This is a genomic window from Streptomyces sp. NPDC030165 (genome assembly GCF_055573595.1).
Genome location: NZ_JBVIBD010000002.1, coordinates 1 through 57,671, shown reverse-complemented (window position 1 = coordinate 57,671; position 57,671 = coordinate 1). Strand labels below are relative to the sequence as shown.

At 72.6% G+C, this 57,671-nt stretch carries 44 protein-coding genes (1 of these 44 running past the window's edge); 26 read left to right on the top strand and 18 right to left on the bottom strand.

Annotation, left to right across the window (positions count from 1 at the left end; all coding sequences use genetic code 11):
- A protein-coding gene (locus ACZ4Z1_RS03455; RefSeq protein WP_468484905.1) for a peptide MFS transporter crosses the window boundary here: on the bottom strand, positions 1-1,502 show its 5' portion. 28 nt of this gene lie to the left of the window's left edge; only the first 1,502 of its 1,530 coding nucleotides appear in the window; the start codon lies at positions 1,500-1,502; its stop codon lies beyond the left edge, outside the window.
- Positions 1,503-2,022: 520 nt separating this feature from the next.
- Between ACZ4Z1_RS03455 and ACZ4Z1_RS03450 the strand changes: the two genes are divergently transcribed.
- Together ACZ4Z1_RS03450 and ACZ4Z1_RS03445 are read left to right on the top strand one after the other, a co-directional pair.
- Positions 2,023-2,703 carry a response regulator transcription factor gene (locus ACZ4Z1_RS03450; protein ID WP_385238189.1) on the top strand — a complete coding sequence of 227 codons (681 nt, stop codon included), beginning with the start codon at positions 2,023-2,025 and terminating at the stop codon, positions 2,701-2,703.
- A gap of 59 nt (positions 2,704-2,762) precedes the next feature.
- Positions 2,763-4,013 (top strand): ATP-binding protein, encoded by a 1,251-nt coding sequence (locus ACZ4Z1_RS03445; protein ID WP_468484904.1) that lies wholly within the window; start codon positions 2,763-2,765, stop codon positions 4,011-4,013.
- Positions 4,014-4,253: 240 nt separating this feature from the next.
- Here ACZ4Z1_RS03445 and ACZ4Z1_RS03440 read toward each other — a convergent pair whose 3' ends face one another.
- Together ACZ4Z1_RS03440 and ACZ4Z1_RS03435 are read right to left on the bottom strand one after the other, a co-directional pair.
- Complete coding sequence (locus ACZ4Z1_RS03440) at positions 4,254-4,784, bottom strand: GtrA family protein (protein ID WP_468484903.1); 531 nt, start codon at positions 4,782-4,784, stop codon at positions 4,254-4,256.
- Positions 4,785-4,919: 135 nt separating this feature from the next.
- Complete coding sequence (locus tag ACZ4Z1_RS03435; protein ID WP_468484902.1) at positions 4,920-5,357, bottom strand: protease inhibitor I42 family protein; 438 nt, start codon at positions 5,355-5,357, stop codon at positions 4,920-4,922.
- Positions 5,358-5,447: 90 nt separating this feature from the next.
- Here ACZ4Z1_RS03435 and ACZ4Z1_RS03430 point away from each other — a divergent pair, with 90 nt between their 5' ends.
- From ACZ4Z1_RS03430 to ACZ4Z1_RS03420, 3 genes are read left to right on the top strand one after another with little or no spacing between them, the layout of a single operon-like run.
- Positions 5,448-6,641 (top strand): 5-(carboxyamino)imidazole ribonucleotide synthase, encoded by a 1,194-nt coding sequence (locus ACZ4Z1_RS03430; RefSeq protein WP_468484901.1) that lies wholly within the window; start codon positions 5,448-5,450, stop codon positions 6,639-6,641.
- Complete coding sequence (gene purE / locus ACZ4Z1_RS03425) at positions 6,638-7,177, top strand: 5-(carboxyamino)imidazole ribonucleotide mutase (RefSeq protein ID WP_468484900.1); 540 nt, start codon at positions 6,638-6,640, stop codon at positions 7,175-7,177. The genes ACZ4Z1_RS03430 and purE overlap by 4 nt, the downstream gene beginning before the upstream one ends.
- On the top strand, positions 7,174-8,361 hold the full coding sequence (locus ACZ4Z1_RS03420) for a dipeptidase (RefSeq protein WP_468484899.1): 1,188 nt from the start codon (positions 7,174-7,176) through the stop codon (positions 8,359-8,361). The genes purE and ACZ4Z1_RS03420 overlap by 4 nt, the downstream gene beginning before the upstream one ends.
- 69 nt (positions 8,362-8,430) lie before the next feature.
- On the opposite strand, the gene ACZ4Z1_RS03415 is transcribed toward ACZ4Z1_RS03420, so the two are convergent.
- Complete coding sequence (locus ACZ4Z1_RS03415; RefSeq protein WP_468484898.1) at positions 8,431-9,771, bottom strand: UDP-glucose dehydrogenase family protein; 1,341 nt, start codon at positions 9,769-9,771, stop codon at positions 8,431-8,433.
- Positions 9,772-9,970: 199 nt separating this feature from the next.
- On the opposite strand from ACZ4Z1_RS03415, the gene ACZ4Z1_RS03410 reads away from it, so the two are divergent.
- Positions 9,971-11,143 carry an acyl-CoA dehydrogenase family protein gene (locus tag ACZ4Z1_RS03410; RefSeq protein ID WP_468484897.1) on the top strand — a complete coding sequence of 391 codons (1,173 nt, stop codon included), beginning with the start codon at positions 9,971-9,973 and terminating at the stop codon, positions 11,141-11,143.
- A gap of 55 nt (positions 11,144-11,198) precedes the next feature.
- On the opposite strand, the gene ACZ4Z1_RS03405 is transcribed toward ACZ4Z1_RS03410, so the two are convergent.
- Positions 11,199-12,512, bottom strand: coding sequence for an LCP family protein (locus ACZ4Z1_RS03405; RefSeq protein WP_468484896.1), 1,314 nt, complete (start codon positions 12,510-12,512; stop codon positions 11,199-11,201).
- A 262-nt stretch (positions 12,513-12,774) separates the two neighbouring features.
- Between ACZ4Z1_RS03405 and ACZ4Z1_RS03400 the strand changes: the two genes are divergently transcribed.
- The gene (locus ACZ4Z1_RS03400) at positions 12,775-13,326 is read left to right on the top strand and encodes an acyl-CoA thioesterase (RefSeq protein ID WP_468484895.1); all 552 of its coding nucleotides are present in this window, start codon (positions 12,775-12,777) and stop codon (positions 13,324-13,326) included.
- Between the two features lie 36 nt (positions 13,327-13,362).
- On the opposite strand, the gene ACZ4Z1_RS03395 is transcribed toward ACZ4Z1_RS03400, so the two are convergent.
- Both ACZ4Z1_RS03395 and ACZ4Z1_RS03390 read right to left on the bottom strand, forming a co-directional pair.
- On the bottom strand, positions 13,363-14,046 hold the full coding sequence (locus ACZ4Z1_RS03395) for a hypothetical protein (RefSeq protein WP_468484894.1): 684 nt from the start codon (positions 14,044-14,046) through the stop codon (positions 13,363-13,365).
- A 62-nt stretch (positions 14,047-14,108) separates the two neighbouring features.
- Positions 14,109-15,560 carry an LCP family protein gene (locus ACZ4Z1_RS03390; protein ID WP_468484893.1) on the bottom strand — a complete coding sequence of 484 codons (1,452 nt, stop codon included), beginning with the start codon at positions 15,558-15,560 and terminating at the stop codon, positions 14,109-14,111.
- Between the two features lie 297 nt (positions 15,561-15,857).
- Here ACZ4Z1_RS03390 and ACZ4Z1_RS03385 point away from each other — a divergent pair, with 297 nt between their 5' ends.
- From ACZ4Z1_RS03385 to ACZ4Z1_RS03375, 3 genes are all read left to right on the top strand, one after another.
- On the top strand, positions 15,858-16,919 hold the full coding sequence (locus ACZ4Z1_RS03385; protein WP_468484892.1) for a glycosyltransferase family 2 protein: 1,062 nt from the start codon (positions 15,858-15,860) through the stop codon (positions 16,917-16,919).
- Positions 16,920-17,168: 249 nt separating this feature from the next.
- The gene (locus ACZ4Z1_RS03380; protein WP_468484891.1) at positions 17,169-18,650 is read left to right on the top strand and encodes an MFS transporter; all 1,482 of its coding nucleotides are present in this window, start codon (positions 17,169-17,171) and stop codon (positions 18,648-18,650) included.
- A gap of 35 nt (positions 18,651-18,685) precedes the next feature.
- Positions 18,686-19,792 carry a polyprenyl synthetase family protein gene (locus ACZ4Z1_RS03375; protein ID WP_468484890.1) on the top strand — a complete coding sequence of 369 codons (1,107 nt, stop codon included), beginning with the start codon at positions 18,686-18,688 and terminating at the stop codon, positions 19,790-19,792.
- On the opposite strand, the gene ACZ4Z1_RS03370 is transcribed toward ACZ4Z1_RS03375, so the two are convergent.
- The 4 genes from ACZ4Z1_RS03370 to ACZ4Z1_RS03355 form a co-directional block, all read right to left on the bottom strand.
- A complete protein-coding gene (locus tag ACZ4Z1_RS03370) occupies positions 19,780-21,879 on the bottom strand; it encodes an LCP family protein (RefSeq protein WP_468484889.1) in 2,100 nt (699 codons plus the stop codon). The two genes, ACZ4Z1_RS03375 and ACZ4Z1_RS03370, sit on opposite strands and share 13 nt — an antisense overlap.
- Positions 21,880-21,989: 110 nt before the next feature.
- Positions 21,990-23,765 (bottom strand): LCP family protein, encoded by a 1,776-nt coding sequence (locus ACZ4Z1_RS03365; RefSeq protein WP_468484888.1) that lies wholly within the window; start codon positions 23,763-23,765, stop codon positions 21,990-21,992.
- A 229-nt stretch (positions 23,766-23,994) separates the two neighbouring features.
- Positions 23,995-25,341: an LCP family protein gene (locus ACZ4Z1_RS03360; RefSeq protein ID WP_468484887.1), complete on the bottom strand. Its 1,347-nt coding sequence runs from the start codon at positions 25,339-25,341 to the stop codon at positions 23,995-23,997.
- A gap of 443 nt (positions 25,342-25,784) precedes the next feature.
- Positions 25,785-26,537, bottom strand: coding sequence for a TIGR03089 family protein (locus ACZ4Z1_RS03355; protein WP_468484886.1), 753 nt, complete (start codon positions 26,535-26,537; stop codon positions 25,785-25,787).
- A 127-nt stretch (positions 26,538-26,664) separates the two neighbouring features.
- Here ACZ4Z1_RS03355 and ACZ4Z1_RS03350 point away from each other — a divergent pair, with 127 nt between their 5' ends.
- The 3 genes from ACZ4Z1_RS03350 (at position 26,665) to ACZ4Z1_RS03340 (ending at position 30,224) form a co-directional block, all read left to right on the top strand.
- Positions 26,665-28,053, top strand: a complete 1,389-nt coding sequence (locus ACZ4Z1_RS03350) for a peptidoglycan recognition protein family protein (protein ID WP_468484885.1) — start codon at positions 26,665-26,667, stop codon at positions 28,051-28,053.
- A 73-nt stretch (positions 28,054-28,126) separates the two neighbouring features.
- Positions 28,127-29,209 carry a mannose-1-phosphate guanylyltransferase gene (manB, locus tag ACZ4Z1_RS03345; protein ID WP_468484884.1) on the top strand — a complete coding sequence of 361 codons (1,083 nt, stop codon included), beginning with the start codon at positions 28,127-28,129 and terminating at the stop codon, positions 29,207-29,209.
- A 100-nt stretch (positions 29,210-29,309) separates the two neighbouring features.
- Complete coding sequence (locus ACZ4Z1_RS03340) at positions 29,310-30,224, top strand: DNA-3-methyladenine glycosylase family protein (protein WP_468484883.1); 915 nt, start codon at positions 29,310-29,312, stop codon at positions 30,222-30,224.
- Positions 30,225-30,263: 39 nt separating this feature from the next.
- Here the strand turns inward: ACZ4Z1_RS03340 and ACZ4Z1_RS03335 are convergent, their stop codons facing one another.
- Genes ACZ4Z1_RS03335 through ACZ4Z1_RS03325 form a run of 3 tightly spaced genes read right to left on the bottom strand, consistent with a single transcriptional unit; the run spans position 30,264 to position 33,147 of the window.
- The gene (locus tag ACZ4Z1_RS03335) at positions 30,264-31,616 is read right to left on the bottom strand and encodes a coenzyme F420-0:L-glutamate ligase (protein WP_468484882.1); all 1,353 of its coding nucleotides are present in this window, start codon (positions 31,614-31,616) and stop codon (positions 30,264-30,266) included.
- On the bottom strand, positions 31,613-32,569 hold the full coding sequence (gene cofD, locus ACZ4Z1_RS03330) for a 2-phospho-L-lactate transferase (protein WP_468484881.1): 957 nt from the start codon (positions 32,567-32,569) through the stop codon (positions 31,613-31,615). Before cofD ends, ACZ4Z1_RS03335 begins: the two co-directional genes overlap by 4 nt.
- A 41-nt stretch (positions 32,570-32,610) precedes the next feature.
- Positions 32,611-33,147, bottom strand: a complete 537-nt coding sequence (locus ACZ4Z1_RS03325) for a cysteine dioxygenase (RefSeq protein WP_468484880.1) — start codon at positions 33,145-33,147, stop codon at positions 32,611-32,613.
- 677 nt (positions 33,148-33,824) lie between these two features.
- Here ACZ4Z1_RS03325 and ACZ4Z1_RS03320 point away from each other — a divergent pair.
- The 3 genes from ACZ4Z1_RS03320 (at position 33,825) to ACZ4Z1_RS03310 (ending at position 39,794) form a co-directional block, all read left to right on the top strand.
- A complete protein-coding gene (locus ACZ4Z1_RS03320) occupies positions 33,825-34,088 on the top strand; it encodes a WhiB family transcriptional regulator (RefSeq protein ID WP_003983763.1) in 264 nt (87 codons plus the stop codon).
- 292 nt (positions 34,089-34,380) lie between these two features.
- A complete protein-coding gene (locus tag ACZ4Z1_RS03315) occupies positions 34,381-38,244 on the top strand; it encodes a glycosyltransferase (protein WP_468484879.1) in 3,864 nt (1,287 codons plus the stop codon).
- Positions 38,241-39,794, top strand: coding sequence for a DUF5719 family protein (locus ACZ4Z1_RS03310; protein ID WP_468484878.1), 1,554 nt, complete (start codon positions 38,241-38,243; stop codon positions 39,792-39,794). The genes ACZ4Z1_RS03315 and ACZ4Z1_RS03310 overlap by 4 nt, the downstream gene beginning before the upstream one ends.
- A gap of 43 nt (positions 39,795-39,837) precedes the next feature.
- On the opposite strand, the gene ACZ4Z1_RS03305 is transcribed toward ACZ4Z1_RS03310, so the two are convergent.
- Positions 39,838-40,377, bottom strand: coding sequence for a metallopeptidase family protein (locus tag ACZ4Z1_RS03305; RefSeq protein WP_468484877.1), 540 nt, complete (start codon positions 40,375-40,377; stop codon positions 39,838-39,840).
- Positions 40,378-40,648: 271 nt separating this feature from the next.
- Here ACZ4Z1_RS03305 and ACZ4Z1_RS03300 point away from each other — a divergent pair, with 271 nt between their 5' ends.
- From ACZ4Z1_RS03300 to ACZ4Z1_RS03270, 7 genes are all read left to right on the top strand, one after another.
- Positions 40,649-41,092 (top strand): DUF3499 domain-containing protein, encoded by a 444-nt coding sequence (locus ACZ4Z1_RS03300; protein WP_078624427.1) that lies wholly within the window; start codon positions 40,649-40,651, stop codon positions 41,090-41,092.
- Positions 41,093-41,413: 321 nt separating this feature from the next.
- Entirely contained in the window at positions 41,414-43,048 is a 1,635-nt protein-coding gene (locus tag ACZ4Z1_RS03295; RefSeq protein WP_468484876.1) for an L-lactate permease, read from the top strand.
- Between the two features lie 233 nt (positions 43,049-43,281).
- Positions 43,282-44,640: a phosphomannomutase/phosphoglucomutase gene (locus ACZ4Z1_RS03290; RefSeq protein WP_468484875.1), complete on the top strand. Its 1,359-nt coding sequence runs from the start codon at positions 43,282-43,284 to the stop codon at positions 44,638-44,640.
- 278 nt (positions 44,641-44,918) lie between these two features.
- A complete protein-coding gene (locus ACZ4Z1_RS03285; protein WP_468484874.1) occupies positions 44,919-45,101 on the top strand; it encodes a Trm112 family protein in 183 nt (60 codons plus the stop codon).
- Positions 45,102-45,167: 66 nt separating this feature from the next.
- A complete protein-coding gene (locus ACZ4Z1_RS03280; RefSeq protein WP_468484873.1) occupies positions 45,168-46,310 on the top strand; it encodes an SIS domain-containing protein in 1,143 nt (380 codons plus the stop codon).
- Between the two features lie 121 nt (positions 46,311-46,431).
- The gene (gene manA, locus ACZ4Z1_RS03275; RefSeq protein WP_468484872.1) at positions 46,432-47,634 is read left to right on the top strand and encodes a mannose-6-phosphate isomerase, class I; all 1,203 of its coding nucleotides are present in this window, start codon (positions 46,432-46,434) and stop codon (positions 47,632-47,634) included.
- 301 nt (positions 47,635-47,935) lie between these two features.
- Positions 47,936-48,895: a cation diffusion facilitator family transporter gene (locus ACZ4Z1_RS03270; RefSeq protein ID WP_468484871.1), complete on the top strand. Its 960-nt coding sequence runs from the start codon at positions 47,936-47,938 to the stop codon at positions 48,893-48,895.
- A 427-nt stretch (positions 48,896-49,322) separates the two neighbouring features.
- On the opposite strand, the gene ACZ4Z1_RS03265 is transcribed toward ACZ4Z1_RS03270, so the two are convergent.
- Positions 49,323-51,701: a fructose-specific PTS transporter subunit EIIC gene (locus tag ACZ4Z1_RS03265; RefSeq protein ID WP_468485389.1), complete on the bottom strand. Its 2,379-nt coding sequence runs from the start codon at positions 51,699-51,701 to the stop codon at positions 49,323-49,325.
- Between the two features lie 932 nt (positions 51,702-52,633).
- On the opposite strand from ACZ4Z1_RS03265, the gene ahcY reads away from it, so the two are divergent.
- Positions 52,634-54,091 (top strand): adenosylhomocysteinase, encoded by a 1,458-nt coding sequence (gene ahcY, locus ACZ4Z1_RS03260; protein ID WP_468484870.1) that lies wholly within the window; start codon positions 52,634-52,636, stop codon positions 54,089-54,091.
- Positions 54,092-54,223: 132 nt separating this feature from the next.
- Positions 54,224-54,838: a hypothetical protein gene (locus tag ACZ4Z1_RS03255; protein ID WP_468484869.1), complete on the top strand. Its 615-nt coding sequence runs from the start codon at positions 54,224-54,226 to the stop codon at positions 54,836-54,838.
- 75 nt (positions 54,839-54,913) lie between these two features.
- Here ACZ4Z1_RS03255 and ACZ4Z1_RS03250 read toward each other — a convergent pair whose 3' ends face one another.
- Positions 54,914-55,909 carry an RDD family protein gene (locus ACZ4Z1_RS03250; RefSeq protein WP_468484868.1) on the bottom strand — a complete coding sequence of 332 codons (996 nt, stop codon included), beginning with the start codon at positions 55,907-55,909 and terminating at the stop codon, positions 54,914-54,916.
- A gap of 169 nt (positions 55,910-56,078) precedes the next feature.
- Between ACZ4Z1_RS03250 and ACZ4Z1_RS03245 the strand changes: the two genes are divergently transcribed.
- Entirely contained in the window at positions 56,079-57,086 is a 1,008-nt protein-coding gene (locus ACZ4Z1_RS03245; protein WP_468484867.1) for a stage II sporulation protein M, read from the top strand.
- Between the two features lie 99 nt (positions 57,087-57,185).
- Here ACZ4Z1_RS03245 and ACZ4Z1_RS03240 read toward each other — a convergent pair.
- A partial coding sequence (locus ACZ4Z1_RS03240) for a hypothetical protein (RefSeq protein ID WP_468484866.1) occupies positions 57,186-57,671 on the bottom strand: 486 nt, incomplete at its 5' end.

Sequence of the window (57,671 nt, the reverse complement as noted above, 5' to 3'; positions counted from 1 at the left end):
ATCTTCTTGCGGGACATCCAGATCGCGAGACCGGCCAGGACGGCCAGCGTCGCCTCGGACGCCACCACCCCCACACCGCTGAGGTCGGCACCGGCCAGGGAGATCAGGCTGACCACGCAGTCACCGGTGGTGACGGCGAGGAACCACACGCCCATCATCTGGCTGGCGTACTTCTGCGGGGCCATCTTGGTGGTCACCGACAGGCCGACCGGGGAGAGGCACAGCTCACCCATGGTCTGGATCATGTAGACGGTGATCAGCCACATCGGGGTGACCTTGTCGCCGCCGGACGACATCTGCATCGGCACGATGAACACGAAGTACGAGGCGCCGACGAGCAGCATCGACATCGCGAACTTCACGACCGTGGTGGGCTCCTTGGAGCGCCGGGCCAGGGCCGTCCAGATCGCGGCGAAGACCGGCGCGAGCGCCATGACCCAGGCCGAGTTCACCGACTGGAACCAGGTGGACGGGAAGTGCAGGCCGAAGACCGTGTCCGCGGTGTTCTTGTCGGCGAAGACGTTCAGCGTCGAACCGGCCTGGTCGAAGATCATGAAGAAGATCGCGGCGGCGACGAAGAACCAGATGTAGCCGCTGACCTTGGTCTGCTCGGACTGCGTCAGCTCCTTGTCGCGCTTGATGCGCACCAGGACCGAGATCGGGATGATCATGCCGAGCAGGCTGATCGGGATCAGCGCCCAGTTGAGCGTGAAGGACCCGGTGGCCACGACGATGCCGTAGAAGACGGCCGCGACGATGACCCAGATCAGGCCCTTGCGCAGCCAGCTCATCCGCTCCTCGCGGGTGAGCGGGGTCGGTACCTCGCTGCTGCGCGGGTTCAGGTGGCGGGTGCCGAACAGGAAGCCGACCAGACCCAGCGCCATGCCCAGACCGGCGGTGGCGAAGCCCACGTGCCAGTTGACGTTCTGGCCGATGGTGCCGACCACCAGCGGGGCGATGAAGCCACCGAGGTTGATGCCGATGTAGAAGATCGTGAAGCCGGCGTCCCGGCGCGGGTCCTGCGGGCCGTCGTAGAGCTGGCCGACCATCGTGGAGATGTTGGCCTTCAGCAGGCCCGAACCCAGCGCCACCAGCACCAGGCCGACGAAGAACAGGCCCTCGCCGGGCAGCGCCAGCGTGAGGTGGCCGGCGATCACGACGCTCGCGCCGATGGCCACGGTCTTGCGCGGGCCCCAGACCCGGTCGCCGAACCAGCCGCCGGGCATCGCCAGCAGGTAGACCATCGCCATGTAGACCGCGTAGATCGCCGAGGCGGTCGCGGCCGTCATCGCCAGGCCGCCGCCCTGCTCGCCCACCTTGGCGTCGGCGCCGCCCGAGATGAGATACAGGACGAGGAGCGCCCTCATGCCGTAGAAGCTGAACCGCTCCCACATCTCGGTCATGAAGAGGGTGGCCAGTCCGCGGGGGTGGCCGAAGAAGGTTTTGCCGTCGCTGGCAGGGTTCCCCTGCGCGCCGGCGTCCTTCGTCAGGCTGGACGCCATGGTGCTTCCTAGGTGTGCTCGGGACGCGTGGGAGACCGCAGCGCGCCCGGGTCGGCTGACCGGCACCGGCGTCACGTTGCCCGCCCCCACGTCCTCGGGGGCCGACGCCACTGGAAGAGGAATCGGCAGGACAAGTCGTGACACCGGGATCCACGCCCCCGTGCTGCTCGCGCGGTGGACCCGGTCGACAGGTCATTCACTGTGTATCAAGACTGGTGGTTCCAGCCCTGCACACAACAGGGACCGATGACGTCACTTGAGAGTCATGGGTCCCGAGGCTGTGCTACGGACGTTGGGACACCATACGTCCAGCAACCGCACCGATGGGACGAGTGAGACAACGGTCACATGATCAACCGGGAACCGTACGGGGGTGGCGCCCGCGCCGTCCGCCGTAGCCCGCGATCACCCGCCGGCCGCGAGCCCGTCTCCGGCACGCCGTCCGCGGGACGTATTCCGGCTGCCTCCGGGCGTACCGGGTCCCGCCCGAGGAGGTGAGACCTGGGACTACCATCGGCCCATGACCCGTGTACTGCTCGCCGAGGATGACGCGTCCATCTCGGAGCCGCTCGCCCGCGCCCTGCGCCGCGAGGGTTACGAAGTCGAGGTGCGCGAGGACGGCCCCACGGCGCTCGACGCCGGTCTGCAGGGCAACATCGACCTGGTCGTCCTCGACCTGGGCCTGCCCGGCATGGACGGCCTGGAGGTCGCCCGCCGGCTGCGCAACGAAGGCCACTCCTTCCCCATCCTCGTGCTCACCGCCCGCGCCGACGAGGTCGACACCGTCGTCGGCCTGGACGCCGGCGCCGACGACTACGTCACCAAGCCCTTCCGGCTCGCCGAACTGCTCGCCCGCGTCCGTGCCCTGCTGCGCCGCGGTTCGTCCGTCGAGCCGCAGCAGCCGCCCGCGACGCACGGCGTACGGATCGACGTCGAGTCGCACCGCGCCTGGATGGGCGACGACGAACTCCAGCTCACCGCCAAGGAGTTCGACCTGCTGCGGGTGCTGGTGCGGGACGCCGGCCGGGTCGTCACCCGCGACCAGCTGATGCGCGAGGTCTGGGACACCACGTGGTGGTCGTCCACGAAGACGCTGGACATGCACATCTCCTGGCTCCGCAAGAAGCTCGGCGACGACGCGGCCAACCCGCGCTACATCGCCACCGTGCGCGGCGTCGGCTTCCGCTTCGAAAAGAGCTGAGCACCCGCCGCCGGGCGGGAAGAAGTAGAAGAACGAAAGCATCCCGCCCGGAGGACACCGTGCGCCGCCGTCTGATCAATTCCACCCTCGCCGTGGTGCTCGTCGTGATCGCCGTCTTCGGCGTCTCGCTGGTGATCGTCGAGACCCGCACCATCCAGTCGGGGGCGCAGGACAGCGTCGCCTCCGAAGCCGTACGGCTCGTCGGCATCGTGGAGAGCCGGCTGGGCAGCGGCGAGAAACTCACCCCCGAGATCCTCTCGGAGCAGATCACCGCCAAGCGGTACGCCGAGATCACGGTCCCCGGCAGGCCGCGCATCGAGATCGGTTCCCGGCCGACGGGCGACGTGATCGCCTCGACCCAGCACGGCGACCGCGGCGAGACCGTCACCGTCCAGGAGCCGCGCTCCGCGGTCAGCGCCGAGATCGGCCGGACGCTGCTGGTCATCCTGGCCGTGGCGATCCTGGCGATCCTGGCCGCCGTGGTGCTCGCCGTCCAGCAGGCCCGCCGGCTGACCGCGCCGCTGACCGACCTCGCCGAGACCGCCGAACGCCTCGGCTCCGGCGACCCCCGCCCGCGCCACCGCCGCTACGGCGTGCAGGAGCTGGACCGGGTCGCGGACGTGCTGGACGCCAGCGCCGAGCGGATCGCGCGGATGCTCACCGCCGAGCGGCGGCTCGCCGCCGACGCCTCCCACCAGCTGCGGACGCCGCTGACCGCGCTGTCCATGCGGCTGGAGGAGATCACCCTCACCGACGACCCGGACACGGTGAAGGAGGAGGCGACCATCGCGCTCGGGCAGGTCGAGCGGCTGACCGACGTCGTCCAGCGGCTGCTGACCAACTCCCGCGACCCGCGCTCCGGCTCCGCCGTCGCCTTCGACCTCGACGAGATCGTCAAGCAGCAGGTCGAGGAGTGGCGCCCGGCCTACCGCAGCGCGAACCGGGCCATCGTCCGCTCCGGCAAGAAGGGGCTGCGGGCGGTCGGCACGCCGGGGGCGGTGGCCCAGGTGCTCGCCACCCTGATCGAGAACTCGCTGATGCACGGGGACGGGACGGTGGCGCTGCGCACCCGGGTCACCGGCAACCAGGCGGTCGTCGAGGTCACGGACGCGGGCCGGGGCGTACCGCCGGACCTCGGTTCGCGGGTCTTCGAGCGGACGGTCAGTGGCCGGAACTCGACGGGGCTGGGGCTGGCCGTGGCCCGCGACCTGGCGGAGGCGGACGGCGGGCGGCTGGAACTCCTCCAGCAGTACCCGCCGGTGTTCGCGCTCTTCCTCGCCCGCGAGGCGGCCGAGCCGTCGGCGGAGTGAGCCGGGGCGGGCCGGTGCCTGAGCGGCGGGCGCTCGCCTGCCGGCCGCGCGTCCGCCCGGGGTGGGGCGGTTCCTAGGGCGTTTCTGATGGATCTCCGTGGAGGGCACCGAGCGGCGTTCGGTGCGTGCGCTCGGGGTGCGGTGTGAAGGGTCATGTGGCGGAGCCACCTGTCCCTTCGCGCCGTGCGGCGAGAGTGCGTGCCGGGCGTCGCGAGGCCACGGAGATCCATCAGAAGCGCCCTAGTCGCGCGTCCGCTCGGCGGCCGCCGAGCGCGCCGCCTGCTCGGTCTGTGCGCCCTCCGCAAGGAAGGACTCCGCGGTCTCCACGGCCTCGCGCGCGGGCAGCGCGCGGAACACCCAGCTGCGGTAGGACCAGAAGCGGAAGAGCGTGGCCAGGCCGATGCCGAGGAACTTGAAGACGTTGCTCTGCAGTGAGGTGTCCCACCCGAACCCGTACGTCGCCACGTACAGGACACCGTTCTCGATGACCAGACCGACGACGCTGAACAGCAGGAAGAGCGTCAGCTCCTTGGTCCGGCCGTTCTTGTCGCGGTCCCGGTAGGTGAAGTAGCGGTAGCCGAGGTAGTTCGTGCCGGTGGCGACGACGGTCGCGATGATGCTGGCCCGGACGACGGGCAGCTCGGTCAGGTGCCGTACGAGGTTGAAGACGGCGAAGTTGACGAGGACCCCCGCGCCCCCGACGGCGCCGAACTTCATGAGTTCGCGGGCCAGCGCGTCCAGTCGGGCCCGCAGTGCGCTCCGTTCACTCATCGTGATCGTTCAGCTCCTGTGGTGGGCGTTCGTGGGCGTCTGCGCGCGGCCGTCCCCGTGCAACCGCACGCTCATGCTAACCAGGCGGCCTGTGTGCTGCCTGCCATCCGTGACGGCAGGGACGTGCGGGAGATGTCAGTCCACGGTCACGCGGAACCGCCGGGTCCTGCTGTTCTCGTCCTGCTCGTCGGCCTGCGGGGTGCCGCAGCGGAAGCAGTATCTGAGAATCACCTCGGTACGTCCGGCGCCCCGCGCCATGAAATCGACGTAACGGATGCCCCCCGATCCCGGGCGGACCGGCTCGTCGGCGTCGTAGTGGCCGCCGGTCTTCGTCAGTACGGCCGGGTCCGGCTCCGGATCCGCGAGGACCCAGCGGAAGCCGGTGGACGGATTGTCCTTGAGGCGGATCGAGAACCGGGTGTGCGACGAGACCGATATCTCGCGGTCGCCCTCGTCGAAGACGACGGGCCCGGTCAGCTGGGTGACCACCGCGTAGACCGCGGCGGCCAGGGCCGCCACCGCGACGACGATGCCCACGGTCCTGGTGCGCCCGGGTTTCCGGCCGTCGCTCATGCGTTCCTTCCCCTTCGCGCGGGCGGCGAGCCTACCGCCCCTGCTGATCTCCGGAGGCCGGAACGGCGAGAGTGGCGCACTTGTGTTCGTATGTTCCTCCAAGGGGGCGACGGGGCTCCGTGGCGGGGCGGATACCCTGGGGGCGTGACGTTCCCGGTAGTCGGCATGGTCGGCGGCGGTCAGCTCGCCCGTATGACCCACGAGGCGGGCATCCCCCTCGGCATCAAGTTCAAGCTCCTCAGCGACACCCCGCAGGACTCGGCGGCCCAGGTGGTGAGCGAGGTCGTCATCGGCGACCACCGCGACCTGGACACGCTGCGCGCCTTCGCCCGTAGCTGTGATGTGATCACTTTTGATCACGAGCATGTACCCACCGAGCACTTGAGGGCTCTGGAGGCCGACGGCATTCCCGTCCGGCCCGGCCCCGGCGCGCTCGTGCACGCCCAGGACAAGGGGGTGATGCGAGCGAAGCTCGACGCGATCGGGGCCCCCTGCCCCCGGCACCGCATCGTCGCCGACCCGGCGGACGTGGAGCGGTTCGCCGAGGAGACCGGCGGGTTTCCGGTGGTTCTCAAGACGGTCCGCGGCGGCTACGACGGCAAAGGCGTATGGGTCGTACGATCCTCCAAGGAGGCCGCCGAGCCGTTCCGCGCCGGGGTGCCGGTTCTCGCCGAGGAGAAGGTCCCCTTCGTACGGGAACTGGCCGCCAACGTCGTCCGGTCGCCGCACGGCCAGGCCGTCGCGTACCCGGTCGTGGAGTCCGTCCAGGTCGACGGCGTCTGCGACACGGTGATCGCGCCCGCCCCCGGCCTGAGCGACGAGCTGTCCGGGCAGGCCCAGGAGCTGGCGCTGCGCATCGCGCACGAACTCGGCGTGATCGGCCACCTCGCGGTCGAGCTGTTCGAGACCGCCGACGGCCGCGTCCTCGTCAACGAGCTGGCCATGCGCCCGCACAACTCCGGCCACTGGACCCAGGACGGCGCAATCACCTCGCAGTTCGCCAACCACCTGCGGGCCGTCCTCGACCTCCCGCTCGGCGACCCCCGCCCGCGCGCGAAGTGGACCGTGATGGCCAACGTCCTCGGCGGCGACTATCCGGACATGTATTACGCGTACCTCCATTGCATGGCACGGGACCCGCAGCTGAAGATCCATATGTACGGAAAGGACGTGAAGCCCGGCCGCAAGGTCGGACACGTCAACACCTACGGCGACGACCTGGCCGACGTGCGCGAGCGCGCCGCGCACGCCGCCGGTTACTTGCGAGGAACCATCACCGAATGACAGCGAGCACTTCCCCCGTCGTCGGCATCGTCATGGGCTCCGACTCCGACTGGCCCGTCATGGAGGCCGCCGCCAAGGCCCTCGACGAGTTCGAGGTCCCCTACGAGGTCGACGTCGTCTCCGCGCACCGGATGCCGCACGAGATGATCACGTACGGCGAGGAGGCCGCCGGCCGCGGCCTGAAGGCGATCATCGCGGGCGCCGGGGGAGCGGCCCACCTGCCGGGGATGCTCGCCTCGGTCACCCCGCTGCCGGTCATCGGCGTGCCCGTACCCCTGAAGTACCTGGACGGCATGGACTCGCTGCTGTCCATCGTGCAGATGCCGGCCGGCGTGCCCGTCGCCACCGTCTCCGTCGGCGGCGCCCGCAACGCCGGACTGCTCGCCGCCCGGATGCTCGCCGCCCACGACCCCGACCTGCTGGCCCGGATGCGCGAATTCCAGCAGCACCTGAACGAGCAGGCCACCGAGAAGGGCAAGCGGCTGCGCAACAAGGTCGCCTCCCCGGCCGGCTTCGGCTTCGGGAACGGCAAGTGAGCGCGTCCCTGGAGGCGGCCCGCGCGCTGCTCGCCGAGCACCCTGTCGTGGACGGCCACAACGACCTGCCCTGGGCGCTGCGCGAGCAGGTCCGCTACGACCTCGACCGGCGCGACGTCGCCGCCGACCAGACCGGTCACCTGCACACCGACATCCCCCGGCTGCGGGCCGGCGGCGTCGGCGCGCAGTTCTGGTCGGTGTACGTACGGACCGACTACACCGGCGACCAGGCGGTCAGCGCCACCCTCGAACAGATCGACGTGGTGCGCCGGCTCGCCGACCGCTACCCCGGCGACCTGCGCCTGGCGTACACCGCCGACGGCATGGAGGCGGCCCGCGCCGACGGCCGGATCGCCTCCCTGATGGGCGCCGAGGGCGGCCACTCGATCAACAACTCGCTGGCCACCCTGCGCGCGCTGTACGACCTGGGCGTGCGCTACATGACGCTCACCCACAACGACAACACCGCCTGGGCGGACTCGGCCACCGACGAGCCGCGCGCGCACGGCCTCACCGCCTTCGGCCGCGAGGTCGTCCGCGAGATGAACCGCCTCGGCATGCTCGTCGACCTCTCGCACGTCTCCGCCGACACCATGCGCGACGCACTGGACACCAGCGTCGCGCCGGTCGTCTTCTCGCACTCCTCCGCCCGCGCGGTCTGCGACCACCCGCGCAACATCCCGGACGACGTGCTGGAGCGGCTGCCCGCCAACGGCGGCATCGCGATGGCCACCTTCGTACCGAAGTTCATCCTGCCCGAGGCCGTCGACTGGACGCTGCGGGCGGACGAGAACATGCGCGCGCACGGCTTCCACCACCTGGACACCACCGCCGAGGGCATGGCCGTGCACCGCGCCTTCGAGGCGGCGAACCCGCGCCCGCTCGCCACCGCGGCCACCGTCGCCGACCACCTCGACCACATGCGTGAGGCCGCCGGGATCGACCACATCGGCATCGGCGGCGACTTCGACGGCACGGCCTTCACGCCCGCCGACCTCGCCGACGTGTCCGGCTATCCGAACCTGGTCGCCGAACTCCTGGACCGGAAGTGGTCCACGGCCGACCTGGCCAAGCTGACCTGGCACAACGCCGTCCGCGTGCTGCGCTGCGCGGAGGACGTCGCGGGCACGCTGCGCGACGGGCGCGGACCGTCCATCGCGACGATCGAACAGCTCGACGGCTGAGCAGGCGCGACAACCTCATGAGGGGGCCGGGCTCATGGCGAGCCCGGCCCCCTCATGCGTACGCCTCTGTCACGCGTGCGGACGCCCCAGCGCCCGGTACGTCCAGCCCGCCTTGCGCCACAGCTCCGGGTCGAGCGCGTTGCGCCCGTCCAGGATGCGCGGCGTGGCCACCACCTCGGCCAGCGCGGCCGGGTCCAGCTCCCGGAACTCCCGCCACTCGGTCAGGTGCAGCACCACGTCGGCGCCGCGCACCGCCTCCATGGCCGAGTCCGCGTACCCCAGCGTCGGGAAGACGCGCCGCGCGTTCTCCATGCCCTTGGGGTCGTAGACCGTCACCTGGCCGCCCTGGAGGTGGATCTGCCCGGCGACGTTGAGTGCGGGCGAGTCCCGTACGTCGTCCGAGTCCGGCTTGAACGTGGCGCCCAGGACGGCGACCCGGGTGCCGAGGAAGGAACCACCGACCGCCTCCCGGGTCAGCTCGACCATGTGGCCGCGGCGCCGCATGTTGATCGAGTCGACCTCGCGCAGGAACGTCAGCGCCTGGTCGGCGCCCAGTTCACCGGCGCGCGCCATGAACGCCCGGATGTCCTTGGGCAGGCAGCCGCCGCCGAAGCCGATCCCGGCCCGCAGGAACTTCTTGCCGATCCGCTCGTCGTGGCCGATCGCCTCCGCCAGCTTCACCACGTCACCACCGGCCGCCTCGCACACCTCCGCCATGGCGTTGATGAACGAGATCTTCGTGGCCAGGAAGGAATTGGCGGACGTCTTGACCAGCTCGGCGGTGGGGAAGTCGGCCACCACGAACGGCGAGCCCTCGGCCACCGGCGTCGCGTACACCTCCCGCAGCACCTCCTCGGCCCGCCCGCCGTCGACACCGATGACGATCCGGTCCGGGTGCAGGGTGTCCTGCACGGCGAAACCCTCGCGCAGGAACTCCGGGTTCCAGGCCAGCTCCACGTCCTCGCCGGCCGGCGCCAGCTCCACGAGCCGCTTCGCCAGCCGCGCCGCGCTGCCCACCGGGACCGTCGACTTGCCGACCACCAGCGCCGGGCGCCGCAGCAGCGGGGCCAGCGACTCGACGGCCGACTCGACGTAGGACATGTCACAGGCGTACTCGCCGTGCTTCTGCGGCGTGTTGACACACACGAAGTGCACGTCGCCGAAGTCCGCCAGCTCCTCCCAGGAGGTCGTGAAGCGCAGCCGGCCGCTGGCACCCTCGATGCCCGCGACGTGCGCCCGCAGCAGTTCCTCCAGGCCGGGCTCGTACATCGGGGTCACGCCCCGCTCCAGCATCGCGATCTTCGCCGGGTCGATGTCCAGGCCCAGCACCTCGAACCCCAGCTCCGCCATGGCCGCGGCGTGCGTCGCGCCGAGGTAGCCGGTGCCGATCACGGTGATCTTCAGGGCCATGGGTGCTCCAGGTGCATACGGGGAGGAGTGCGCTGCCTGAGCATAGTCCGGCCGCTGTCCGCAGGTCCGGGCCCGGTGGCCGGGACCGTACGGGTGCTGTCGGCAAACTCACGTATCCCCTGTGCCGTACAGCCCCCTAGAATTCGGGTTACTTAACGGTAGTTAGCACTGCAGTCAGCTCTCAGGGGAGTGAGAAACCTTGGCGGGAACCGCTGATTTCGATCTGTACCGGACGTCCGAGGAGCACGACATGCTCCGCGACTCGGTGCGCTCGCTCGCCGAGGCGAAGATCGCCCCGTTCGCCGCCGAGGTGGACGAGCAGGCCCGCTTCCCGCAGGAGGCCCGGGACGCGCTGACCCTCAACGACCTGCACGCCGTCCACGTCCCCGAGGCGTACGGCGGCGCCGGCGCCGACGCGCTGGCCACCGTCATCGTCATCGAGGAGGTCGCCCGCGTCTGCGCCTCGTCCTCCCTGATCCCCGCCGTCAACAAACTCGGCTCGCTGCCGGTGATCCTCTCCGGCTCCGAGGAGCTGAAGAAGAAGTACCTGGGCCCGCTCGCCAAGGGCGACGCGATGTTCTCGTACTGCCTGAGCGAGCCGGACGCGGGCTCCGACGCGGCCGGCATGAAGACCAAGGCCGTACGCGACGGCGACCACTACGTCCTCGACGGCGTCAAGCGCTGGATCACCAACGCCGGCGTCAGCGAGTACTACACCGTCATGGCCGTCACCGACCCCGAGAAGCGCTCCAAGGGCATCTCCGCCTTCGTCGTCGAGAAGTCCGACCCGGGCGTCTCCTTCGGCGCCCCGGAGAAGAAGCTCGGCATCAAGGGCTCACCGACCCGCGAGGTCTACCTCGACAACGTCCGCATCCCCGCCGACCGCATGATCGGCGCGGAGGGCACCGGCTTCGCCACCGCCATGAAGACCCTGGACCACACCCGCATCACCATCGCGGCCCAGGCCCTCGGCATCGCCCAGGGCGCCCTGGACTACGCCAAGGGCTACGTCCAGGAGCGCAAGCAGTTCGGCAAGCCGATCGGCGACTTCCAGGGCGTGCAGTTCATGCTCGCCGACATGGCCATGAAGCTGGAGGCCGCCCGCCAGCTCACCTACGCCGCGGCCGCCAGGTCCGAACGCATCTCCGCCGGCGGCAAGCCCGAAGACCTCACCTTCTTCGGCGCCGCCGCCAAGTGCTACGCCTCCGACGCCGCCATGGAAATCACCACCGACGCCGTCCAGCTCCTCGGCGGCTACGGCTACACCCGCGACTACCCGCTGGAACGCATGATGCGCGACGCGAAGATCACCCAGATTTACGAAGGTACGAATCAGGTGCAGCGAATCGTGATGGCGAGGAACCTGCCGTAACGCGCAATACACGGGAAAGCCCCCGCTTCGGCGGGGGCTTTCCCATGCGGCGGACCTACTCGTTCCCGCTGACCGTGACCGGCTCGTCGTTCTTCAGCTGTTCGACGAGTTTGGCGACCTTGGCCTTGTCCCAGCGGAGGTTGCCGCCGACGCTGCCGGCGATGGGCATGTTCATCGACTTGCCGTCGCCGCCTGTGACGCCCTTCATCGCGAAGAACATCGAGCCGAGGTCGAACAGGCCCATGTCCTTGTCGACGAGCAGGGTGTCCAGGCCCGCGCCCATCGTCGGGTAGAGCTTGAACGGGTTGAGGATGGTGCCCGGGGTGGCCGTCTGGTTGGCGAGGGCGGCGAGGAATTTCTGCTGGTTCTTCGTGCGGTCCAGGTCGCTGCCCGCGAAGGCGTAGCGGGTACGGACGAAGGCCAGGGCCTGTTCGCCGTTGAGGGTCTGCTTGCCGGCCTGGAAGTCGGCGCCGGACTTCTTGTCCTTGAAGGCCTTCGGGATGTCCATCTCGACGCCGCCGATCGCGTCCACGATGTTGGCGAAGCCCGCGAAGCCGATCTCGACGTAGTGGTCGATGCGCAGCCCGGTGTTGTGCTCGACAGTGCGTACCAGCAGCTCGGGGCCGTCCTCGGCGTATGCCGCGTTGAGCTTGGTGTGGCGGCCCTTGGCCGGGTACTTCTTGCCGGACTTGGAGCCGACGAACGAGGGGATCTCCACGTCCGAGTCGCGCGGCAGGGAGATCAGCGTCGGGCCGCTGCTGCCGTCGTGCAGGATCATCATGGAGTCCGTGCGCTTGCCCTCGGCGGAGCCGGTGTGCAGCTTCTTCTTGTCCTCGTCGGACATGCCCTCGCGGCTGTCGGAGCCGACGATCAGGTAGTTGGTGCCGTCGCCCTCCTCCGGCCGGTCGATGACCTTGCTCAGGTCGACCTCGCGGCGCAGCTTGCCGTCGGCCCAGAAGTACGTGGCGACCGAGGTGACGAGGAGCACGGCGACCAGCGTCAGGACGGTCCACTTGATGCGGCGGCCCCAGTTGGGGGCGGGCCGCGGGGCGCGGCCGCCGCCGCCCTGTCCGCCGCCGCGGCCGCCGCCGTAGACCTGGCCGGTGTTGTAGCCGTCGTCGTGCCCGCCGTCGTAGCTGTTGCCGTACGGGTCGTGGCCCTGGCCCTGGTGGGGGACGGGGGGGCGGCGCGGTGAGAGGTGCGGCGGCAGCGGCGGCTCGGGCGGCTGCTGCCCCGGCCCGGGGACGGGGCCGTTGCGGCCGTTGGGCCCGCCGCGCCGTACGTGCGGCATGGCGCGCGCGCCCTCCGGCTCGGCGCCGCTGCCACGTCCGTACCGGTCTCTGTTGTCGGACCCAGGCCACTCGTTCATGGGGGAAGTCTGCCTGTCCTACGGCTCCCCCATACAGGGCAGGTACGAGATCGGGCCGCCGCTGTTGCAGAGCTGATGCAAAGTGACGCGGGGCGTCGCTTGCGCAATGCGGACGGAGGTGATGATTCCGGCGCGGTACTTCCTGGTCAGGGGGAGAGGAAGCGCGGCTGTGGCGGGTGGTGTCCGTAGCGTGAGCGGAGTGGGGGTGGTGCGGGACGGGCGCGGGGGAGGGGATGTGCGCCCCCGCGCATACAGTGGGCGCATGACCGATCTCGTCACCACCGGCCCGGAGGACGACCTTCCGGGCAAGCCCACCTCCGTCTCCCGGACGACGCTGTCGCACATCATGACGGCAGGCGACACCAACCTGCTCGGCACGGTGCACGGTGGCGTGATCATGAAACTTGTCGACGACGCGGCCGGCGCGGTCGCGGGCCGGCACTCCGGCGGGCCCGCGGTCACCGCCTCCATGGACGAGATGGCGTTCCTGGAGCCGGTCCGCGTGGGCGATCTGGTGCATGTGAAGGCCCAGGTCAACTGGACCGGGCGGTCCTCGATGGAGATCGGGGTGCGGGTGCTGGCCGAGCGCTGGAACGAGTCCACGCCCGCCACGCAGGTCGGCTCGGCGTACCTGGTGTTCGCGGCGGTGGACGAGGACGGCAAGCCCCGCCCCGTACCGCCGGTCGTGCCGGAGACCGAGCGGGACAAGCGCCGCTACCAGGAGGCCCAGATCCGCCGTACCCACCGGCTGGCCCGCCGGCGCGCGATCAAGGAGCTGCGGGCCCAGCATGCGGGGGACGGGACCGAGGAGTAGGGCGGGCCGGCCCGGACGGCTCCGTACGGACCGCGCTCACGGGCCTTCCGGCCGGGTCAGGTCGAGGGCCGCTTCGGCGTCGGCCGTGCGCGGGCCCTCCCAGAGCAGGACGCGGTCCGCGCCGGTCTGCGCGAGGAGCTTCTCGGCGAGCCGTACATCGCTGCCGAGGGCGCGTTCCACGACGTCCTGACCGCTGCCGTGTACGGTCCACGCGCCGCCGTCGCGTACGTCGAGGCGCCAGCTGTAGCGGACGCGTTCGCGCAGGATGCGGTACACGTACGACGGCGTGACGGCGAGGTCGCGGGCGATGGCGGGCGCTTCGAGACCGTCCGCCGCGGCCTCCAGGACCAGGCGCGGCAGGGCGGCCTCGGTGACCTTGTAGGCGCGCCGGATGCGGCCCGCTTCGGTGAGGGTGAGGTCCTCGGCGCTGACGTCCGGTTCCGGGACGGTGGCCGGCCGCGGCACGGGGGCGGAGTCCCGGGGTGCGCGGTTGAGGCGCTCGATGTCGGCCTGGAGGGCGGCTTCCTCCTGTTCCAGCCGGGCCCGCTGCGCGGACAGGCGCGCGGCGCGGGCGGTCAGGTCCTCGTGCCCGGAGCGCCGCGGCGCGGGCGGCGCGTCCGGTACCCGGCTGTCCGGCTGCGAGCGCAGGAACTGCTGTGCGACGGCGGTGATCTGGTCGATGAACCACCGGTCGCTGAGTGGTGATCGGTTTCCGCTCATGGACGGGGACTGTACTGAGTACACAGGCGGGTGGGCAACCGGGTTCACCAACCGTCTTACGGTCAGGGGCACGCCGCCTCGTCGCCGGTCAGCGTCCCGAAGTCGTCGGCGCCCGTCGGCTGGGCCGGGTCGTCGGAGCGCACCCGGTGGACCCCCTTGAAGTCCTTGCCGACCGTGACGCGCAGCACCGCGCCCTGGCCGGGGGCCTGGCGCAGGGCCGCCCCGGGCAGGGCGGCGGCGAGGGAGCGGACCGAGCGGTTCCAGCGCGGGTCGTAGGCGATCACGGTCCGCCGCACGCGGGTGGCGGCGTTGCCCGGGGTGCCGGTGGTGTCGAAGCCGGTGGCGCGCAGGGACCTGTCGACCGCTCGGCCCAGTCCGGTCCGGCCCGCGCCGTTGTCGACCTGTACCTGGATCGTGGCGGGCGGTACGTCCACGACGGTCGCGCGCTGCCGGCCGGATCTGCGCACGGCCAGCGGCCGGTCCTCGCGCAGGGCCTGGAAGAGCTGCTTCGCCTTCTCCTCGTTCCACATCACGGTGGAGCCGACGTTGGGCACCTGGAAGTCGATGTCACCCAGCGGGACGGAGGCGAACTCCGAGGACGACGGGTTGAAGCCGCGCAGGGCCTGGCCGAGGTCGACCATCTCGTCCGCGCCGAAGCCCTCGTCGGCCCGTACGGACTCCAGCAGCGCGTCGGTGATCTCCTTGAACTGACCCGGGTGGAGCAGCGCGCCGGAGCTGGTGATCTTGTGCATGAGCGCGGCGAGGAAGCGCTGCTGGCGCTGCATCCGCCCGAGGTCGGAGGCGCTGTCCAGGTGCCGGGCGCGGACGTACTGCAGGGCCTGGCCGCCGTTGAGCCGGGAGCGCCCGGCGGGCAGGTCCAGGCCGCTGTAGCTGTCCTTCAGGGGGCGGGTGGTGCAGACGTTCACGCCGCCGACCGCGTCCACCGTCTTCATGAAGCTGGTGAAATCGACCTCCAGGTAGTGGTCGATGTGCACCCCCGTCATCCGCTCGACGGTCCGGATGGTCAGGTTGGGCCCGCCCTCGGCGTACGCCGCGTTCAGCTTCACGGGGTGGCCGTGGTGGCGCTTGCCGGTGGTCGCGTCGGTGTGCGGGGGCGTCTGCACGTACGAGTCGCGCGGCAGGCTGACCACGCTGGCGCGGTTCCGGTCGGCGGACAGGTGCACCATCATGATCGTGTCGGTGCAGTGGCACGGCTCGCCGCCCAGGTGGTACCTGCGCTTCTCCTCCGGAGTGAGCTTGTTGCGGCCGTCCGTGCCGACGACCAGGAAGTTCATGCCGTCCCCGCCGCTGTTGTCCGGCCGGTTGCCCATGTTCTTGAAGGCGTCCACGCGGGCGATGCCGTCCTCGACGCCGGTGACCATGGCGTGCCCGATACCGCCCGCGGCCAGCAGCAGCAGCGAGACGCCCGCGGTGATGCGCAGGCCCCAGCGGGGCCGCCCGCCCGGTCTGCGGTGACGGGCGGGCGGGCGGGGCGAGCGGTGCGGTGCGGTCATGCGGACACCTCCGCGGCGGGGTCGGGGCGGACGGAGTGCGGGGACGGGCGGACGCGTACGGAGTGCGGGCACGGGACGGCGGGCGGGGGACGGACCGGCCGGAGACCGGAAGGGACCGGCCGGTGACCGGGAGGGGCCGTCTCCGGATCCGGACGAATCGGCTGCGAACGGGAACGAGCGGGCCGGGTCACCGTAGGCCCATATGATCGGCTGTAAAGCACCACACGCCGGGCGCCGCCCCCAGGGCCACCCGGCTGCCGTCGGCCCCCGTCCCCCATACGCGGTAACGTGACCGCGATGAACGCCACGCCACCGCAGCAGCTCCCGGCCGTCTCCGTGATCATGCCGGTGCTCAACGAGGAACGTCATCTGCGCAGCTCGGTCCAGCACATCCTGGAACAGGAGTACGCCGGTGAGATGGAGGTGGTGATCGCGCTCGGCCCCTCGACGGACCGTACCGACGAGATCGCCGCCGAGCTGGTCGCCGAGAACGCCGCGAACGAGCGGGCCCGGGTGCTGACCGTGCCCAACCCCACCGGCCGCACCCCGGCCGCCCTGAACGCGGCGATCAAGGCGTCCCGCCACCCGGTGGTGGTACGCGTCGACGGCCACGGCATGCTCTCGCCGGACTACATCGCGACCGCCGTGCGCCTCCTGGAGGAGACCGGCGCGCAGAACGTCGGCGGCATCATGCACGCCGAGGGCGAGAACGCCTGGGAGGACGCGGTCGCCGCCGCGATGACCTCCAGGATCGGCGTGGGCAACGCGGCCTTCCACACCGGCGGCGAGGCGGGCCCGGCCGACACGGTCTACCTGGGCGTCTTCCGGCGCGAGGCGCTGGAGCAGCAGGGCGGTTACAACGAGGAGTTCATCCGCGCCCAGGACTGGGAGCTGAACTTCCGCATCCGTGAGGCGGGCGGGAAGATCTGGTTCTCGCCCGAGCTGAAGGTCCGGTACCGGCCGCGGCCCAGCGTCCGCGCGCTCGCCAAGCAGTACAAGGACTACGGGCGCTGGCGCCATGTCGTGGCCCGCTACCACGCCGGTTCGATCAACCTGCGGTACCTGGCGCCGCCGACCGCCGTGTGCGCCATCGCGGCGGGCACCGTCGTCGGCGCCCTCGTCACGCCGTGGGGCTTCGCCGTCCCGGCCGGTTACCTGGCCGCCATCACGGCCGGCTCGGTCCCGGCGGGCAAGGGCCTGCCGCTGAAGGCCCGCGCCCGGATCCCGGTCGCGCTGGCGACCATGCACATGTCGTGGGGCTGGGGCTTTTTGACCAGCCCGCGGTCGCTGGCCGAGAAGGTCATCGCCAGCCGCCGCCCCGCGGTGACGGCGCCGCGGCAGGCTGCCGCGGCCGAGTGACCGTACGGGCGGTCGGCCCGGCCGGCCGGTGACCGTACGGACGGCCCGCACGCCCGGCCGGTGACCGCGCGGGCCCGCGCACCCGGCTGGCGCGGACGGCGCTCGTACCCGGAGATCCCGGATCCCCGGGTGCGGGCGCCGGCGCGTACCGGCTCCCTCCCGCACCACTGCACCTCCCGCATCACCCGCCCCTCCCGTCACAGCAGACCACGCGGGCTGGGCACAGACGCACCGTCATGGTTACGATACGTGCCTCGGTCATCACTGACCGTGCTCGGCGACCGGCTGGAGGTGCCTCCCGTGCGTCCCTGGGCGGCGCTGGTTGTCCTGCTGTGCGGCACGTTCCTCGCCAACCTCGATGTCTTCATCGTGGTCGTGGCGATGCCCGCGCTGGAGCGGGACCTGGGCGCGGGCGGCGGGCAGCAGCAGCTCGTCCTCGCGGGCTACCAGTTGGTGTACGCCCTCGGACTGGCCGCCGGCGGCCGGCTGGGCGACGCGCTGGGCTCCCTGCGCGTCTTCGGCCTCGGCATGGCCGTCTTCACCGGCGCCTCGGTCGCCTGCGGGACGGCGCCCACCACGGCCGTCCTGGTCGCGGCCCGGCTGCTCCAGGGCGCCGGCACGGCACTGATGGTGCCGCAGGTCTACCGCGCGGCACACACCCTGTTCACCGGCGCGGCCCAGCGCCGGGCGTACGCCGCGATCGGCGCGGTGATGGGGCTCGGCGCGATCGGCGGGCAACTGCTCGGCGGCTGGCTGCTGTCGGCGGACGTCCTCGGCCTCGGCTGGCGCGCCGTCTTCCTCATCAACGTACCGGTGGGCGTCCTGGCGCTCACGCTCCTGCCGTGGGCGGCGGGCGGACACCCGCCCGTGCACCGCGGGCCGGTGCGCGCCGACCTGCCCGGTGTGGGCCTCGCGGCCGCCGCCCTCGGGCTGTTCACCGTCCCGCTGGTGGCGGGCGGCGCGGGCGGCATGGTGTGGTGGGGCCCGGCCTGCCTGGCCGCCTCCGTACCCGTGGCGGTCTGCTTCCTGCGCCACGAACGCGCGCTGGACGCCCGGGGCGGCGACCCGCTCGTACCGCCGAGGCTGCTGCGACTGGCCGGCTTCCGCCGCGGCATCGTGCTGATCGTCCTGATCAACTGCGGGCTCGCCGCGTTCGTCCTGATGCTCGGCCTGCTGCTGCAGAAAGGACTGCGCTGGAGCCCGCTGGCCACCGGCGCGGGCATGGTGCCGGCCGCGGTCGCGTTCGCCTGCGGGTCGCTGCTCGCGCCGCGGCTCGCCCGCGGCGCCGAGGCCCGGCTGCTGGTCCTGGCCTCCCTCGCCGCCACCGCCGGGTACGCGGGCTGCGCCGTCAGCGCCCTCGGCGACGACCCCCGGCAGCTGCTCGGCGCGGTGTGCGCCGTCGGCGGCGCGCTGGGCCTGTGCGTCACCCCGGCCCTGTCCGTGACCCTGCGCACCGTGCCGGGGCCGGTCGCTGGCGCGGCGTCCGGCGTGGTCTCCACGGCCCAGCAGCTCGGCGCCGCGCTCGGCGTGTGCGCCTTCGGCTTCCTCTTCTTCGCCCAGGTGCGTGCCACGGCCGACGTGGTCGCCGCCTTCGCGGTCACCACCATCGCACTGACCACGACGTCGGCAGCCGCCGCCGTCCTCGCCCGCGGCCTGCCTCCGGCGGCCGCGCCCGCCGTCCTCCCGGAGGACGCCGCCGGTGCCCCGGCACCGCGGGACCTCCCGATGTGACACCGGACCGACCCCCTGACCGTACGGAGACACGCTTGTCCCCTCATCCCCGGTCCGCCGCCGCGCGGCCGAGCCCCGAAGCCCGGCTCGCCGAGGTCTTCCCGCAGGTAAGGCAGTACCTGGCCGGGCTCCTCGACGCCTACCGGCCCCGGTACGCGTACCTGCGGCCCGCGCTCGAACGGCTCATCGCCCACGGCAGGCGGACCCCCCTCGAATGCGCGCTGCCGCTCCTGGTGCACGGCGCCGTCGAGGGCACCCTCGAACCGGCCGTCCCGGTGGCCGGGGTGCACGCCCTGTGGTGGCGGGCCGCCAACACCTTCGACGACGTGTCGGACGGCGACACCGGGCCCCGGCTGTACGGCGGCGACCCGGCCGCCCTCATGACGGCCGCCCTGGAATGCGGCTACGCCCTGCCGCTGCGCGCCCTGGCCGCGCTGCCGGTGCCCGGGCCCCTGCGCGAGCGTCTGGCCGCGGACTACCTCGACGGCTGGACCGCCGCCTGTGACGGACAGGTCGGTGACATTCTCGGTACGCCGACCGGGACCAGCCCCGAGGAGGTCCTGACGGTCTACCGGCACAAGAGCGGCTCGGTCTACGCCATGGCCGCCACGATGGCGGCCCGCCTCGCGCTCGGCGCGGACGGCGCCGACGACCCGCGGGCCGCCGCCTGGGGCGAGTTCGGGCAGGCCGTCGGGGTGCTCGCGCAGTTCCGCAACGACGAGGACGACCTGCGCTCCGGCCACAGCGAGGACCTCGGCAACCGCACCGCCACCTACCTCCTGGTCCAGCTGCTGCACTCGGCGACCGGCGCGGCCAGGGAAGAGGCGGTGGAACTTCTCGGCCGGGCCGCCGACTCGGCCGCCGACCGCCGCCGGCTGGCCGCCATGATGTACGACCCGGACGTCCTCGTCCCGTACCAGCGCTTCCTCGCGGACGTCCACCAGCGCGCCCACGCCCTGCTGGACACCCTCGCCCCCGCCTCGCCCTTCACCGCGTCCCTGCACCGGCGCGTCGACGACGAGGTGCGCACCACCGCGTACGCCGTCGCGCCGGCGGGCCCGCCCGGCGCGCACTGCACCCTGCCCCCGGGCCCGGTGGTGCCGCCCGGCCGTGCCCAGGGGCGGTCCGGTCAGAAGGTGTAGGCCGGGTTCACCTTCATGCAGGCCTTCTTGTCCTCGCCGTTGAGGGCGTCGGCACTGTCCGGCGCCTTGTCGGCCTCCTTCTCGCCGGCCGGCGGCTTCGGGAGCGACGTCCCCTTGCGCCAGTCGTTGCCGATCACCAGCCGCAGCTGTGTGGCCGAACGCGACTCCTTGACCGCGTCCTTGGACAGGCCGAGGGCCTTCGCGAGGGCGAGGGCGTCGCCGCGCCCCTCCTCGGCCGGGTAGGTGATGGTGGTGTCGGCCTGGGTGGTCAGGCGGGAGTCCATGGCGGCGCCCGTGTAGCCGAGGGACACCAGGTGGTTGTAGATCACGTTCGCGCGGCCGGAGACCGGGCCCTGGACCGTGCTGTTGGTGCCGTTCTGGACGATGACGTCCAGCTTGCCCTTGGCGGTCGTCGGCTGCGGATCGGGCGCGGGCTTCTTCTTCTTGTCCTTGCCGTCCAGCGCCGTGTCGTTGCGGACGAGGGAGAAGGTCTGCTCGGCGTCGCCCGGCTTGGGTACGACGTATTCGCCGCCCGCCGCGTACTGCCACGGCATGGTGACCATCGTGATCCGCTCGGTCGGCACCCGCTGGAGGTCGCCGCCCAGGTCGTACAGCTTCTTGACGCTGCCCAGGCCCTCGTCCACCGTCAGCGCCTTGGTGGCGGCCTCGGCCAGGTCGCGCAGCTTCATCGGGTCGGTGAGCTTGGTGCCCGCCTTCAGCTCGCGGACCATCGAGTTCATGTACATGTGCTGGGCCTTGGCGCGGCCGATGTCGGTGTTGTCCTCGAAGCCGTAGCGGGTGCGCAGCCACTGGAGTGCCTGTACGCCCTTGACCGAGTGGGTGCCCGCGGTGAGCTTCAGGCCGCTGCCGTGGCCTTTCTTGTCGTGCGAGTAGATGTTCTTGTCCACACACACGGGGACCCCGCCGACCGCGTCCGCCATGTCCACCACGCCGGCGAAGTCGACCATCATGAAGTGGTCGATGTAGATGCCGGTCAGTTCTTTCCAGGTGGCGACGGTGCAGCCGGGGCCGCCGTGCTGGAGCGAGGTGTTGATGGCTGCGGTGGTCTGCGGGTAGACCTTGCCGTCGTCCGGGTCCTTGCACTCGGGGATCGGCACGCGGGTGTCGCGCGGGATCGAGATGACCGACATGTTGCTGCGGTCGGCGGAGACGTGCAGCAGCATCTGCACGTCGGCCAGCGGCTTGCGGTCCGCGTCCTGGCGGGCGCCGCCCAGTTCGATGTTCTTCTCGCTGTTCCGGCCGTCCGAGCCGAGCAGCAGGATGTTCAGCGGAGTCTGCCCGAAGGCGTTCGGCTCGGGCTTCTCCAGACCACCGGAGCCCAGGTCCAGGGCGTCCTTGCGGAGGTTGCTGTTGAGGTGCTCGTAGTACCAGTAACCGGCGCCGGCCGTGCCCGCTATCAGCACGGCCAGGGTTATCGCACTCCAGCGCAGCACGCGCCGGGCCTTGCCGCGCGGTCTACCGGCGCGGCGGGTTCCCTTGGCGGCGGGCTCGGTGTCCGCGGCGGGGGTGCCGGATGAGTCGGAGGCGTCGGCGGGCGAGGCGGTGGGTTCGGCCGGGTCCTTGACGGCGGTGGCGGTGGCCGTACCGCCGGTGGTGGCCGTACGGGCCGTACCGGCAGTGGCTGCACCGGTGGTGGGCGCCACGGACGTGCCCGTGCCGGATCTGCCTCTGCCGGCCGTGCCCGTGACCGCCGTACCCGTGACGGCCGGCGGAGGAGCCTGACCGGCGCTGCCGCCGCCGTTCGCGGGCGGGCCCGCGACGCCGCCGGTGATCACGGGCGGCCCTGACACACCGCCCGTGATCACCGGCGGGACGGCCGCGCCGCCGCCCGCCGGGGGCGTGCCGGTGCCGCCGGAAGCGGTGGGGGCTCCGGGCGGGCCGGGGACGTCCGGGGCGTCCGGGGGAGTGGCACCGCCCCGGTCCGCCGCCTGCTCACCTGCGGGGCCCGACGCCCCGGTCCGCCCGTCGCTGCGCCCGTTCTCGTACAGGCTGTCGTCCCAGCCCAGGTCCTTGGCGTCGGGTCGGCGCCGGTGTGGCCCGTCGCCGCGCGCACTGCTGTGCCGCATTGGGTTTCTCCCCCGTCAGTCGGCGCCGGTCACGGCGGCCGGGGCTCGCTTGGTCTTTCCGGCTGCCCCGTGCAGCCGCGGACCGGCCGGGGAGCCCGGCCGGTGTCCGGCTACTTGGCGCAGATGTTCTTGTCGTCGGCGTTGACGTTCTGCACGCCGTCCGGCGTTTTCGTCGGCGCCTCGATCGACTTGCCCGGTTCCTCGAAGTCCTTGCCCAGGATCAGCTTCATCGGGACCTTGGGCCCCGCGTCCGCGGTGGTCTTCTTCAGCGCGCTCTTGGGCAGCCCCATCCAGTCGGCCAGGGTGGCTGCCTGGTCGGCCTGGTTCGGTGCGTACTCCAGCCGGGTCGCGGCCAGCTTCGTCGGGGCGTTGCCGGCGTTCGTCGACAGCTTCGCGGCCTTGCTGTTCTGCAGCCAGTCCACCGTCTCCTGGGCGGCACCGATCGGTCCGCCGCCGTTGCTGACATCGACCCGGACCTTGTCGGCCGGCGCCTTGGGAACCTTCTTCTCGTCCGACGTGCCCTTGCCCTTCTTCGTCTTGGTCCCGGACAGCGAGTGGTCGGCGCGGATCATCTGGAACAGCGGTCCGGCCTTCGCCTCGTCCAGTACGACGGTTGCGGGGTCCTTCGGGTTGTCCAGGACGGGAACTGTGGCGAAAGTGATGTTCTTGATGTCGACCCGGCTGAGGTCCTTGGCGAGGTCCACCAGCTTGCCCGCGCTGCCGATCCCGGTGTCCACGGTCAGCGCCTTGGTGGCGGCCTGGGCCAGGTCGTAGAGCTTGGGAACGCTGGTGAGGGTGTCGCCGGACTTCATCTTGCGGATCATCGAGCCGAGGAACTGCTGCTGGAGCTGGATGCGGCTCAGGTCGCTGCCGGTGCCGACGGAGTGCCGGGTTCGGACGAAGGCCAGCGCCTGCTCACCCTTGACGATGCTCTTGCCCGCCGGGAGCTTCAGGTGGGACTTGGGGTCGTTGATGGGCTTGGCGGCACACACCTCGACGCCGTCGACCGCCTCCGACAGCTCCTTGACCGCGTTGAAGTCGGCCATCATGAAGTGGTCTATGGACAGGCCGGTCATCTTCTCGACGGTGCGCCAGGTGCAGCCGGGGTCGCGGTCCTCCTGGCCCAGACTGGTGTTGAAGCGGACGTTGCGCTCGCCCGGGACCGTCCTGGTCGCCCCGTCCTTCTTGGTGGGGCAGTCCGGGATGTCGGTGATCATGTCGCGGGGGATGCTCAGGGCCGTCGCGTTGGTGCGGTCCTTGGAGACGTGCATCAGCAGCGTGGTGTCGGCGTGGCCCACGCTGCCCGCGTCGCCGTAGCCCTGGTTGCCCTTGCCGGAGCGGGCGTCCGTCCCGATGACCAGGATGTTGACCGGGCCGTCCTTGACCGCCGGGTTCTCCTTGCCGACGTCGACCTTGGAGATGTTCCCGTTCAGCTGCTGGTACAGGTAGAACGCGCCGCCGCAGCCCGCGACGAGGACGAAGCCGAGCGCGCCGGACGTCCAGTAGAGGGCCTTCTTCTTCGTGGACTTCTTCGGCTTGGGCTTACGGCGGCTGGGCGCGCCGCCGCCGGGCGGTGCGGAACGGTTCCCCGCGCGCCGGTCGCGCTGGGCCGGCAGCTCACGGGTGTCGGAGTCCCTGCCGGGCCCGCCGCCGCTTCCAGAACCGTTTTGCCCCGTACGGATGCCGGGTGCGGGAGTACCCCGGCCGCCCTCCGGCCGTGGCGTGCCACTGCCGCGCCGGGGCCCGGGAGCCCTGCGGCCGGCAGGCTGTGCCGCCGGGGCGTCGCCGGGATCCAGCCGCAACTCGTAGGTGCCGGTGTTCGGGTCGAACACCCACTGGTCTGCGGGATCGATGTCGTCCCCTCGCCCACGGCCTTGCGCGTCCACGGTGCCTTGTGTCCTCCGTCGGTGCCACGCGGCGCCTCCCCCTCAAGGCGCTCGGTCGGTCGGTTGTGCAATGCGCGGTCAGCCTGGTCGTGCGGACCGGATCGCTCACACTATCCGCCCAGTTCAGCGTCGAGCGACGCCCGTGACACATTCCACTCCCCTACAACTGGGCAATTCACCCCATCTTTTCGAAAGATTTCAAGCGGCCGAGCGTACCTTTGCGGAGCTCTTAGCGGCAGATCCCGCGTTCCGCGGTGGTTCCCCGGAACGTGGGTGTCGCGGTCGGAACGGCGGAACCGGTCGACGCGTCGTTCACGGAATCCTTACGCGGTCCGGAAGCCGGGCCGGGGGAATGCGGCGGTCCCGCCGCGCCCCGTGCCCGGCCCGGCGCGGCGGACGCCCCGGGGGCCGGCGCGGAGGGTGCGGAGACGGGCCGCACGGTCACCGGGCGGTCCTTGCCCAGCTGCCGGAAGAGCTGCTCGGCGTCCGGCTGGACGAGTTCGTCGCGGTCGGTGTCGTAGCGGTACTCCTGGCGGGGAACGGTCAGAAACTGCACCTTGTCGGTCGGGATGCTGCGCATACCGCGAACCCATTCGTACAGGCCCCGCAGCGACGCCAGGTCCTCGTCGGTGGTCAGGGAACCCGTCGCGGCGTCCAGCAGCGGATAGAGCCGTCCGGGGTGCAGCAGTACGCCGTTGCTCTGGACCTTGTTGACCAGCGCCGCCAGGAACTGCTGCTGACGCTCCATGCGCTGGGTGTCGCTGCCGTCCCCGAGGCTCTTGCGCGCCCGGACGTAACCGAGCGCGTCCTCCCCGCGCAGCGTCTGCCACCCGGCCGGCAGCCGCAGACGCGCCTCGTCGTCCTTGACGGGCCGTTCCAGACACACGTCCACACCGTCCACCGCGTCCACCATTTTCTTGAACCCGGCGAAATCCACGATCATGTGGTGGTCGATCCGAATACCGGTCATCTTCTCCACCGTCCGGATCGTGCAGGCCGCGCCCGCGAACTCGAACGCCCAGTTGAACTGGATGAATTGCGGCGCCGACGGCTTTCCGTCGGAACGCTTGCAACCGGGAATGTGCACCATCAGATCGCGCGGGATGCTGACCGCCGTGGCGCTCCTGCGGTCCGCCGCCGCGTGCAGCAGAATCGTGGTGTCCGAGCGCTGGGTGCCGTTGTCCGACCCGTACTTGCCGTTGTTCTCCCCGGAGCGCCGGTCGGAGCCGATCAGCAGCACGTTCTCCGCGCCGCCGGGCTCCGACTTGGGCCGCTCGGCCTCGTACTTCTCCAGCTCGTTGCGGGTGTCGTGATCGGTGCGGATGTTGCCGTCCAGCTTGTTGTAGAGCAGCCAGCCGGTACCGGCCGCGGCCAGCATCAGCCCGGAGAGCCCGAGGGCGGTCCAGCGCATCCACCGCCGCCTGGGCCGCGGCCCGGCGGCCGTCGCGCCGCTCTCCGCCGCGAGATTCAGCGGCGGGGCCGCGAGCGGGGGCGTGCGCGCGCCCGGCTCGCCGGCGGGGCCCTGCGGGCCGCGCGGCCCCGGGCCGCCGGAAGGGTTCTCCGGGCTGTCGCTCACGTGTGCGTCCCCATCCCTCCGGAGTCGGCGTCCCGCCCGCGCGGGTGCCACCGTCCGGCGGGCGGACGTGCGGGCCCGCAAGGGCGTCCGTACCCCAAGATCATGGCCCGCCCGGCGCGTACCGGCCCCTCACGGCGGGCCGGGCGTCCGCCGGACGGAGGACAGCACGGCGCAGCCGGTGCCCGGACCCGGCCGGAATCCGGAGCCGCGGCCTCAGGGGGAGCCCGATGGGCCGGGGGAGGACGCCCCTAGGGCGTTTCTGATGGATCTCCGTGGGGGGCACCGAGCGGCGTTCGGTGCGTGCGCTTGGGGGTCCCCCTGCTCGAAGAGCTTGGGGGAGTGCGGTGTGAAGGGTCATGTGGCGGAGCCACCTGTCCCTTCGCGCCGTGCGGCGAGAGTGCGTGCCGGGCGTCGCGAGGCCACGGAGATCCATCAGAAGCGCCCTAGACCGCGCGGTGCGTGACCCGCTCGCTCTCCTCGCGCTTGGCCAGGCCGTCCGCGTCCAGCCGGTCGACGTTGCGGCACAGGACGACCGAGCCGCCCGCGGCCAGCGGGGCGAGCAGCCCGGCGGACAGGCCCGCCCAGCCGTCGTACGGCAGGCCGGACAGCAGCCGGGAACCCGCGGACAGCCCGCGCTCCGCGGCGTCGGCCAGCGCCGCCGCCGCCACCTCGGCGCCGGTCAGCTCCCGGCCGTCCACGGCGAGCGCGGGGTCCTGTGGCGAGACCGGTGCGTACGGCGCGAACCGGTCGCCCTGGCTCGGCACCTCGACCGCGTAGTCCGCGAAGCCCTCCGGCGGCTGCGGGAAGCGGCCGCCCAGCGGGCGCAGCGCCAGCGCCACCCGTTCTCCCGTGCAGGCGCGGGCCTCCTCCAGGGTGTCCGGGCCGCTCACCACCAGGTCGGCCGCCGCCGGGTCGCCGCCGACGTCCGCGACGACGCCGACCGAGGAGCAGGCCAGCAGCCAGACCGCGGTCTGCCAGTGCGCGGGCAGGAGCAGCGCCAGGCGGTCACCGGGCTCGGCGGCGAGGTCGCCCTGGAGGTAGTTGGCGGTCTTCGCCACCCAATTGGCGAAGGTGGCGACGGACAGTTCCACGCGCTCGCCGGTGGCGTCGTCGTAGAAGGTCACCAGCGGGCGGGCCGGGTCCGCGGCGAGCGCGGAACGCAGCAGGTCGGCGGGGGTGCGATCGGTGGTGTTCATCGGCGTCAGGGTACGCGCGGCAGTGGCCGGCGGTCAGCCGGACGGCGGGCGGCCACGGGGCGGCCGGGCCGACGCGCCGTCAGTTTCATGAATGGCATGTTATGTCCCAGTCGTTCACGCTTTCTCCATGCGTGCCATTCTTGCTACCTCGATCGCCGTGACGTGCACCGCCGCCCTCGCCCTCCCGCTCGCCCTGCCCGCCGGGGCGACCTCCGCCGGCCCGGCCGGCACCTCCGCCACCGGTACGTCCGCACGGGCCGTACCCGCCGGCATCCCCGGCAGCACCCGCTCCCTGCCCCTGCGCCCCCTTGACACCTCGGACCGGAGCGCGGCACCCGGCGCCCAGGGCCGGTCCGCCCGGGGCGTCTCCCCGTTCTCGATGGTCGGCGTCGTCTGGGACGACCCGTCGGCCGACCTGCACGGCCACGTCCAGGTCCGTACCCGGCCCGTCGGCAGCTCCGGCTGGTCCGGCTGGCAGGACATCCAGGCGCACGACGACGACGCGCCCGACCCGCGCTCCGCCGGGTACCGGGGCGGCTCCGTACGGGGCAGCACCGCACCCCTGTGGGTCGGCGCCTCCGACGCCGTCGACCTGCGCGTCGTCCCGGAGCGCGACGGCAGCGGCCGGACGGCCGCGCGCCGGACGCTGCCCGCCGGGATGCACCTGGAACTCGTCGACCCCGGCAAGGACTCGCCCCAGGTGCGCGCGGCGCGGACCGGCGGCCGGTCCTCCGACGAGGACCGGCCGAATCCGCCCCGCAACGGCGGGACCGTCGGCTCCGCCCTCGACGCCCTGCTCGGCGTCTTCCGCATCCCGGCCATGGGCAGGCCCGCCGCCCCCGGCGACGAGTACGACGACGACCCCACCCCGAGCCCCACCGCCACCTCCCGCCCCACCACCCCCCGCTCCCACATCGGCCCGCGTCCGGCCATCGTCACCCGGGCCGGCTGGGGCGCCGACGAGAAGCTGCGCGAGCGGAAGTTCGCGTACACCAGGAGCGTCCGGGCGGCCTTCGTCCACCACAGCGCCACCGGCAACAACTACAGCTGCAGGCAGGCCCCTTCGGTGCTGCGCGGCATCTACCGCTTCCACGTCAAGAGCAGCGGCTGGCGCGACATGGGCTACAACTTCCTCATCGACAAGTGCGGCACCGTCTACGAGGGCCGCGCGGGCGGCGTGGCCAAACCGGTGATGGGCGCGCACACCCGCGGTTTCAACCAGAACAGCATGGGCATTGCTGTCCTCGGGTCGTTCGAGAATGCAAATCCGTCGGCCGCGGCCGTATCCGCGGTGGCAAAGCTGACGGCATGGAAGCTCGGCCTGTACGGAGTGGACCCGCGCGCCACCACGACCCTGGTGTCCGCCGGGGGAAACCGGTTCAAGAAGGGCACCCGGGCCAGGCTGTCCACCGTCTCGGGCCACCGGGACGGCGTCAGCACCGAGTGCCCCGGCGACCGCCTGTACGGGAAGCTCGGCACCGCGCGCAGTTACGCGGCTCGCCTCCAGGGCCGCTGAAAGTCCGTTCGAAAGTATCTGCCTACACTGGTCCGCCGACCGGCCGACCCCAGCAGGAAGCAGAGAAGACAAGGTGACTGAAGCGATCCTCCTGGTCGGCGGCAAGGGCACCCGGCTGCGCCCGCTGACGGTGCACACGCCCAAGCCCATGGTCCCGGCCGCGGGCGTCCCGTTCCTCACCCACCAGCTGGCGCGGGCCCGCGCCGCGGGTGTGGAGCACATCGTGCTGGCCACGTCCTACCTCGCCGAGGTCTTCGAGCCGTACTTCGGCGACGGGTCCGCGTTCGGCCTGCACCTGGAGTACGTCACCGAGGAGGAGCCGCTGGGCACCGGCGGCGCCATCCGCAACGTCGCCTCCCGCCTGCACTCGGCCCCCGGCGACCCGGTCCTGATCTTCAACGGCGACATCCTCACCGGCCTGGACATCGAGGCTCTGGTGGACACCCACCGCACCACCGGCGCCGACGTCTCCCTGCACCTGACCAAGGTCGCCGACCCGCGCGCTTTCGGCCTGGTGCCCACCGACGCCACCGGCCGGGTCACCGCCTTCCTGGAGAAGCCGCAGACACCCGAGGAGATCGTCACCGACCAGATCAACGCGGGCGCCTACGTCTTCGACCGCTCGGTCATCGACACCATCCCGGCCGGCCGCCCGGTCTCCGTCGAACGCGAGACCTTCCCCGGCCTGCTGGACAGCGGCGCCCACCTCCAGGGCATGGTCGACTCCACCTACTGGCTGGACCTCGGCACCCCGCAGGCGTTCGTCCGCGGCTCCGCGGACCTGGTGCTGGGCCGCGCACCGTCCCCGGCCGTCCCCGGCCGCTGCGGCGACCGCCTGGTCATGGACACCGCCGACGTCGCCCCGGACGCCAAGATCACCGGTGGCTCGGCCATCGGCCCCCGCACCCGGATCGGCGCGGGCGCGCGCATCGACGGCAGCACCGTCCTGGAAGGCGCCGTCGTCGAGCCGGGCGCCCGCGTCCGCGACTCGCTGGTCGGCGCCGGGGCGCGCATCGGGCCGCGGACGGTCCTGGAAGGCGCGGTCATCGGTGACGGTGCCCACATCGGCGCCGACAACGAGCTGCGCGACGGCATACGGGTGTGGTGCGGCGCCGAGATACCCGAGGCCTCGGTGCGTTTCTCCTCGGACCAGTAGCCACCGGCAGCCCGCCGCGGCGCCCCGCCCAGGCGCCGGTGTCCCGCCCGCCTCGCCGACGCCACACCGGCGCACCACGGATATCACTTACCCTGGCCGGATGCCCGCCCCCCTCCGCCGCACCTGGGCCCCGCCCGGCCCGTACGACCTGCACCGCACCCTCGGTGTGCTCGGGCGCGGCCCCGGTGACCCGGCCTTCCGGGTGGTGGACGGCGCGGTCTGGCGGGCCAGCCGTACGCCGCTGGGGCCGGTCACCCTGTGCGTACGGGCGCGGCCCGGCGCCGGGGAGGTCGAGGCCGAGGCGTGGGGGCCCGGCGCCGAATGGATGCTGGACGGGCTGCCCGCCCTGCTGGGGGAGGGCGACGACCCGGCGGCTTTCACCCCGCGGCACCGCCTCGTCCACGAGGCGCACCGCCGCCACCCCGGTGTGCGGCTCGCCCGTACCGGGCTGGTCCTGGAGTCGCTGATCCCCTCGGTCCTGGAGCAGAAGGTCACCTCCGACGAGGCGTACCGCGCCTGGCGCCTGCTGCTCCAGCGGCACGGCGAGCCCGCGCCCGGCCCGTTCGAGCGGCTGCGCGTGATGCCCGATCCGGGCGGCTGGGCGCTGATCCCGTCCTGGGAGTGGCACCGCGCGGGCGTCGACCACAAGCGCTCGTCGGCGATCCTGCGCGCCGTACGCGTCGCCCGCCGTCTGGAGGAGGCCGCGGCCATGGACCTGCCGGACGCCCTGCACCGGCTCCAGCTGGTGCAGGGCATCGGCCCGTGGACGGCCGCCGAGGCGTTGCAGCGCTCCAACGGCGCGCCCGACGCCATCACCGTCGGCGACCTGCACCTGCCGCGCATCGTCGGCTACGCGCTGACCGGGCAGCGCGACGGCACCGACGAGCAGATGCTCGACCTGCTCGCCCCCTACGAAGGGCAGCGCCACCGCGCCACCCGCTTCATCCTGCTGTCGGGCCGGACCCTGCCGCGCCGCGCACCGCGCTTCCCCGTCGGGGACATCGCCCGGCTGTAGCGACGGCCGGGCGGCGCCCCGACGGGTACGGCGCCGGGCTCAGCGCACCACCACGAAGTCGTCCCCGGCGCGCGCCGGCCGTGGCCGGGGCGGTGCCGCAGGACGGCCGACGGCCACCGCGCCCATCGGGTCCCAGTCCGCCGGGAGGTCCAGCACCTCCCGTACGACGTCGCGGCAGAACATCGTCGAGGACACCCAGGCCGACCCCAGCCGCTCGCCGGCCAGCGCGACCAGGAAGTTCTGGATGCCCGCGCCGCCCGCGACGACGAACATCTCCCGCTCGGCGGCGTTGCGCCGCGCGTCCGGATACGTGTGCGAGCCGTCCATCACCAGGCACGGCACGACCAGGTACGGCGCGTTGCGCAGCACGTCGCCCCGGCGCACCCGCTTGGCGATCGACTCCTCGCTGAAGCCGTCCCCGCGCAGGTCGGCGACCCACGCGTCCCGCATCGCGTCCAGCAGTCCGGTGCGGGAGCTCTCGGACTCCAGCAGGACGAAGCGCCAAGGGGTGGTGTGGTGCGGCGCGGGCGCGGTGACCGCCGCGGCGACCGCGCGCCGTACCGCGCCGGGGTCCACCGGGTCGTCGGTGAACTCGCGGACCGTACGCCGCAGGGTCACCGCTTCCCGTACGGCCTCGGAGGTGCCCAGCCGGAACATGTCGTTCTCGGCCGTGCGCACCAGGTCCCGGGCGCCCGCGTCGGCGCCCGCGTCGCCGTCCGCGCCGTCGCCGCGCACCACGTGCGGCAGCCCGCGGACCACCGCCACCGGCAGCCCGGCCGCCTTGCCCTTCACCAGGTCGCCCGCCGCGGCCAGTTCGTCGGCGGTGGCGACCACCGTCGCGCTCAGCGGATTGCCGTACGCGTCCACACCGCCGCGCAGGTCGTCCAGGACCCGGACCCCGGCCGCGCCGATCGCGACATCGGTCAGCCCGCTGCGCCACGGCCGCCCGGAGGTGTCGCTGACGACGACGCCGACCCGTACGCCCAGTGCCTCCCGCAGCCCGTCGCGGATGGCGCGCGCCGAGGCGTCCGGGTCCTCGGGCAGCAGCAGCACGGTGCCGGCCGGGGTGTTGGACGCGTCGACGCCCGCCGCCGCCATGACCAGGCCCTGCCGGTTCTCGACGATGCGCAGCGTGCCGCGGCGCGCCACGACCCGTACGGTCTCCTGGTCGATGGCCGCCTCGCGGTCGGTGGCTTCCACGATCCGGCCCTCGGCCTTGCTGACGATCTTCGAGGTGACCAGCAGCACGTCGCCGTCGGCGAGGCCGGGCAGCCCGTCGGCGGTCGCCGCGGCCGCGATGATCTTGGCGAGGTCGTCGCCGTCCCGCACCTCGGGGATGCCGGGCAGCGCCCACACCCGGTACGCGGCCGGGGCCGGTCCGGAAGTGCTCATGCGCGGACCTCCTCGGCCAGCGCCAGCGCCTCGCGGGCCATCGCGGCGGTCGCCTCCAGGTCCGTCATCATCAGCGGTACGGCCTTGCAGCGGATGCCCGCCTCCTCGACCCCGGCCACCGCGCCCGCGTCGACCGTGTCGACGAGCCAGCCGTCCAGCAGCCCGGAGCCGTAGTGCTGGGCCACCGCCGTGGCCGTCGACTCGACGCCGACCGCCGCCAGCACCTTGTCCGCCATGCCGCGCACCGGCGCGTCCCCGACGATCGGCGACAGCCCGACCACCGGCACCCCGGCGTCCGCGATCGCCTCGCGGATGCCCGGCACCGCCAGGATCGTGCCGACGCTCACCACCGGGTTGGACGGCGGGAAGAGCACCACGTCGGCCTGGGCGATGGCGTCCAGCACGCCGGGCGCGGGCTTGGCCTGCTCGGCGCCGACCGGTACCACCGCGTGCGCGTCCACCGAGGCACGCAGCCGTACCCAGTACTCCTGGAAGTGGATGGCCTTGCGCTCCCCGTCGACGTCCACGGCGACATGGGTCTCGATCCGGTCGTCGGACATCGGCAGCAGCCGTACGCCCGGCTTCCACCGCGCGCACAGCGCCTCGGTGACCGCGCTGAGCGGGTAGCCGGCGCCGAGCATCTGCGTACGGACGATGTGGGTGGCGAAGTCGCGGTCGCCGAGCCCGAACCACTCGGGGCCGACCCCGTAGGCCGCCAACTCCTCCTTCACCCGGAAGGTTTCGTCGGTACGGCCCCAGCCCTGCTCCTCGTTGATGCCGCCGCCGAGCGTGTACATCACGGTGTCGAGGTCCGGGCAGACCTTCAGCCCGAACAGGTGGATGTCGTCACCGGTGTTGCCGATGACCGTGATGTCGGCGTCCGGCGCCGCTGCTTTCAGACCCCGCAGGAAGCGGGCGCCGCCGATGCCGCCGGCGAGAACCACAATGCGCATGGGACCAGCATGTCAGGGGGCGGCCGCCTCGTGGGAGGCGGTCAGGGTGCGACGGCCTCGTGGGAGGTGCCCGCCGCGCAGCGGGCGCTGTGCATCGGCATGTCGGTCAGGCCGGGGAAGTACACGTGCAGGCTGACGGCGGGTACGAGCGCGTCGTTGACGACCTCGTGGACGTACCCGGGCGCGAAGACGCGCTGCGCGCCGGCCGCCAGGGCCCGGTGCCCGCCCGCCGTACGCTCGCTCAACTCACCCTCCAGCACGGTCAGTACGCCGGAGGAGGGGCCGTGGTCGTGCCGTCCGCTGCCCTGCCCGGGCAGCCAGCTCAGCAGCCAGACCTCGTAGCCGACCGGGGCCTCCCCTGTGCGGGCGGAGCCGAGGGCTCGGGGAACGGCGCGCAGCCGGTGGTACCAGCGAGTGGTGGCGTCGTAGCGCACCAGCGGGGCCCAGGCCGCGCGGTCGGCGGCGATCTCACGGGCGAGGCCGGCGAAGCCCGCGACGGTGGCGGGGTGGGCGGGGACGGGCGGGAGCAGATGCGGGATCGCGAGCGGGTCGCCGGCGATCTGGACGTCGCTGTTCATGTGCGGGATTTCCTCGGCAGGGTGCTCAGGTGGCGCGGAGGGGTGCGCCGCCGCGCGCGGGATGCGCGGAGCGGGCACGGGAGCCGTGCGGCGGGGTGCTGCGGGAGACAGAAAAAGCTGGAGCTCGGTGGCGTCAACAGCTGGAACAGCGACAGCGGGCCTGGGCAGCGCAGCGGGACCCGTAGGCACGGGTCAGGCGGAGCGCAGGAATCGCTGGCATGTCTGTAAGGAGACCGGGTACTCGGCGCCGTGTCAACCGGGTGTCTGGTTTGGGGGAAATGTTTCACCTCATCCGGTTACTGCGAGCGGCGAAAGGTTTGTGCATGCGGGGTGCGGAGAAGACGGGCGACATCCGCGTGCCCCCGGGCACCGTTGCGGTCTCGTGATCTGAATGTGACCTGGCCCGCTTCGGTGAGCGTGGTGCAACGGCCGTGCCGCCCGTCGCGTCCTTGGGTGTGAGAGGGGAGTTACGGGTGATGCGGCTGAGGAAGTGTCCTGTTTTTTGCCGATTTGAACACTTTCTGCATAGGCTTGGTTCCGCAGAGTGAATAAGGGGCCCAATAGCAGATCTCGGCTTGACTGGCCCGGATCGGCACACTTGTAATTTCACTCGTGTCGTTCAGCCGTCATCGGTAACGGCTGCATCACGGGGACGCAAAGACAGACGAGGGGCGCACATGACCGAGCTGTTCCAGGAATTGCTGGTCGAAGAGGCGGACGAGGAGCTCGGCTGGCAGGAGCGCGCGCTGTGCGCCCAGACCGACCCCGAATCCTTCTTCCCGGAGAAGGGTGGCTCCACCCGCGAGGCCAAGAAGGTCTGCCTCGCCTGCGAGGTCCGCTCCGAATGCCTTGAATATGCCCTCGCCAACGACGAACGCTTCGGCATCTGGGGCGGACTGTCCGAGCGCGAGCGGCGCCGGCTCAAGAAGGCGGCGGTCTGACGTCCAGTGCGACGGCCCGGCTGCCGGGCCACCGATTCTCCCTATATCCCCCTATAGACAACGGTCCGCCTCCGTAGCCCACGCGCCGGAGGCGGATCGCTGTGTACGCGGCAGACGGGCCTGTCCGCCGAAGCATTAGTGTGGGGCCGCGTCCGAGGCGCACCGACGCCCTGACGGGCACCCGGCCACGACACGTGCCGTCGGCCGCACCGCGTCGCCGTCCGTCGCAGTCCACAGCGCAGCGCTATGCCGGGGGAGGACCCCGAGACCCCCGGGGAGGGCCCCTACCTCGATGTCCGTGCACAGTCAGCCGGCCGCCCAGGCCGCGCAAGCCGCCGCCCAATACCACGACGGCACCCCAGAGTTCCCCCGGCACGTCGTCACCGCAGTGATCGTCTCCCACGACGGCGAACGCTGGCTGCCCGACGCGCTCGCCGGACTCCTCGGCCAGGAACGCCCGCCGCAGCAGATCCTCGGCGCCGACACCGGCAGCGCGGACAGCTCCGCCCGGCTGCTCGGCGAAGCCCTCGGTGACGACCGGGTGCTCCACCTCGCCCGCCGCTCCGGCTTCGGCACCGCCGTCGACGAGGCCGTCCGCACCGCCCCCGTCCTCGGCCCCGACGACCTGCCGTACCTGCGCCGCCCCAGCGGCTGGGACCCGGTCGGCCGCACCTGGCGCGACGACGCCTACAACCTGCCGGAACTCCCGCACGGCGACCCCGTCCAGTGGCTGTGGCTGCTGCACGACGACTGCGCCCCCGAACCCGACGCGCTCGCCGAACTGCTGCGGGTCGCCGACTCCAGCCCCGCCACCGCCGTCGTCGGCCCCAAGCTCCGCAGCTGGTACGACCGCCGCCAGCTCCTCGAAGCAGGCGTCAGCATCGCCCGCAGCGGCCGCCGTTGGACCGGCCTGGACCGCCGCGAACAGGACCAGGGCCAGCACGACCAGGTACGCCCGGTGCTCTCCGTCTCCAGCGCGGGCATGCTCGTCCGCCGCGACGTGTACGAGCAGTTGGGCGGCTTCGACCGCCGGCTGCCCCTGATGCGCGACGACGTCGACCTGTGCTGGCGCGCCCAGGCCGCCGGCCACCAGGTCCTCGTCGCCCCCGACGCCGTCCTGCGGCACGCCGAGGCCGCCGCCCGCGAACGCCGCCCCATCGACTGCGTCGGCCGCTCCACCGCCAGCCCCCACCGCGTCGACAAGGCCGGCGCCGTCTACACCCTCCTGGCCAACACCCGCGGCGCCCTGCTCCCGTACGTCGCCCTGCGCATCGTCCTCGGCACCCTCCTGCGCGTCCTCGCCTACCTCGTCGGCAAGGTCCCGGGACAGGCCCTCGACGAACTCGCCGGACTCTTCGGCACCCTGCTGCGCCCCGGCACGATCCTCACCGCCCGGAAGAAACGCGGCCGCCCCGCCACGGAAGCGAGCGAACTGCGGCCCCTGTTCCCGCCCCCCGGAGCGACCGTACGGGCCACCGTCGAACAGGTCGCCGGCAACCTCGCCGGCCGCTCAGCGCCCGAAGCCGCCTCCGCCGGACGGCACGGCGCCGTCGAGTCCGGACCCGGCGGCGACGACGCCGACTACCTGGAGATCGAGCAGTTCGCCCGGCTCAAGCGGATCGCCCGCCGGCCCGCCCCGGTGCTCTTCCTCCTCCTGCTCGTCGTCTCCCTCATCGCCTGCCGCTCCCTGCTCGGCTCCGGCGCGCTCACCGGCGGCGCCCTGCTGCCCGCCCCCGGCCGCCTCGGCGACCTCTGGTCGAGCTACCTCGACGGCTGGCACGCCACCGGCACCGGCAGCACCGCCGCCGCGCCCCCCTACCTCGCCGTCCTCGCCCTGGCCGCCACCTTCTTCCTCGGCAGCACCGGCCTGGCCGTCACCGTCCTGCTCGTGTGCTCCGTACCGCTCGCCGGTCTGAGCGCCTACTTCGCCTCCCGGCCCCTGGTCACCTCCCGCCTGCTGCGCGCCTGGGGCAGCGTCGCCTACGCCTTCCTGCCCGCCGCCACCGGCGCCCTCGCCGGCGGCCGCATCGGCACCGCCGTCCTCGCGATCCTGCTGCCGCTCATGGCCCGGGCCGCCATCGCCGCCGGCGGCCTGCGACTGCACCCCGGCACCCGCCCGAGCTGGCGCGCCGCCTGGGCGTACGCACTGCTGCTCACCTTCACCACCGCCTTCACCCCGGTCGTCTGGCCCGTCGCCGTCCTGCTCGGCATCGCCCTGCTGGTACTGCGCGCCTTCGACGGCAACCGCGGCCTGCTCCTGCCCTACGCGCTGCGCTTCCTCGCCGTCGCGGTCACCCCGCTCGTCGTCCTGGCGCCCTGGTCGCTGTCCCTGTTCACCCACCCCTCCCGCTTCTTCCGGGAAGCCGGCCTGGACCTCGGCGCGGGCTCCGCCTCCGTCCTGGACCTCGTCGGCATCAGCCCCGGCGGCCCGAAGGCCGTCGGGGGGGTGCTGCTCCTCGGCATCGTCCTGGCCGCGCTGGGTGCCACGCTGCGCGCCGACCGGCAGCTCGCGATCCGTACGTCCTGGGCCGTGGCCGTGACCGGCCTGCTGTTCGCCGTGCCGGCCAACCGCTCCGCCTGGGCCGGACCCGCCGTCCTCGTCTACGGGCTCGCGCTGCTGTGTGCCGCCGCCGTCGGCGCCGAAGGCATCCGCTCCCGCATGGAGACCCTCGGCTTCGGCTGGAAACAGCCGGTCGCCGTCCTGATCGCGCTGTCCGCCCTGCTCGCCCCGCTGTACGCGGCGGTCAGCTGGATGATCACCGGCGCGGCCGGGCCGCTGGAGCGCCGCGACCCCGTACAGGTCCCCGCGTTCGTCGCCGAGGACACCGGCTCCGTCGACCAGGCCCGCACCCTCGTCCTGGACGGCGACGCCGGCCACGTCGCGTACACCCTGGTACGCGGCTCCGGCGCCCGCCTCGGCGACGCCGACATCGCCGCGGAGACCGGCGAGGACAAGCGGCTCGGCGGCATCGTCGCCAACCTCGTCGCCGGCTCCGGCGCCGACCAGACCAACCAGCTCGGCGGCTACGCGATCCGCTACCTCCTGGTCCGTGACGGCGCGCCCCGCGACATGGGCCGCGTCCTGGACGCCACCCCCGGCCTGACCCGGCTCAGCCAGGACGACGGCAGCGCCCTGTGGCGCGTCGACCGGCGCGTCTCACGGGTCTCGATCGTGCCGGGGGAGACCAGGGACGGGACGCGCGCCGGCCACGCCACCGCACCGGTCCCGGTCCCGGCCGGACCCGTCGCCGCCCACACCGACCTGCCCAGCGGCGCCGACGGCCGGGTGCTGCGCGTCGCCGACACCGCCGACGCGGGCTGGCAGGCCACCCTGGACGGCAAGGCGCTGAAGCCGGTCACGGTCGACGGCTGGGCGCAGGGCTTCGAACTGCCCGCGTCCGGCGGCCGCCTGGACCTCACCTACGACGACCCGATGGGCCACACCGCGTGGCTGTGGGCCCAGGGCCTGCTCGCCGTCGTCCTGGTGGTGCTCGCCCTGCCGGGCCGCCGCCGCGAGATCGACGACGACCTGCCCGAGGAGAACACGGCCGCCCTGGCCGCACCCGCCACCGCGGGCGAAGGCCGCCGGGCCCGGCGCCTGCGGGCCGCGCAGGCCGCCGACGCCCCCGAAGGCGGCGCGGAGCCGGCCATTCCGGGCCCGCGTCCCGGCGAGGACCCGGCACCCGACCCGATGGCGGCGCCGCAGAGCGCCGACCCGATGGCCGCCCGGACCGCCGACCCGTACGCGGCCGTGCCGCAGCAGGGGTACGGGCAGACGCCGGACTACGGGCAGCAGGGGTACGGGCAGCAGATGTACGAGCAGTGGCAGACGCCTGCACAGCCTCACGGGGACGGCACGGGCGCGCAGCCGCCGTACGAGCAGGGCCAGAGCGCGCAGCCGTACGGACAGGAAGCGGGCGCGCAGCCGTACGGACAGGCCCCGTACGGGCAGCCGTACGCGGGCGGCGCCGACGCCTTCCCGGCGGACCCGGACCCGGACCAGGCCGCCGGCCCGTACCGGCCCGGCGCCTACGACCCGTACCACTACGGGCAGCAGCCACCCCCACAGCCGCCGCACCAGCAGCCCTACGACGACGGCACGACGTACCCCGGCTCCTACCGCGAGCCCCGCCGTGACGGGAGCGACCAGCAGTGAAGCGCACCATCATGTCCCTGATCGGCGCGGCCGTGGCGCTCGGCGCGGTCACCGGCGTCGCCGCGGTGGCCGCCCCGGACGGGCAGCGCGCCACCACGGCCGAGGGCGCCTCCAGGCGGCCCGTCGAGCGGTCCGCGCTGCTGTGCCCGCCGCCCACCTCCTCGGAGGTCGGCGACACCACGTACACCGCCTTCACCCCCAAGGGAACGGACGGCAAGGCCGGCTCCCGGGGCACCGCGGGGCTGCTGCCCGCCCAGTCCGGCAAGCAGCAGGACGGCAAGGGCGGACAGGACGGCAAGGGCAAGGCGGGCAGCGGCAAGGGGCAGCAGGGCACTCAGGCGAACGCCGATCCCGTCGCGCCCCTGAAGGAAGCCGGCACCCCCGTCACCGCGACCACGGACCGCGCGGACGCGCCCGCCCTCACCGGGACCGCCGACGGCGCCCTCGCGCCCGGCTGGACCGTCCAGCAGACCACCGCCGTCGCAGCCGGCGTCGGGCGCGGACTGCTCGGCCTGTCCTGCGTGGCACCCGACACCGACTTCTGGTTCCCCGGCGTGAGCACCGCCAAGGACCGCCAGGACTACGTCCACCTCACCAACCCCGACGACACCCCGGCCGTCGTCGACCTCGACCTGCGCGGCAAGGACGGCCCGCTGAAGTCCGCCTCCGGCGAGAACATCACCGTGCCGCCCCACTCCAGCCTGCCGGTCCTGCTCTCCACCCTGTCCGGCACGCCCGCCCAGGACGCCGCCCTGCACGTGGCCGCCCGCGAGGGCCGGGTCGGCGCCTCCGTACAGGCCGCCGACGCGAACCTGGGCGGCGACTGGCTGCCCGCGGCGGCCGGCCCCGCGCCCGGCGCCGTCCTGCCGGGCATCCCCGCCGACGCCACCTCCGTCCACCTCGTCGCCGTCGCACCCGGCCGGGAGGACGCCGACCTGAAGGTGCAGCTCGCCACCCCCAGCGGCCTGATCACCCCGGCCGGACTGGAGAGTCTGCACGTCAAGGGCGGCATGACGGCCTCCGCCGACCTCAAGGACCTCACCAAGGGCGAGGCGGGCTCGCTGGTGCTGACCCCGGCGGGCGGCTCCAAGGCACCGGTCGCGGCAGCCCTGCGGGTCACCCGCGGCAAGGGCGACAAGCAGGAGATGGCCTTCATCCCGGCGACCGGCCCGGTCGGGCAGCGGGCCACCGCCGCGGACAACCGGGACAAGGGCAGCACGCTCTCCCTGGTCGCACCCGAGAAGGGCAAGGACGCCAAAGTCGCGGTCACCGCGTCGGCGGGCAGCGGCGGCGGTACGCCGGTCTCGAAGACGTACACGGTCAAGGGCGGCAGCACCCTCGCCGTCGAACCGCCGCGCCCCCAGGGCCTCAAGGGCTCCTACGCGCTGACCGTCACCCCGGAGCCGGGCAGCGGCCCGGTCCACGCGGCACGGACCCTGGCCCTGCCCCAGGGCGGCCTGCCCGCCTTCACCGTGCAGACCCTCCCGGACGACCGGGGGACGGTGGTGGTGCCGACGGCGGGGGAGGACATCTCGCTGTTGCTGAAGTGAGGGCCGAGGTCTGTGGGGCCGGGGGACCGGCGGGGCCCGGGTCTCAGTCCTGCCCGTACCGCGGGTCCACCGACTCCGGTGCCAGGCCGAGCAGCTCGGCGACCTGCTCCACGACGACCTCGTGGACCAGCAGCGCCCGCTCGTCGCGGTTCTTCGTACGGATCTCGACCGGGCGGCGGTAGACGACCACCCGTTCCCGCTGGTCACCGGTGGCGGGCAGCAGGCGGCCCAGCGGCACGGTCTCCTCGTCGTCGGCCGGCCCGATGTCCCCGTCGGGACCGAACCCGGGCACCTCGACGACCAGGAAGTCGACGTCCGCCAGTTGCGGCCAGCGCCGTTCCAGCCGGTCCCGTGAGTCGTGGACCAGGTCGACGAAGGAGTCCGCGCGGCTCACCGAGAGCGGGACCTGGGGCGGGGCGACCGGGCCGCGCATGCCGCGGCCGTGCCGGTCGCGCCGGCGCGGGCGGGGCCCTGCCGGGGCGGCGGAACGCTCGGCGCCGCCGGGCGCGGCGGGAGTGCCGCCCGTGCCGGCCGGTGCGGGGGTCCCTCCGGCGTCGGCCGGAGGAGGTACGGGGCTGTCCATCAGAACCGAGCGTAACCGTCCGGGGGCGGGCGGCGCGGGAGAGCGGCGGATCCGGTGCCATGTCGTCGACTGACCGGTCGTAGGCTCGTCGAGTCCGTTTGCGGCCATGCATCGGACCGGGAAGGGCATGGGGAATGACATGAAATGTACAGAGTCGTGACGGGTTTCGACGCACTGCGCCGTCCGGCGCAGTGCTCACCGCACAGTCCGGCCCGAGCGCCCGCAGGTCAGGCGCACCGGACGAACCGGGACGACACGGTTGGGTGAGGTCGTGGAGAGTCATCGCGGCCCGCTCAAGAGTGCGGTACCGTCCAACGTCGTGAGCCCTGTACGTCGCTGTTCGCGCACTGCGTGCGGCCGCCCCGCCGTCGCAACGCTGACGTACGTCTACGCGGATTCGACCGCCGTGCTCGGACCGCTCGCCACCTACGCCGAGCCCCACTGCTACGACCTGTGCGCCGAGCACTCCGAGCGGCTGACCGCGCCGCGCGGCTGGGAAGTCGTACGCCTGGCCACCGACACCGGCCCGGCCCGGCCCAGCGGCGACGACCTCGAAGCGCTCGCCAACGCGGTGCGCGAGGCCGCCCGCCCCCAGGAGCGCGCGGCGGGCGGCGGCAACGGCCCACAGGTCAGCGGACCCAACGGGCGCGACGCGCACCCGATGGAGGTGGCCCGCCGGGGGCACCTGCGGGTGCTGCGGTCGCCGGACAACTGACGGTCGGTACCTGATGGTCGGTCGGTATCTGACGGTTGGTCGGTATCTGACGGTGGGTACCTGACGGTCGGCAACCGACGACCGTCAGGTACCGACCGCGCCTGCTGGTGGGGGCAGGGCCGTTCCGCCTCGTTCCGCCTGGTTTCCGCCCAGCGGCTGTCCCACTTCCGCCTCGCTCCCGCCCGGCTCCTGTCCCGCTCCCGATCACTTTCGCCCGCGCCATTGACGCCGCCTCGGCGCGGACACCACCATGCCTCCACTCCCGAAAGATCCGCTTCCGTATGGCGGAAGTGACGGGGGAGCTGCCCACCGGGAGGCCGTGTGTCCGTACAGCAGCGGGAGTTCGTCCAGCAGCTGGAGCCCGTAGCCGATTCGCTCGCCCTGTCCGCGTTCGTCGCCGCCCTCCCGCTGGTCACCGTCCTGGTCCTGCTCGGCGCCGTACGGATGCGGGCCCATCTCGCCGGACTCACCGGCCTCGCCGTCGCCCTCGCCACCGCCTGCCTCGGTTACGGCATGCCCGCCGGACAGGCCCTGTCCGCCGCCGCGCAGGGCGCGCTCTTCGGCCTGTTCCCCATCCTGTGGATCGTCGTCAACGCCCTGTGGATCTACCGGATGACGGTCCGCACCCGCCATTTCGACGTCCTGCGCCGCTCCTTCTCCGGGCTCTCCGCCGACCCCCGCGTGCAGGCCCTGGTCATCGCCTTCTGTTTCGGGGCGCTGCTCGAAGCGCTCGCCGGCTTCGGGGCGCCGGTCGCGATCAGCGCGGTGATGCTGGTCGCGCTCGGCTTCGCCCCGGTACGGGCCGCCGTCGTCGCGCTCGTCGCCAACACCGCGCCCGTCGCCTTCGGCGCCATGGGCACCCCCGTGGTCACGCTCGCCCAGGTCACCGGCCTGCCGCTGGACACCGTCGCCCCGGTCGTCGGCCGCCAGACGCCGCTGCTCGCCCTCGTCGTACCGCTGCTGCTGGTGTTCCTGGTCGACGGGCGGCGCGGCCTGCGCGAGACCTGGGCGCCCGCGCTTGCCTGCGGACTGGCCTTCGCCGCCGTGCAGTTCGCGGCCGCCAACTACGTGTCCGCGCAGCTCGCCGACATCGGCGCGGCCCTCGCGGGAGCCGCCGCGCTCGTCGCCGTACCCAGCGCCCGCAGACCCGCCTCCGAACCGGTACGGGCCGCCGTGCTGACCGGCGCCCGCAGCGAGGACCTGGACGTCCGCGACTCCCGCGCCGACGTCGTCCGCGCCTACGCGCCGTACGCCCTCATCGTCGTCGTCTTCTCCCTCGCCCAGGTCCCGCCCGTCAAGGACCTCCTCGCACGCGCCACCCGCACCTTCGACTGGCCGTTCCTGGACGTGGCGGGCCCGGACGGCGCACCGGTCGGCGGCAACGTCTTCTCGCTCCCGCTGCTCGCCACCGGCGGGACGCTGGTGCTGCTGGCCGGCCTGCTGACCGCCGCCGTACTGCGCGTACGGACCGCCACCGCCGTACGGGAATGGGCCGCTACCGTGAGCGAACTGCGCCTGGCCGTCCTGACCGTCACCGCCGTCCTGGCCCTCGCCTACGTCATGAACCTGTCCGGACAGGCCGCCACCATCGGTCACTTCGTCGCCGCCGCGGGCGCCGGGCTGGCGTTCCTCTCACCCGTGCTCGGCTGGTTCGGTGTCGCCGTCACCGGCTCCGACACCTCCGCCAACGCCCTCTTCGGCGCCCTCCAGGTGACCGCCGCCCGGCAGTCCGGCCTCTCGCCCGTCCTGCTCGCCGCGGCCAACAGTTCCGGCGGCGTCCTCGGCAAGATGATCTCCCCGCAGAACCTGGCGATCGCCTGCGCCGCGGTCGGGCTGGCCGGACGCGAGGGCGACCTGCTGCGCAAGGTGCTGCCGTGGAGCCTGGGGCTGCTGCTGGTGATGTGCCTGATCGTGGTGGGGCAGAGCACGGCCGTGCTGGGGTGGATGCTGCCGTAGGCACGGGACGGTGGACGGTCCTCCGCAGGGCGGTCTCCCACGGGGCGGTCTCCCGGGGGTCTCCCACGGGACGGCCCGCTCCCACGGAACGGTCGCCCACAGGACGGGCGAATGACCACCGGTTCCACGGGACACAAGAGGTCCCGGGCCGCCGGACCCCACCCCGAACCAGCCTCCCGCCGGCCTCGTACGGGTAGGTTTGGGACCCCGTCATGACATCAGGAGGGCTGGCTGTGACTGATCTGTCGCAGATCGTGAAGGCGTACGACGTGCGCGGTGTGGTCCCCGATCAGTGGGACGAGTCGCTGGCCGAGCTGTTCGGCGCGGCCTTCGCCCAGGTGACCGGAGCGGACGCGATCGTCACCGGGCACGACATGCGGCCCTCCTCGCCCGGTCTGTCCCGGGCCTTCGCCCGCGGCGCCGCGGCGCGCGGGGCGGACGTCACCGAGATCGGCCTGTGCTCGACCGACCAGCTCTACTACGCCAGCGGCGCACTGGACCTGCCCGGCGCGATGTTCACCGCCTCGCACAACCCCGCGCAGTACAACGGCATCAAGATGTGCCGGGCGGGTGCCGCCCCGGTCGGCCAGGACACCGGCCTCGCCGAGATCCGCGCCCTCGTCGAGCAGTGGCGCGACGGCGGCGGCCCCGAGCCCGCGGCGGTCCCCGGAACCATCACGCAGCGCGACGTCCTCGGCGACTACGCGGCTCACCTGCGCAGCCTCGTCGACCTCTCCGGCATCCGCCGCCTGAAGGTCGTGGTGGACGCCGGCAACGGCATGGGCGGCCACACCGTCCCCACCGTCTTCGAAGGCCTGCCCATCGACCTGGACGCCCTGTACTTCGAACTCGACGGCACCTTCCCCCATCACGAGGCCAACCCCCTGGACCCGGCGAACATCGTCGACCTCCAGGCCCGGGTCCGCGAGGTCGGCGCCGACATCGGCCTGGCCTTCGACGGCGACGCGGACCGCTGCTTCGTCGTCGACGGGAACGGCGACCCGGTCTCCCCGTCCGCGATCACCGCTCTGGTCGCCGCCCGCGAACTGGCCAAGCACCCCGGTGGCACCGTCATCCACAACTGCATCACCTCCTGGTCCGTCCCCGAGGTCGTCAAGGAGAACGGCGGCACGCCCGTACGCACCCGCGTCGGCCACTCCTTCATCAAGGGGGAGATGGCCAGGACCGGCGCCATCTTCGGCGGCGAGCACTCCGCGCACTACTACTTCCGCGACTTCTGGAACGCCGACACCGGCATGCTGGCCGCGATGCACGTCCTGGCGGCGCTCGGCGGCCAGGACGGGCCGCTGTCCGAACTGGTCGCCCAGTACGACCGGTACGCCGCCTCCGGCGAGATCAACAGCACCGTCGAGGACCAGACGGGCCGCCTCGCCGCGATCAAGTCCGCCTACGAGGACCGCGAGGGCACCGAACTGGACGAGCTGGACGGCCTGACGGTCACCACCGCCGACTGGTGGTTCAACCTCCGCGCCTCCAACACCGAACCGCTGCTGCGCCTGAACGTCGAGGCCCGGGACCGGGAGACGGTCGAGCGGGTGCGGGACGAGGTGCTGGGGGTCGTGCGGGCTTGAGGGGCTGGGGCCGGCGTCCCGAAGGGCGGGGCTGCCGGACCGGCGGCCTGGTTGAACGTTCGACGACGCGTGAGGGCGTTCAACGACTTCTGAGGGCTTCTGAGGGCTTCTGAGGGCTTTTGTTGTCGTTTTGATGATGTCTGACGTCGTGTGACGAGAAGCCGGGCCGCCGGGCGCTTTCCCGCGCGTCCGGCCGCCGGGCCCACCTGCGGCGCGTCCCGGCACCCGCCCCGGCGGTACGCTGGCAGTGCCGTATTTCCGCCGAAGGAGAAGCCCCCATGCCGGTCGACGCCAGCCTGATCGAGATCCTCGCCTGCCCGGCGTGCCACGCCCCGCTGGCGGACCGGTCGGACGCCGACCCGGCCGAGCTCCAGTGCACCGGCACCGAATGCGGCCTCGCCTATCCCGTCCGTGACGGCATCCCCGTACTCCTGGTGGACGAGGCACGGCGCCCCGCCTGACCCCGGGCACCCGAGCCGACCCGGACCCCACCCCGCCCGTACCGGCCATCGGAGGCAGCGCACACCATGCTCGACGAGTCCCTCTTGGACGCACCCGAAGCGCTGGCCGGCGCCGACCGCTACGGACTGCTGCGCGGCGTCGCCGAATCCGGGGCACGGGTGCGCACCGCGGCCCGTAACGCCGCCGAGTCCGGCATCGCCGACCTGCGGCCCGACGGCCGCCCCCGCACCGTCCTCGTGGCGGGCCCGGCACCGGCCGCCGCCTGCGTCGCCGACCTCTTCGGCGCCCTCGGCGGCGGCAGCTGCCCGGTCACCCTCATCCGGCCCACCGGTGTCGCGGCGCGGCCCGGCGCGCTGCGCTGGACCCTACCCGGCTGGACAGGACCACTGGACCTGCTCCTGATCGCCGGCCCGGACGGCACCGACCCCGGCCTCGCGCAACTCGTCGAGCAGGCGTACCGCCGCGGCTGCTCCGTCGTCGCCGTCACCCCGGCGGGCGGCTCGCTCGCCGACGCCGTCGTCCAGGCCCGCGGCCTGCCCGTGCCGCTGGCCACCACCCCGTACGACGACGAGTTCGACGTGGAGGGCGCGCCGCCCGCCGCCCCCGGCACCCTCTGGTCGCTGCTCATCCCCATGCTCGCGCTCGCCGACCGGATCGGCCTGCTCAGCGCCACCTCCGAACTGCTCGCGCAGCTCGCCGACCGCCTCGACCAGGTCGCCGAACGCTGCGGCCCCGCCATCGAGACGTACTCCAACCCCGCCAAGACGCTCGCCGCCGAACTCGCCGACGCGCTCCCGCTGATCTGGACCGAGGGCCTGGTCGCCGACGCCGTCGGCCGGCACTTCGCGACCGTACTGGCCGGACTCGCCGGCCGGCCCGCGCTCGCCGGCGAACTGCCCGAGACGATGACCACGCACGGCACGCTGCTGGCCGGTCCGTTCGCGGCCGGCGCCGACCCGGACGACTTCTTCCGCGACCGCGTCGAACAGCCCACCGCCCTGCACGCCCGCGTCGTCCTGCTCCGCGAGGAAGCTCCCGGCGCGCTCTCCGCAGCCCCCGCCGCCCGCGAACTGGCGCTGGAGCACGACACCCCCGTCAGCGAACTGGAACCGGACGGCGGCAGCGCCCTGGAACGGGCCGCCGAACTCCTCGCCGTCACGGATTTCGCCGCCGTTTACCTGGCGCTCGCCGGCACCGAGGGAACATGAGCCCCCGGCCGGCGCACACCGCACCGGCCCCGGGTACGGCCCGCCGGCACCGCACGGCTCGAACAGGCGTGGCTGCGGCGGCCGGCGCAGCCCCAAGCGAAGAATCAGGAACCCCACCACCATGGACCGCCTCACCAACACCGTGCGCCCCTACGCCTGGGGCTCCACCACCGCCATCCCGGAACTCCTCGGCACCGAGCCGACCGGCGAACCCCAGGCCGAGATGTGGATGGGCGCCCACCCCGGCGCCCCCTCCCGCACCGACCGCGGCGCCGGGCCGGTGTCGCTGGCCGACGTCATAGCCGCCGACCCGGAAGGCGAACTGGGCACCGACGCGGTACGCGCCTTCGGCCCCCGGCTGCCCTTCCTGCTCAAGCTGCTCGCCGCCGGCTCCCCGCTCTCCCTCCAGGTCCACCCCGACCTCACCCAGGCCCAGGAGGGCTACGCGGACGAGGAGAAGCGCGGCGTCCCCGCCGACGCCCCGCACCGCAACTACAAGGACGCCAACCACAAGCCCGAACTGATCGTCGCCCTCACCCCCTTCGAAGGACTCTGCGGCTTCCGGCACCCGGCCGAGGCCGCCGGCCTCCTCGAAGGACTCGGCGTGGGCGCCCTCAAGCCGTACGCCGACATCCTGCGCGCCGCCCCGGAGGACGCCGCGCTGCGCGAGGTGCTCACCGCCGTACTCGGCGCCGGACACGATGACACGGCCGAGACCGTCGAACAGGCCGCGGCCGCCGCCCGACGCCTGGCCGGCGAAGGCGGCCCGCACGCCGACTCCTACGCCGCGTACGCCGCCATCGCCCACCACTACCCGGGCGACCCGGGCGTGCTCGCCGCCATGCTCCTCAACCACGTACGGCTGCAGCCCGGCGAAGCGCTCTTCCTGGGCGCCGGCATTCCGCACGCCTACCTCAGCGGCCTCGGCGTGGAACTGATGGCCAACTCCGACAACGTGCTGCGCTGCGGCCTGACCCCCAAGCACGTGGACGTGCCGGAACTGCTGCGCGTGGTCCGCTTTGAAGCCCGCGACGCGGGGGTGCTGCGGCCGGAGGAGGCCACGGCGTCGGGCGAGGAGGTCTACGAGACCCCGATCGACGAGTTCCGGCTCTCCCGCTTCCTCCTGGCCCCCGGCGGCGCGCCCCGCACCCTCGGCGACCGCACCCCGCAGATCCTGCTGTGCACCGCAGGAACGATTGTGCTGCGAGGGGGCGCGGGCGGGGAGCTGACGCTCACCCCGGGCGAGTCGGCCTTCGTACCGGCCGGGGAACACGTGGAACTGACGGGGGAGGGGACTGTCTTCCGGGCGACTGTGGCGATCTGACGGATAGAGCGGGCAGAACGGACAGAGCGGACGGGAGGGGCAGGGCGGACGGGGCGGACAGCGGACGGGAGGGACAGTACGGCTGGGACTGTCCGGGAACGGCCCGGAACGGCCCGGAACGGCCGAGGCCGCTCGGAGCCGCTGCCCCGCCCGTCCGGTGTCCCGGTCGGCGGCCCCGTGCGCGCCCCGGCGGACGGGCTGCAACAATGACCCGCCTAAAGGGTTCGTAAAGGAGCCCTCGGAGCGGCCTCGGAGCAGGCTGCGCACCGCAGCCGGTCGACGGAAGGGAAATGCGCCACCCATGAGTGCATCAGGCGGTACCAAGGCGATCGTCGCGGCGCTGGGCGCCAACCTGGCGATCGCGGCGGCGAAGTTCGTGGCCTTCGCCTTCAGCGGATCGTCCTCGATGCTGGCCGAAGGCGTCCACTCCGTCGCCGACTCCGGCAACCAGGGACTCCTGCTCCTCGGCGGCAAGAAGGCCAAGCGCGCCGCCACCGAGGAACACCCCTTCGGATACGGCCGCGAGCGCTACATCTACGGCTTCCTCGTCTCCATCGTCCTGTTCACCATCGGCGGCGTCTTCGCCCTGTACGAGGGCTACGAGAAGGTCCACGACCCGCACGAGCTGGACAACTGGTACTGGCCGGTCGGCGTCCTCGTCTTCGCGATCATCGCCGAGAGCTTCTCCTTCCGTACGGCCATCAAGGAGTCCAACGAGCTGCGCGGCAAGCAGAGCTGGGCCCAGTTCGTCCGCCGCGCCAAGGCCCCCGAACTCCCCGTCGTCCTCCTGGAGGACTTCGGCGCACTGGTCGGCCTGGTGCTCGCGCTCGGCGGCGTCGGCCTCACCCTCGCCACCGGCAACGGTGTGTGGGACGGCATCGGCACCATGTGCATCGGTGCCCTCCTCGTCCTGATCGCTCTGGTCCTCGCCGCCGAGACCAAGTCCCTGCTGCTCGGTGAGGCGGCCGGCCCCGAACAGGTCGCCAAGATCCGCGCGGCCGTGGTCGACGGCGACACCGTCACCCGCGTCATCCACATGCGCACCCTCCACCTCGGCCCCGAGGAACTCCTCGTCGCCGCCAAGGTCGCGGTCCGGCACGACGACACCGCCAAGGAGGTCGCCGACGCGATCAACGCGGCCGAGGACCGCATCCGCGCGGCCGTCCCGATCGCCCGCGTGATCTACCTGGAGCCGGACATCTACGACGAGTCCGCCGCCGCCTCGGGCGACAACCCTGCCAAGACGCCGGGCGGGGCCTGATGTAGCCGGGCTCCGGGCGGACCGCAGCAGGTCCGGGCCGCCTCGTGCGGGCAGCGCTGCTCGCGCTCCTTCGCAGTCCCTCGTACTCCTTGGTACTCCTCCGTACTCCTTGGTACGGACAGGCCCCGCACCGGGTGTGGTGCGGGGCCTTGCCGTTCCCGACCGATGGCCGCTTCGGTTGCGCGGCGGTTGCTTCGGCTACGTGGGGATTGCTTTGGCTACTCGATGGCTGCTTCGGCTACGTGCCGGTTGCTGCGGCTACCCGTAACCTGCTTCGGTCGCGTGGCGGCTGCCCGGCTGCCTGAGGGGCACCCGATCGCGGGGCAGCTGCCGGGTTGCCCGGTTGTCCAGTCGCGCGGCGGTTGCCCGGTTGCCCGAGGGCGGCCCGGTTGCCGGGTGCCCGGCTGGACACCCGACAGCTGCCCGGCTAGCCGACCTCGCTCAGCACCCGCAGGATCGCCGCCTCGTCCGGCGCGCTCTGCAGCCGCGCCCGGAAGTCCGCGTCCATCAGCTTCCGCGACAGCAGCGCCAGGATGCGCAGATGCTCGTCTCCGGCGGCGGCCTCCGGCACCGAGATCATGAACACCAGCTTGGCACGCGTACCGTCCAGCGAGTCCCAGTCGATACCCTCAGCCGAACGCGCGAAGCCGACGACGGGCGCGGTCACGGCGTCCGTCTTGGCGTGCGGGATCGCGATCTCCTCGCCGAGCCCGGTGGTGCCCTGCGCCTCGCGCGCCAGCGCCACCCGGACCAGCTCGTCCACGTCCGCCACCTTGCCGGTACGGGCCGCGAGTTCCGCCATCTCGCGAATCGCGGCCTCCTTGCCGTCGGCGGCCAGCCGCACCTTCACGGTCTCCCGCGTGAGATACCCGGAAAGCACCTCGCCCCCGGGACCCTCGCCCCCGGGGCCTTCACCTCCCGCCTCCTCGCCTTCCGCCTCTTCGTGCTCCGGTTCCGCGTCGAGCAGGCCACCGTCCGACGCGCCCGCACCGGCCGGGCCGCCACTCGTCCCCGTCCCGTCGGCCCCGCCCTCAGAACTGGCCTCCGTACGCACACTTCTCGTAGCCCCGGTAGCCCCGGTAGCCCCGGTAGCCCCGGTAGCCCCGGGTGCCCCGGGTGCCCCGGGTGCCGCAACGCCGCCTGTGACAGCACCACCTGTCACAGCACCACCCGCCGCAGCCGCACCGACACCGGCCAGTACCGGCTCCGACTTCGGCTCCGGCTCCGATTCCGACTGCGGCTCCGGCCCTGATTCCGGAGCCGCCGCCGGCCTCTCGGCCGCTGCCGCGTGCCCCTTCTGCCGCGCCGACACGTCCACCAGCGCGACCGTCGTCAGCGCCGTCACGACCGACCCGGCCGCCACGGCCACGAAGAACATCGGCACCCCGCCGACCGCGCCGAGGATCGCCACGATCGGTCCGCCGTGCGGCACCGCGTCCGTCACCCCGGCCATGCCGGCCACCGCGCCGGCGACCGCGCCGCCCAGCATGTTCGCCGGGATGACCTGCGCGGGCCGGGCGGCCGCGAACGGGATCGCGCCCTCAGATATGCCGAACAGACCCATGAAGAGCGACGCCATGCCGGTCTCCCGCTCCTGGTCGGAGTACAGGCGCCGGCGGATCAGCGTGGCCAGGCCCTGGCCGAGCGGCATCACCGGGATCGCGGCGGCACACATGCCCATGACGGTCTGGTTGCCGGTCGCGATCAGCCCCGTACCGAACAGGAACGCCGTCTTGTTGACCGGCCCGCCCATGTCGAACGCGATCATCAGGCCGAGGACCGCGCCGAGCGCGATCGCGCTGGTGCCCGTCATGCCGCTGAGCCAGTCCGTCAGGTGCGTGAACACCCACGAGATCGGCTTGCCGAGGACGTAGATGAAGAACAGCCCGAGCACCGCCGTCGCGACGATCGGGATCACGATGATCGGCATGATCGGCCGTACGAACCGGGGCACCCGGACCTTCTTGATCCACATGACCAGGTACCCGGCCAGGAAGCCCGTGACGATCGCCCCGATGAACCCCGCGCCCGCCTCGGAGCCGTACAGCTCGCCGGTGTTGGCTATCCAGCCGCCGATCATGCCCGGCACCAGCGCGGGCCGGTCTCCGATCGCGTACGCGATGTAGCCGGAGAGGATCGGCACCATCAGCTGGAACCCGATGGTGCCGATGTCGTTGACGTGCGCCCAGAAGGTGCCCTCCGGGATGACCAGGCCCTTCGGCGTCGGCTCCCCGCCGACCGCCAGGGACAGCGCCAGCAGCAGACCGCCGACCACGACGAACGGGATCATGTAACTGACACCGTTCATCAGCGCCTTGTACGCGAGGCTGCGCTCCTTGCCCCCGGAGCCCCCGGCCCCGCCACCCCGGCCGGACCGCGCACCGGGGCCCCGGCGGCCCCCGCGCGCACCGGCCGCCCCCGCGCCGCCCGAATCCCTTCCAGCCCCGGCCCCGGACCCGCTCCCGGCTCCAGCCCCACGGCCGGCTCCGACTTCGCCCTCGTCACCGTCCACCCCGTACACCGGGGCGCCCTGCACCCGCTCGATCAGCTCCTCCGGATGGCGGATGCCCTCGGCCACGCCCACCACCAGCAGCTTCTTGCCGACGAAGCGGGCCGGGTCGACGTCCTTGTCCGCGGCGATGATGATGCCGTCGGCGGTTCTGACATCGTTGTCGGAGAGGACGTTCTCGGCCCCGATCGACCCCTGCGTCTCCACCTTCATCTCATGGCCGAGCGACTCGGCGGCCTGGGTCAGCTTCTCGGCGGCCATGTACGTGTGGGCTATGCCGGTCGGGCAGGCGGTCACTGCGAGCAGTTTCAGCCCTTGCCCGCCCCTCCCCGCGCCCTTAAGGGGATCAGCTGGACTGGTGGTCACGTGGTTCTCCTAACGGACGTCCGCGCGAGGTGACGTGCAAGTGTCCTCGCGCTTACCGCATCCTCCAACACGGACGGGCAGGTGCACAGTGCCCGACGCCACTCCGCTGCCACCCCGCCCCGCCCCAACAGCCACGGGCCCGCCCCGCTGCCAGGCCACGCACCCACCGCCTGGCCACGGGCCCGCTACCCGGCCACGGGCTCGCTCCCTACCCGGCCACGGGCCCACCGCCCGACCACGCACCCGCCATCCGGCCACGGGCCCGTTACCTGGTCACGCGCCCGCCACCCACGCCATGCACCGGCCCCATGCGCCCGCCATCCGCACCGACGTACCCGCACCCGCTCGCCCACCACCCACGCCATGCGCCAGCCCCACGCGGCCCTCCGAACGCCTGCCACCCGCACCCACCCGTACCCACGCGCCCGCCTCCCGCACCTGCCCCCCCACACCCACCCGCCAGCCAACCGCGCACCAGCCACCCGCGCCCACGCACCCGGCACCCACGCCTCCATCACCCCTGCCGCCCCCCGCCCCATGCAACCGCTCGCATTTTCCTAGGGCGGGCTGGGGTTCCCGGGGGCGATCGGTGTAGATTCGTGACCAGTGCCAGACGTCGCTGCTGATGGCGGTCGGGCGGTCCGCCCCGCGGGCCGGCCGAGGGAGAGAGGGCCTCCGACGGACTGCGCTGCGGCCAGGGGAGAGGTGCGTCCGCCCACGCGGAACCGCCCGTACGGTTTGCCGTCCCGCGGTATGCCGCTCATGCGGTACGTCCGCCTGCGCGGAACTCCGGGCGGTGACGTCCCCACCTGCCCGCGCCGCAGACTGCCAGCCAACCACCCTCGACCCCGGGAGCAACCCGAATGTCGACCGCAGCCAACCGCCAGGACTTCAAGGTCGCCGACCTGTCCCTCGCCGCCTTCGGCCGCAAGGAGATCACCCTCGCCGAGCACGAGATGCCCGGCCTGATGGCGATCCGCAAGGAGTACGCCGCCGCGCAGCCGCTGGCCGGCGCCCGTGTCACCGGCTCGCTGCACATGACCGTGCAGACCGCCGTGCTGATCGAGACCCTCACCGCTCTGGGCGCCGAGGTCCGCTGGGCCTCCTGCAACATCTTCTCCACCCAGGACCACGCCGCGGCCGCCATCGCGGTCGGCCCGAACGGCACCCCCGAGGACCCCCAGGGCGTCCCGGTCTTCGCCTGGAAGGGCGAGACGCTCGAAGAGTACTGGTGGTGCACGGAGCAGGCGCTGACCTGGCCGAACTCGCCCACCGGCGGCCCGAACATGATCCTCGACGACGGCGGCGACGCCACGCTCCTGGTCCACCAGGGCGTCGAGTACGAGAAGGACGGCAAGGCCCCCGCCGTCGAGACCGCGGAGAACGACGAGCACCGCGCGGTCCTGCAGCTCCTCAACCGCACCCTCGCCGAGGAACCGCAGAAGTGGACCAAGCTCGCGTCGGAGATCCGCGGTGTCACCGAGGAGACCACCACCGGCGTGCACCGTCTCTACGAGATGCAGCGCGACGGCAAGCTGCTCTTCCCGGCGATCAACGTGAACGACGCCGTGACCAAGTCGAAGTTCGACAACAAGTACGGCTGCCGCCACTCCCTGATCGACGGCATCAACCGCGCCACCGACACCCTCATCGGCGGCAAGACCGCCGTCGTCTGCGGCTACGGCGATGTCGGCAAGGGCTGCGCCGAGTCGCTGCGCGGCCAGGGCGCCCGCGTCATCATCACCGAGATCGACCCGATCTGCGCGCTCCAGGCCGCGATGGACGGCTACCAGGTCACCACCCTGGACGAGGTCGTCGAGACCGCCGACATCTTCGTCACCACGACGGGCAACAAGGACATCATCATGGCCTCCGACATGGCCAAGATGAAGCACCAGGCGATCGTCGGCAACATCGGCCACTTCGACAACGAGATCGACATGGCCGGCCTCGCCGCCATCGACGGCATCGTCAAGGACGAGGTCAAGCCGCAGGTCCACACCTGGACCTTCCCTGACGGCAAGGTCCTGATCGTGCTGTCCGAGGGCCGCCTGCTCAACCTCGGCAACGCGACCGGCCACCCCTCCTTCGTGATGTCCAACTCCTTCGCGGACCAGACCCTGGCCCAGATCGAGCTGTTCACCAAGCCGGAGGAGTACCCGACCGACGTCTACGTCCTGCCCAAGCACCTGGACGAGAAGGTCGCCCGCCTCCACCTCGACGCCCTCGGCGTCAAGCTGACGACCCTCCGCCCCGAGCAGGCCGCTTACATCGGCGTCACGGTCGAGGGCCCCTACAAGTCCGACCACTACCGCTACTGATCCCCGTGCACCCGGTGCCCGCCCTGCCACCGCGTACGTCGGGCACCACCACCGGCAGCCGGTGATCCAGGCCCCCGCCCAGCACCACGGCGGGGGCCTGACCCGTACCACCGGACCCGACCAAGGACCCCCATGCCCCGCGGCCGTTACTCCCTCCACGACCCGCACGATCACACCCCCCTCGGCGAAGAACACTTCCACTGCGCCACCGGCCCGTCCGGCTGGCGTTACGTCTCCCAGCTCACCACCCCCTCCGGAGACCACGCGGGCTCCGTCGATCTCACCCTCGACGACCTCGGCCGCCCCATCCGTCTCGAACTCCACGCCGGCGGCTGGCAGGTACGCGGCGCCGCCCTGGAGGGCGTCACATGGGTCCGTACCGACCCGGCCGGCGACCACGCCACGGAAGGCAACGTCCCCGCCCACGCCTTCACCGGCGCGTCCCCCGCCTTTCTCGTCGCCACCGCCCGGCTGCTCCGCCCCGCCCCCGGCTCCGGAGCCGTCCGCACCCGCCTGGTGGCCTTCACACCCCCCGTCCTCGCTCCCCGCACGCTCGACCAGTCCTGGGCCTTGGTGAAAAGGACAGCACACCCCACTGACAACGGCCCGCTGACCGCGGACGAATACCAGGTCAACGACCTGGAGACCGGTGAACAGCACGCCGTCCACCTCGCCGGCGACGTCGTCCTGTCCGCCCCCGGCATCGAACTCGAAGACCTGGAAACCCCGCCCTCGACCTTCCCCTGACCGCCCGGCCCCCACCGGCACGACGCCGCACACCGGCCGCCTCCCACAACGGCCGCCTCCCACACCGGCCGGTCCTCACGCCGGCGGCGTGAACCCCGTACGCCGCTCCTGGCCGCCCTCCGACCCGCTCCCGCTCCTGTGCCCGCCCGTCGCCTCGTCGTCCCGCTCCCCGGCACCCGCACCGCGCCGCTCCGCCGTGGGCATCCCGTACGACGTCTCCGCACGCACCGCCCCCGGACCGCTCCCGTACGCATCACCCTGATACGCACCTCCGTACGCGCCCCCCGACCCGGCCGCCACCGGCCCCGGAGCCCCCAACGGCGCTCCGAACGCCCGCTGCGCCTCCCGCGCCTGCCGCTCACCCACCACCGCGGACAGATACATCCCGGGATGCATCCCCGCCGGCACCGATGCCCCGGTCCAGCCGCACAGATCCGCCGCCAGCCGAGCCCCCATGGCCCCGCCGACCTGCGGATCGAGCTGCGGTATTCGGCTCAGGTACTGGCGCACCGTCAGCCACCAGTTGTCCGGGACCCGCGACAGGTCCAGCGCGCTGAGTTCCGCCGCCAGCCAGGGCGGCGGGGGCGGCAGCACCGGCATCCCGCGCGGGGTGGGTATCCGCTCCCGTACGACGACGGTGCCCGCGAAAACGTCCCCGAGCCGCCGCCCCCTGGCCGAGACCAGCGAGGCGATGCACGCCACCACGCCCATCGTCAGCACGATCTCCACCGCGCCCAGCGCGCCGCGCACCAGCGCGTGCCGGAACCGGACCGGCCCGCCGTCCTCGCGCACCACCCGCAGCCCGCACACCAGCTTCCCCAGCGACCGGCCGTGGCTCAGCGTCTCCACCACGATCGGCACCCCGACCAGCACCAGCACGAACAACGCCACCGAGACGGCGGCCTCCGCCGCCTCGTCCATCGACGCCGTGGCACTCATCATCAGCACCGACACCAGGACGTACGCACTCCAGGTCACCGCGAGGTCGACGAGGACCGCCAGCGCCCGGCTCGGCAGCCGGGCCGGCCGCAGCCCCAACACCACCGCCTCGCCCGTCACGAGCTCGTTCACCTGCGCCGTCCTCCCTTACCCCGGTCGGAACCGGTCTGTACCAGTCCGAGCCGGTTCGTACCGGTCCCTACCGGTCCGTCTTCGAACCGCCGCCCGCCCCACTGTCGGCCAGGCCAGTCTGCCAAGCTGACGGCACAGTCACCGCACGGCGCCGCCAGGAGCTGAATCCATGGACCTCGATGTCTTCGTAAGGGCCCACCGCGCCGAGTGGGACCGGCTCGAAGAACTGCTGCGCCGCAAACGCCGCCTCACCGGCGCCGAGGCCGACGAACTTGTCACCCTCTACCAGCGCACCACCACCCACCTGTCCCTCCTCCAGGCCAGCGCCCCGGACCCCGCCCTCACCGGACGCCTCACCTCCTTGGTGGCCCGCGCCCGCAGTACGGTCACCGGCGCGCGCAAGGCTTCCTGGCGCGACGCCGCCCGCTTCTTCACGGCGTCGTTCCCCGCCGCGGTCTACCGGCTGCGCCATTGGTGGATACCGACGGCCCTGCTCTCCACCGGGGTCGGCGCCCTCATCGCCTGGTGGATCGCCACCCACCTTGAAGTCCAGGCCGCCATCGGCGCCCCCGAGGACCTCCGCGCCATGACCCGGCCGGGCGGGGAGTACGAGGCGTACTACTCCAGCCACCCCGCCGCATCGTTCGCCGCCCAGGTGTGGACGAACAATGCCCAGGCGGTCGCCCTGTGCCTGGTCCTGGGCGCCTTCCTCGGCCTGCCGGTCTTCTGGGTGCTCTTCCAGAACATGCTCAACCTGGGCGTCGGCCTCGGCCTGATGTCCTCGGCCGGCCGCCTCGACACCTTCCTCGGGCTGCTCATCCCGCACGGCCTCCTGGAGCTCACCGCGGTCTTCGTCGCGGCCGGCATCGGCCTGCGCCTGGGCTGGACCGTCATCGACCCCGGCCCGCGCACCCGCCGCACCGCCCTCGCCGAAGAAGGCCGCACCGCCCTCGGTGTCGCCATCGGCCTGGCCGCCGTGCTGTTCGTGTCGGGCATCCTCGAAGGCTTCGTCACCCCCTCCGGCCTGCCCACCTGGGCCCGCATCGCCATCGGCGTCGCCGCCGAGCTGGCCTTTCTGACGTACGTGTACGTGCTCGGCGGCCGTGCCGTCCGATCAGGCGAAACAGGAGACGTCGACAACGCGGACCGCGAGGCTCCCGTACCGACCGCCGCCTGATGTGCGTACAGCCCCGCTGACCTGCTAATCTCCTCACCTCCCCAAGACGTCCGTTGACACGGGCAGCACGGGGAGGTAGATTCGAACGGTTGCCACGGACTAGACATGTTCGAGCGCAACGGTTAGTCTCTCTTCTGCTTCGGTCGGAGCGCTGATTCCGCGAAGCACTTCCGCATCTTTATCCGGAAAACGTTCGCCGATTTCAGATCGGCAAATGACTTCTGATAAAGTCGGAACAGCCGAAAGGCAAAACCCTCCGAAGAAATCGGATACGGATTCGTCCCGAAAACGGAACGGAAATCGGATCTGATAGAGTCGGAAAGGCCGGAAAGCGAAAGCCGGACGGCCGTCCCGCTCCAGCAGGGGCCGGATACGGAAAGCGGAAACGCCGAACGGATCTGGTAAGGTTGGAACCGCGCAGAAGCCGAAAGGTCGAAACGCACCGGCGGAAATCAGGACCGCGAGGATCTGATAGAGTCGGAAACGCAAGACCGAAGGGAAGCGCCCGGAGAGCCTGGTGAAACAGGCACAAAGGAAGCGTCCGTTCCTTGAGAACTCAACAGCGTGCCAAAAGTCAACGCCAGA

Coding starts and splice junctions, on each gene's coding strand:
- ACZ4Z1_RS03430 (WP_468484901.1), top strand. CDS start 5,448: ATGTTCCTCCAAGGGGGCGACGGGGCTCCGTGGCGGGGCGGATACCCT.
- ACZ4Z1_RS03255 (WP_468484869.1), top strand. CDS start 54,224: ATGCCCCGCGGCCGTTACTCCCTCCACGACCCGCACGATCACACCCCC.
- purE (WP_468484900.1), top strand. CDS start 6,638: ATGACAGCGAGCACTTCCCCCGTCGTCGGCATCGTCATGGGCTCCGAC.
- ACZ4Z1_RS03385 (WP_468484892.1), top strand. CDS start 15,858: ATGAACGCCACGCCACCGCAGCAGCTCCCGGCCGTCTCCGTGATCATG.
- ACZ4Z1_RS03245 (WP_468484867.1), top strand. CDS start 56,079: ATGGACCTCGATGTCTTCGTAAGGGCCCACCGCGCCGAGTGGGACCGG.
- ahcY (WP_468484870.1), top strand. CDS start 52,634: ATGTCGACCGCAGCCAACCGCCAGGACTTCAAGGTCGCCGACCTGTCC.
- cofD (WP_468484881.1), bottom strand. CDS start 32,569: ATGCGCATTGTGGTTCTCGCCGGCGGCATCGGCGGCGCCCGCTTCCTG.
- ACZ4Z1_RS03335 (WP_468484882.1), bottom strand. CDS start 31,616: ATGAGCACTTCCGGACCGGCCCCGGCCGCGTACCGGGTGTGGGCGCTG.
- ACZ4Z1_RS03340 (WP_468484883.1), top strand. CDS start 29,310: ATGCCCGCCCCCCTCCGCCGCACCTGGGCCCCGCCCGGCCCGTACGAC.
- manA (WP_468484872.1), top strand. CDS start 46,432: ATGGACCGCCTCACCAACACCGTGCGCCCCTACGCCTGGGGCTCCACC.
- ACZ4Z1_RS03280 (WP_468484873.1), top strand. CDS start 45,168: ATGCTCGACGAGTCCCTCTTGGACGCACCCGAAGCGCTGGCCGGCGCC.
- ACZ4Z1_RS03390 (WP_468484893.1), bottom strand. CDS start 15,560: ATGACCGCACCGCACCGCTCGCCCCGCCCGCCCGCCCGTCACCGCAGA.
- ACZ4Z1_RS03270 (WP_468484871.1), top strand. CDS start 47,936: ATGAGTGCATCAGGCGGTACCAAGGCGATCGTCGCGGCGCTGGGCGCC.
- ACZ4Z1_RS03325 (WP_468484880.1), bottom strand. CDS start 33,147: ATGAACAGCGACGTCCAGATCGCCGGCGACCCGCTCGCGATCCCGCAT.
- ACZ4Z1_RS03320 (WP_003983763.1), top strand. CDS start 33,825: ATGACCGAGCTGTTCCAGGAATTGCTGGTCGAAGAGGCGGACGAGGAG.
- ACZ4Z1_RS03305 (WP_468484877.1), bottom strand. CDS start 40,377: ATGGACAGCCCCGTACCTCCTCCGGCCGACGCCGGAGGGACCCCCGCA.
- ACZ4Z1_RS03355 (WP_468484886.1), bottom strand. CDS start 26,537: ATGAACACCACCGATCGCACCCCCGCCGACCTGCTGCGTTCCGCGCTC.
- ACZ4Z1_RS03435 (WP_468484902.1), bottom strand. CDS start 5,357: ATGAGCGACGGCCGGAAACCCGGGCGCACCAGGACCGTGGGCATCGTC.
- ACZ4Z1_RS03450 (WP_385238189.1), top strand. CDS start 2,023: ATGACCCGTGTACTGCTCGCCGAGGATGACGCGTCCATCTCGGAGCCG.
- ACZ4Z1_RS03350 (WP_468484885.1), top strand. CDS start 26,665: ATGCGTGCCATTCTTGCTACCTCGATCGCCGTGACGTGCACCGCCGCC.
- ACZ4Z1_RS03400 (WP_468484895.1), top strand. CDS start 12,775: ATGACCGATCTCGTCACCACCGGCCCGGAGGACGACCTTCCGGGCAAG.
- ACZ4Z1_RS03405 (WP_468484896.1), bottom strand. CDS start 12,512: ATGAACGAGTGGCCTGGGTCCGACAACAGAGACCGGTACGGACGTGGC.
- ACZ4Z1_RS03440 (WP_468484903.1), bottom strand. CDS start 4,784: ATGAGTGAACGGAGCGCACTGCGGGCCCGACTGGACGCGCTGGCCCGC.
- ACZ4Z1_RS03285 (WP_468484874.1), top strand. CDS start 44,919: ATGCCGGTCGACGCCAGCCTGATCGAGATCCTCGCCTGCCCGGCGTGC.
- ACZ4Z1_RS03370 (WP_468484889.1), bottom strand. CDS start 21,879: ATGCGGCACAGCAGTGCGCGCGGCGACGGGCCACACCGGCGCCGACCC.
- ACZ4Z1_RS03415 (WP_468484898.1), bottom strand. CDS start 9,771: ATGGCCCTGAAGATCACCGTGATCGGCACCGGCTACCTCGGCGCGACG.
- ACZ4Z1_RS03395 (WP_468484894.1), bottom strand. CDS start 14,046: ATGAGCGGAAACCGATCACCACTCAGCGACCGGTGGTTCATCGACCAG.
- ACZ4Z1_RS03315 (WP_468484879.1), top strand. CDS start 34,381: ATGTCCGTGCACAGTCAGCCGGCCGCCCAGGCCGCGCAAGCCGCCGCC.